Here is a 56,748-nt window from a genome sequence, read left to right as displayed (position 1 = left end):
GCCTGATGGTGACCTTGCTGGCCGCCCTGATCGTGCTGGTCGAGCGACGTTACCCAGCGCTGTTCTACCCGGTCAGCACCACGCCCTTCACCCTGCTCGGGTTGTCGCTGTCGATCTTCATGAGCTTTCGCAACAACGCCTGCTACGACCGCTGGTGGGAGGGGCGCAAGGCCTGGGGACGGATGATCATCGAGACCCGCTCGTTCATCCGCGAAAGCGTGGTGATCGCAGATCCGGCCCTGCGACGTGAGCTGCTGCGCAGCCTTTGCGGCTTTGCCCATGCGCTGAACGCGCGCCTGCGCAACGAGGACGAATTGCACGCCGCAAGCCCCTGGCTAGCCGAAGGCGCAGTCGTTACCCAGCACAATGTCTGCGACGGCATCCTGCGCGTAATCGGCGCGCACTGTGCGCGACTGGCCGAACAGCAGCACATCAGCGAATTCCGCTACACCCTGCTCGAGCAACGTCTGCTGGGGCTTTCCGAGGTGCAGGCGACCTGCGAGCGGATCAAGGGCACGCCGCTACCGTTCCCCTATACCCTGCTGCTGCACCGCACCATCTACATCTTCTGCCTGCTGCTGCCGTTCGCCCTGGCCCAACCGCTGGGCTGGCTCGCGCCGCTGTTCACCACCATCGTCAGCTACACCTTCCTTGGCCTGGATGCGATCGGCAACGAGCTGGAGGATCCGTTCGGCCGCGACGAGAACGACCTGCCCACCGACGCCATGGTGCGCACGCTGGAGCGCGATGTGCTGTCGGCGCTGGGTGAGCCGCTGCCACCGGTGCTGGAGCCGGTGAAGCATGTGTTGAGCTGAAAGGCGCGTTCGCGGGCAAGCCCTCTCCTGTAGGAGCGGGCTTGCCCGCGAAGAGGCCCGCCAGACCAACACATCGCTAACGATCAACCCCGACTCTCACACACCCCCACCGCCTTCAGGTGCGGCACGAAGTTGCACGGCCGATGCCGCGCATCCAGTTGCTCCACCAGAATGCCCTCCCACGCGGTGCGGCAGGCGCCGGTCGAGCCCGGCAGGCAGCACACCAACGTGCCATTGGCCAGCCCCGCCAACGCCCGGCTCTGCACGGTCGAGGTGCCGATATCGAGAATCGACAGCGCCCGGAACAGCTCGCCGAACCCATCGATGTGCTTGTCCAGCAGGCACTGCACCGCTTCCGGCGTACTGTCACGTCCGGTGAAACCGGTGCCCCCGGTGATCAGCACCACCTGCACCTGCTCATCGGCGATCCAGTTCGCGACCTGGGCGCGGATCTTGTACAGGTCGTCCTTGAGCAACACCCGCGCGACCAGGCGATGGCCAATCTGCACGGAACGGGTGGCCAGCAGCTCGCCGGAGGTGTCGTTGTCGAACGTACGGGTATCGCTGACCGTCAGCACGGCGATATTGAGCGGTACGAATACCGCATCCGGTTTGACACTCACGGGGTTTGTCTCCAAGGGGGATTTTGCGTCACGCTAGAGCCCTGGGGCGCATGCGTCCAATCGATACGACGCACCGTCCGATCAACACCCTCTATCGCCAGGCCGAACCATGGACATCAAGCAGCTCAAGTTCCTCATCGCCCTCGACCAGACCCGCCACTTCGGCCAGGCCGCCGCGCTGTGCCACATCACCCAGCCGACCCTGTCGATGCGCCTGCGCAACCTGGAGGACGAGCTCGACCTGGTGCTGGTCAAGCGCGGCCAGCGTTTCGAGGGCTTCACCGAAGCTGGCGAGCGCATCCTGGCCTGGGCCAAGACCCTGCTCGCCGCCCACGACGGCCTGCAGGCCGAGGCCGCCAGTTGCCGCGGCCAGGTGGTCGGCAGCCTGCGCCTGGGCACCGTGCCGCTGGCCAGCTTCAACCCCATGGAACTGCTGCTGCCGCTGCGCGAGAAATACCCCGAACTGCACTTCCAGCTGAGCTCGTTGAGTTCAGAGCAGATCATCGACGGCCTGAGCCGCAACCAGCTCGACCTGGGCATCTGCTACCTCGACCAGGTCAATGTCAGCTTCTTCGACGTGATCGAGCTGGGCACCACAACCATGGGCCTGCTGCACGATACCCGGCACATCCAGTTCGACACCGAGCAACTGCGCTGGGAAGACCTCGACGGCCTGCCGCTGGGCCTGCTGAGCAAAGGCATGCACTACCGCCAGTCGCTGGACCTGAGCTTTCGCAGCCGCGGCCTGGAGCCCCAGGCCGTGCTGGAGAGCGACTCGACCTTCCAACTGATCCAGGCACTGAACGCCGGCATCTGCTGCGCGGTGATGCCGCTGGACTGCGGCCTGGAAGATCTGAGCGAACACCTGCGCATCATCCCGGTGGCCGACGCCAGCATTCACAGCCCGGTGGGCCTGCTGCTGCGCCGCAGCGAACCGCGTTCGGCCATCGCCGAACAGTGCTTCGACGAAGCGCGGGCACTGTTCAGCGCAGGCTGAGCCTGCTCAGCGCTTGGCCAGGAAATCCAGCATCACCTTGTTGAACACCTCAGGCTTCTGCAGGAACGCAAAGTGGCTGGTGCCCTCGATGAACTGCAGCCTGGCACCGGGAATGCTCTTGGCGATATAGCGGGTGTGATCAGGCTTGATCGCCTCGTCGTGATCGCCGTCGACGATCAGGGTCGGCGCCTTGATGGTCGCCAGTTGCGCCGGCGTCCAGTTCGGTTGCTGCTGGTACATCTGGGCCAGCGCGGCATTGAGCTTTTCGAAACCGTCCGGCGTCGGCGACAACTGCTTGTACTCGTCGGCGGCACGGGTGATGAAGGTGCCGAAGGCAGGCTTCTTGTCGGCATCCGGGAAGGCGCCGGTCGGGTCGGTGTTGGCGCCGAAGGCGACGATCCGACCGACCTTGTCCGGGTAGCGCATGGCCAGGTCCAGCGCGGTGATGCCACCGTCGCTCCAGCCCACCGCATCGGCCTTGCCCAGGCCCAGCTGTTTCATCAGGCCGACCACGTCATCGGCCATGGCGTCGTAGCTCAGCGGCAAGCCATTGGCATTGCTGCGACCATGGCCACGGGTGTCCACCGAAATGACCTGGTAATGCGCCGACAGCGCCTTGGCCTGGCCGGCCAGGTAGTCGGCATTGGCCGGGCCGCCATGCAGCAGGAACACCGGCGTGCCCTTGCCTTCGATGTGGTAGGCGAGCTGAACGCCATTGACCTCGGCGGTCTTGAACGGCCCTGCAAGGTGTGGCGTGGGCGGCAGGACCTCCCAGGTTTCGGCAGCCTGGGCGTTAGCACCGAGCATGGCCAGGCCAAGGGTGCCGAGAAGCAGAGTGCCGCGGGCAAGGGTACGCAGGTGGGGCATGGTGACGACTCCGGTCGTTGGGGTTTCAGCTCGTAAACGCGCGCCACGCCGGTTTATTCCGTCACAACTCGTCACCCGGTCAGCGACCTTGCCCCAACTGCGCCGCCAACCACTGCGAAAACACCCGCACCCGCGCCGACAGTTGTCGACTCTGGGGGTACACCACCGACACCGGCATCGGCGGTGGCGGGCAGTCCGGCAACAATTCGCGCAGGCTGCCGGCCGCCAGTTCATGGACAATCCGGTAGCGTGGTACCTGAACGATCCCCAGCCCCGAGAGCGCCGCGCCGGTGTACAGGTCAGCGCCGGTCACCGAAACCCTCGCAGGCAACAAACGCTCCACCACCTCACGACCGACCCTGAACTCCAGGGGCACCGCCCGCCCGGTGGCGCTGGACAGGTAATCCACCGCGAAATGCTGCTGCAAGTCGTCCAGCGTCGCGGGCGTGCCGTGCTGCGCGAGGTACTCGGGGCTTGCCACGGTCACCTGTTCAAGGCTGGCGACCTGTCGGCCGATCAACGACGAATCCTGCAGCAGGCCCGCCCGCAGCACGCAATCCACCCCTTCGCGCACCAGATCGACCAGTCGGTCGTCCTCACCGATGTGCAGGGTGATGTCCGGGTACTGCGCCAGGAACCCACCCAGCGCCGGCATGACGAAATGCTTGGCCAGGGTGCCCTGCAGGTTGACCCGCAGCAGGCCCTTGGGCGGGGCATTGCGAAAGGCGCTTTCGGTCTCCTCGAGGTCCAGCAACAGGCGCACGCATCGGTGGTAGTAGGCCTCGCCATCGTGGGTCATGCGCACATGCCGGGTGGTGCGCTCGAGCAGGCGCACGCCGAGGCGCTGCTCCAGGCGCTTGATCAGGTTGGTGACGGTGGCCCGCGGGATCTGCAGGTCCTCGGCGGCCTGGGAAAAACTGCCGCGCTCGGCGATACGCACGAACACCTGCATTTCCTGGAAGCGATCCATGGACGGGTTCTCCTGGAGGGTGGCGGCTACGCTTGCTTCGCAAGGGAAAGACGCCAAGTCGATAATTAAAGCAAATGGAACACTGATCGCACTTGCCGCGCAATTATCTTTTTTCGCCAACAGTCCACACTCCTTCCCACACCCACTCAGAAGGATGCCCAGCATGACCTCTTCCGTAGCCTTGATCACCGGCGCCTCGCGCGGCATCGGTGCCGCCATCGCCCGCCGCCTCAGCCGTGACGGCTTCGCCGTGGCGATCAACTACGCCAGCAACGATGCCGAAGCCGATGCGCTGGTGGCCGAGATCCGCCAGGCCGGCGGCAAGGCCATCGCCCTCAAGGCCGATGTGTCCAGTGCAGGCCAGGTACAGACCCTGTTCGACACCATCGAGCGGCAGCTGGGTCGCATCGATGTGCTGGTCAACAACGCCGGCATCCTCAAGGTCGCGCCCCTGGCGCAGACCAGCGACGAGCTGTACGCCCGCAACTTCGCGATCAACACCCAAGGCGTATTCAACACCCTGCGCGCTGCCGCGACACGGCTGAACGACGGCGGGCGCATCATCAACCTGACCAGCACCACGCTGGCCCTGAAAATGCCAGGCTACGCCATCTACAACGGCACCAAGGCCGCCGTCGAGGCCTTCACCCAGGTGTTCGCCAAGGAACTGCGGGGTCGCAACATCACCGTCAATGCCGTGGCCCCGGGCCCGGTGGAAACCGAACTGTTCCTGGCCGACAAGACGCCCGAGCAGATCCAGGCTGCCACCCAGGCACCACCCCTGGGCCGCTTGGGCCAGCCAGAGGATATCGCCGGTGTCGTCGCCGTCCTCGCCGGCCCTGACAGCGGCTGGGTCAACGGCCAGATCCTGCGCGCCAACGGTGGCGTGGCCTGAACAGCCGATAACGCCGCCCCACGCCCCTGATCTTCCTGCCTTTTCTGCACCCCGGCCCCCGGGGTGCTGTCATGCGTGGCGGTTTATCGCCACGGCCTGTTGTGGTGCAAAAAAAAGATGGCGCGCGCAACGTTTTCGAGCAATTACTCGAAACTTCCGAACTTTCCCAATAAAAACAGTCGATAACAAATTTCGTACACGTGACTGTATGCGAAAGACGACCGCAAACCCTACCGCAAACCCGCCATTTGTTTCATGACAAAGATGACAACTGCGAATGTGTTCACAAACTTCGCGATGGCGGATTACCGCCAACTAATAAACGACACAAAAGGATGTTCTAAATAGTCTCCACAGGAGGGTCAGTTTATCCCCACCCAACAATGAATCGCGCCGCGGCCGTGCCTAGAGCACACACTTAATGTCCCTTGCCAGGTATGGCGGGGAACCGCCAGGCGCTGTTCGTTTTTTCTCAGCACACACCGTCATGAACCGTACAGCCCGCGATTTACAAAGCCTCCATGCGCCGTCTTCGTCCTGCGAAGCACGTCCACGGCCTCGCTCATTCGGCAACCCGAACGTCATACGAATGAAACATTCGGAATTCCGAATAAAACAACGACCGACCCCGGCAGTGCGCATCGTTTCGCGAAAGTTCAAGGACGCCCGTTACCTGATGATCATTGGATCCATGGCACGGTACTTGCCAGAATTTGATCCGCTGCGGAGTCCTTCCGCGACGTGCCTTGCGAAAGATGAGCGAACAATGACAAGCGAATGGCCATTGGCTGTCGAAGTTCGCCCGTGCCACCAAGACAGACCTTACGTCGGATCGTGCTGTTTATCCTGAACATGTGAAACAACAAAGGCGCCCTTCAAGACCGCCAATAACTAACTCATTCATAAAGGTTTAATCATGCCCCTGACCAAGACCAAGCCCGGAAAGATTGTCGCCCTGGACGCTCTGGATACCCCTGATCCGGAAAACGCCCTGTGCTTTGGGTCCTTCGTGCTCTACCCCCAGCAGCATCTGCTGTTCAAGGACGGGGAACTGGTGCAGTTGGGCAGCCGTGCGCTGCAACTGCTGGTCACGCTGGCGAGCCGAACCGGCGAGCTGTTGGAGAAGAACGAGCTGCTGGCGCTGGTCTGGCCCAAGGTCATCGTCGAGGAATGCAACCTGCGCGCGCAAATGACCACCCTGCGCCGAGTGCTTGGCGAAGAAGGAGACTTCACCTACATCGTCACCGTACCGGGCCGCGGGTACCGCTTCGTGGCTCCGGTGACCATCCGTGAAATGGCGCCGCAACCCCTGCTTGCGACCAAACCCGGCAACGACCTGCCGAGCCTTGGCAGCAGCGTCGTCGGCCGCGACGACATTTGCCAGACCCTGGCCGAAACCCTGCGCAGCCGCCGCCTGCTCACCCTCACCGGCACCGGCGGCATCGGCAAGACCACCCTGGCGCTGACACTCGCCCACGCCATGGCCGAAGACTTCAGCGAGGGGCGCACCTTCGTCGACCTCACGGAGGCTGACCAGCCTGCCTGCGTCGCCGACCTGGTGGCGGCGGCGCTGGGCATCGACAGCACCGCACAAGACGCCGTGGCGCTGATCGCCGCCCTGTTCGACGAAGCCCGCCACCTGCTGATCCTGGACAACTGCGACCACGTGCTCGAAGCCACCGCGACCCTGGTCGAAGCCCTGCTGCAACAGGCGCCGGGCTGCCACATCCTGGTCACCAGCCGCGAAGCGCTGCACGCCGAAGGCGAATGCGTGCACGAGGTCGCGCCGCTGCCCTGCCCCGCAAACGATCACGTACTGTGCGCCGCCCAGGCCCTGCTCAGCCCGGCCGTCCAGTTGTTCGCCGAGCGCGCCGCTGCGCACGACACGGACTTTGCCTTCAGCGATACCGACGTGCCGGCGGCGCTCGCACTGTGCCGTACCCTCGACGGCAATCCCCTGGCCATCGAGATCGCCGCCAGCCACGTACGCGCCTTTGGCCTGGCCTACCTGGTCGAGCTGCTCGATGGCGACTTCCGCCTGCAGATGGCTGGCCGGCGTACCGCCCTGCCTCGCCACCGCACCCTGCAAGCCTCGCTGGAGTGGAGCCACGCGCTGCTGTGCCCCCAGGAGCAGGCGATGTTCCGTCAGTTGTCGGTGTTCACCGGCAGCTTCACCCTCGCCGCCGCCAAGGCGGTGGTCGAGGTCCAGCCAGGCCCTTTCCAGGACGCTGCCTGGCTGGTGGAAAGCCTGATGGACAAGTCGCTGCTGGTGGCCGCCGGGGCGCAACCGATCAAGCGCTACCGCCTGCACCACACGGCCCGCGTGTATGCGGCGCAGCAGCTGGCCCTGCATGACGAGACCGCCGCTATCGCCCAGCGCCACGCGCAGTACACCCTCCAGGAACAACGCCGCGCGGTGCAAGACCTTGAGCGCCTGGACAGCGACAGCTGGCTGGCCCTGCACAGCCCCGGCAGCGACAGCGTACGCAGCGCCTTGAGCTGGTGTTTCAGCGAACAGGGCGATGCCTGTCTCGGCGTCGAACTCACGCTGATGAGCGTGCCGCTGTGGCTGCGCCTGTCGCGGGTCGACGAATGCCACGCCTGGGTCGACCGCGGCCTGCGCTTCGAGGCCATCACACCCCGCCAGCGCATGCTCTTGCTGACCCTCTCGGCCAGCGTCATGGCCCTGACCCGCGGTGCCGGGCAGTCGATCCGTGACGCCTGGCAGCAGGTGATCGAAGACGCCCGCACCCTCGGCGACACCGAGCATGAACTGCGCGGCCTGTGGGGCCTCTGGCACGACCACTGCTGCAGCAACCAGCACGCCGAGGCGCTGGACCTGGCCAACCAGTACATCCAGCTCAGCGAACGCACCGGCATCCTCGAGCGGCGCATGCTCGGCCGGCGCATGCGGGCAACGCCGCTGTTCCAGATGGCCGACTTCGATGGCGCCCGCCAGGCGATCAGCGAAGCCCTGAGTTTCCCGATGATGCCCCGCGCCCACGTCATCGACAGCCACTTCGACCAAGGTATCGCCGCGCGCTCGCTCAAGGCCCAGGTGCAGTTGCTGCAAGGCCAGGTCGGGCAGGCCCTGTTGACCATCGAGGCCAACGTCGAAGCGGCGTTGACCCAGCACCACCCGGCCAGCCTCTGGTACACCCTGAGCCTGAGCGCCATCCCCATCACCCTGCTGGTCGGCCACGAAAAGCGCAGCCGCGAGTTTCTTGCCCGTCTCAAAGAGAGCCTGGGGGGCCACGAGATGCCGGTATGGCGCCTGTTCGTCCGGTGCTTCGAGCACATCCTGCTGATCCGCCAGGGCAATGCCGAAGACGGCGTACGCGGCCTGGGCGAAGCGCTCGACCAGCTCCATGCGATCGGCGACAGCCCGCTGTACAACCTGGTGCGCAGCGAGTACGCCCAAGGTCTGGCGCAACTGGGCCTGGAGCAATTGGCCATAGAGATCCTCGACCAGACCCTGGCCGTGACCGCCGCTCGCCAGGAACGCTGGTTCCGCCCCGAGCTGTTGCGCATCAAGGCCCAACTGCTGGCCAGGCCCGATTCGCCCGAACGCCAGGCGCAAGCCCAGGAGCTGCTCAACCAGGCCATGCAGGAGGCCCAGGAACAGGGCGCGCGCTTCTGGGCCGGACGCATCACCGCCACCCTCTCGCAGTTGACCAGCCAACCGGAGGAAGCCCCCAGGCGCACCAGCCAGGCCTGGGATCAGCGTCGTCAGGAGCGCCAGTTCAACACCCAGTTTTCACACACGTGAAACCTTGCTGTAACTTGCCAAGGTTGTGCGTTTCAAAGGTCGAGGTCGCCTAGTATCAGACTTCCATGAACCTTTGATGTCGGTCGCGCAACCTGGTCGCCCAGCAACGGAATCGTCTCGGGCTGCGGGGCTGCGCTTGCCGCCGTCCTCGCCCCGGACCGTGCAATGATCAACAGACCCGAAGCCCCCTCCAGCAGCAGCCCTTCCTCCCCCTCCGACACCGCCGGCCTATTCGACAGCGTCCTCGACAAGGCCCGCCTGCTGCTCAGCGATCCGGGCGCGGACAAGACCTTCAAGCCCAAGGTCCTGGCGGCCAACGACGGCGGCGGCAGCGTGTCGCACGACAAGCCCGCCGATGCCGACAGCTACAAGGACATCACCGAGCTGCCGGAAACCCTCGATATCGGCAAGCTGAAGATCGTCGCGCAGGACAAGGACAACGGCGTCATCTACTTCGAGCACGGCGGCAACAAGTACCAGATCAGCGAGAAGGCCGCGCAGGACAGCCAGCCAGGCTACGAGACCTTCGAGAACCTGCGCTTCGGCCATGCCGTGCCGACCCGTGAAGACCGCGGCCCCGACCACGGCACCCAGCTCTACAACCTGCTCGACACCTTGGCCGACACCCAGGGCACACCAGCCCACGACCTGATCGTCGCCGGCCTCACCAACCCGGGCCAGTCGCTGCTGCGCAAGGACGACGGCGGCTTCCTGCTGGACAACATCCAGTCGGTGGAGCAAGCCACCGACGGCGTGCTCAAGGTCAAGCTCACCAACGGCCGCGAGGTCATCATCGCCGAGGGCATCACGCCGGAGGCCTATGCCGCCTACAGCGGCGCCGGCAAGACCCGTGTCGCACTGGACGACGCCAAGGCCGCCGGCTACGAGCAGGTCACCGGCCTGCCCGCCGGCCTGGACGTGGACAAGCTCAAGGTGATTTCCGAAGACAAGGACGCCCACGTCATCCTGTTCGAGCACGACGGCCACAAGTACGCGATCAGCCGCGACGACGCCAAGGCCCACGACCGCGGCTACGACTCGCTCGACAGCGTCCCCTCCGCCGCCGCCAACCAGCCCGCCCCGGAGAACCGCGGCAGCCAGCTGTACGACTTCCTGCACGCGCTGGACACGACCAAGGGCACGCCCGCCTTCGACTACATCAAGAACGCCCACAAGCTGCCCGACCAGCACCTGCAGACCCGTGCCGAGGGCACCCTGGGGATGAACGACATCAGCAAGGTCGATGCGCCCACCGACGGCATCCTGGTGGTCACCAAGGCCGATGGCAAGCTGGTGGTGGTATCGCGCGACGTCTCTCCCGAAGCCTTCCTCGACTACAGCACCAAGGGCCAGACCCTCGCCGGTCTGGAAAAGGCCAAGGGCGACGGCTACACCAAGGCTGGCCCGGACGACTACCTGGCCTCGACCGAGGACATCATGAGCGTCGGCGGCATCGGCGACTACGGCCCGGGCCTGATCGCCTTCACCCAGCGCAAGCCCGGCGGCGAAGAGCAGAAGATCATCGTCTCGCAGTTCGACAACCCGCAGATGTTCGAACAGATCGCCGACTACCGCAGCAGCATTGCCGAGCAGGTCACCGACGTCGACAAGCTGCGCGCCGACCATGGCCTGCCGCCGCTCAAGGAAGTCTCGGTGGATGAGCTCGCCACCACCGAGAAGGACGATGACGGCCAGCCGTTGTCGGTACGCGACCTGGCCATCCGCGACCTGGTCGATGGCTACCGCGCCGGGATCAAGGACGGCAGCATCGCCAAGGACGACCCACGGGCCAAGCTGGTTCGGGCGCTGGAAGCCAAGAGCATGGCCGACCATGGCATGTCGATCATCCCTGAGCATGGCTTTGGCAACCATGGCAACGCCAGCGACCCGATCACCGTGACCTCGCGCGATGTGCGCGACGAGATCTTCGATGCCAAGGCCATCGATGCCCAGCTCGGCGAACTGCTCGGCGACCCGACCATCGTCGCCGACCTCAAGAGCAAGCACGACGCGGCCCTGGGCAAGGTCGAAGGCGGCTCGGCGAAAGTCGACGAAACCCGCCAGAAGCTGCTCGACAGCACCTCGTCGGAGAACTTCGTCAAGTACATCAACGACCTGCAGGCCAACGGCCAGACCGAGCTTGCCACCAGTGAAATCCGCAGCGCCTACGCAGGGCTCGCCGACATCGATCCGGCCAAGGCCGACCAGTTCCTGCAGAACCTGCAGATCGACGGCTACACTATGGAGCTGGACAAGCTGATAGCCGACCCCAGCAAGATCTCCGACGACAACACCGCGCTGGCCACCACCGACCAGACCCTGCTCATGCTCCAGGCCCTCAAGGCCGGCGGCGACGGCATCCCGCGCAGGTCGCTGGCGACCTACGAGAAATTCGTCGAGATGCTGCTCAAGGACAAGGACATGGCCACCGATTTCGGCAAGGTCATGAGCAACCTGGGCGACACCTGGCAGGCCAACGGCAAGATCACCCTCGACGACATCAACAAGGCGGTCAGCACCGAGTTGATGCCGAACCTGAGCGCGGAAAACCGCGGCGCCTTCGTCAAGACCTTGTCCTTCCTCAGCGACAATGGCGTGCTCGGCTCGATGGGCGGTGCGATTTCTCTGGGGCGGGCGATCTACCAGCTGGCCGGCAAGGGCGGCACGCTGGCCGACACCCCACGCGAGCGGGCCGGCATCGCCAACGACTTCATCGGCTTCCTCAGCACCGGTTCGCACTTCGCCACCCTCGGCACCAAGGCCTTCGACAAGGCGTTCGGCACCAACGCCTACAAGCTGATGGGCCTGGACCGCTCGGTGCCGACCATCTGGAGCAAGCCTGGCACTGCGGGGCCCGAGATCCCGCGCAGCGTGCAGGATGTGCAGAACCAGTACTACAACATCATCGACGACGCCATGGCCGACGGTAAGGATGTCGGCAAGGCGCTCAACGGCCAGCCGTTCGACGAAGCCACGATGAACAAGCTGCACCAGGGCATCGAGAGTGGTATCGAAAAGCGTGGCGGCGTGGTCGGCGCAGGCAAGATCGCACGCTTCGCCGGCAGTGCGATCAAGGTCATCGGCGCCGGAGCCGACGTGGTCGGTGGGGTGATCGGCGTGGTCATGGGTGGCCTGACCATCCGCGACGGCGTGCGCGAGAAAGACCCGATCAAGATCGCTTCCGGTTCCTTGTCGGTCGCAGGTGGCGTCAGCAGCCTGTTCGGTGCAGCCGGCAGTGTCGCCGGGGTGTTCGGTGTCACCGGGCGCCTGGTGCCCTTGCTCGGGCCGGTGGGGTTCCTGTTCTCCGGGGTGTTCTCCTTCGTCGGTGCGATCCTCAACGACGTCAAGTCGCACAAGCTGCACAAGATCTCGCTGCAGAACTGGGACCAGATCCAGGACTTCAAGCAGGACGGCCTGCTCAAGCCCAACGGCGACGAGGCTTATGTGTGGCTGCAGACCTACCTTTCCGATTGGGGCCAGCGCGACGCGCCGGGCGATCGCAGCATCTTCGACTTCCGCAAGGAAGAGTGGGATTCACGCTCGAGCATCCGCGGCGACCATCGCGTCGATCATCCGGATTACATCGGCGATGGCAACAACCGCCGTTCGGAAGACTACAAGTACTCGCTCAAGCCCTCGGACTGGATCGACGACAACGGCAACATCATCTCGATGGTCGGTGATGGTTATGGCGGGCCGTACAAGCCGGTGGACAACGGCTGATCAACCCTTGCCTTGTGGAGCGGCGGTTCGCCGCTCCACAAGGGCCACACTGCCTCTGTAGGAGCGGGCTTGCCCGCGAACACCGGCATAGCCGGTGCCATGCATCGCGGTGTTCCTTTCGCGGGCAAGCCCGCTCCCACAGGGTGGCATGGCATCGGCGGCTCCGGTGTTCGCGGTGACAAGAGCCGAGCTATCTCTGCCGGGGCTTAGATCAACCGCGCAGCCACCAGCAGATCCGCTACCGCCTGGAAGGTGCTGTCCGGCACCGGATCCCCCGCCACGGTGCGCCGGGCAAGCTCGGCCGCCAGGCGGGCATCCATGGCATGGGCGATCCCCAGTTGCGCAGCTTCGCCAAGCATCCGCGCGCTCTCCTCAGGCTCGGCCTGGCACACCACCACCGGCACCGGTGTCTCCCCGCGCACGTAGCGCAAACCCACCACCCAGCCACCGGCCACACCCACCATCAACGACGCCCGGCCCAGTCCCAGCTTGGTCGCCATGGCCTGCATCTCCTGGCGCTGGCGGCGCAGCTCGCGCTTGATCAACGGATCACCATCGATATCCTTGCGCTCGCGCTTCTGCTCGCTGCGGGTCATGCGCATGTCGCGGCCGAACAGCCAGCGCTGCATCAGCACATCCGCCGCTCCCAGCACCAGAAACGCCGCCAGCACAGTGAACACCAGCGGCTTGAGCACCAGCAGGAAGGTCGACTGCAAGCACTCGGGCCCACACCGCGACGACTCCATCAGCGCCTGCAGCGCATGGCGCCCGACCACGTAGAACGCCAGCCCCAGCAAGTGCACCTTGACCAGGCCCTTGAGGAACTCCACGACGTTGCGCATGGCGAAGATGCGCTTGAAACCCTCGGCCGGGTTGATGCGCTTGAAATCCGGCTTGAGCGGTTCGACCGAGAACACCAACCCGCGCATGGTCACCAGGTTGGTCAGCACCACGGCCGTCACCGTCACCGCCATCACCGGCAGGGTGATGCCGATCAGCAGTTGCTCGGCGGTATCGAGCAGGCGCGGCCACACCGTGGCGAAGGGTTCGATGTAGATCTGCGCAGTCAGGTCCACCAGCGCCGTGACCTGGGCCTTGGCTCGTGGCGCCAGGATGGCGATGCACAGGGTGCAGAGCAGGATCACCACCCCCGATACCAGGTCCTGGCTCTTGGCGACCTGCCCCTTCTTGCGTGCGTCCTTGAGTTTCTTGTCCGTTGCCGGCTGCGACTTCTCTTCGCTGGTGTCAGCCATTCCCCCCCTCCACCAGGCTCTGCAGCACCCCGACCGTGCCGCGGAACTCCGCAAGCTGATCGAGCATCAGCGGCACCAGGAAGCCGATGTAGACCACCATCAGAATGGTGAAGAACAGGTTCTTCACCGGCAGCGACAGGTCGAAGATGTGCAGGCTCGGCGCCATGCGCGAAAGGTAGGCGAGCATCAGGTCGGTGATCAGCAACGAAATCAGCAACGGCGACACCATCAGCACCCCGATGCGCATCACCTGGTCGAGGATCGACAGCACCGCCGTCAGCGCAGAACCGGCGAACAACGGCGTGAACTGGGTCACCGGCCATAACTGGTAACTGTGCAGGTAGCCATCGACCATGAGGATGAAGCCACCCGACATGAAGTACAGCGCGATCAGCATCACCGTGAGCAAGGTCGCCATCACCCCGGATTCACCCGACGACAGCGGATCCACCAGTTGCGCCATGGTCGAGCCACGCTGCAGGTCGATCAGTTCCCCCGCCACTTCCGCGGCCCAGAACGGGATGCCGAACAACAAACCGACCACCAATCCGACCAGGAACTCCTTGATCAACAAGCCCGCCAGCCAGAACCCGCCAAGCTCGGGGGTAGCGGTGAAGGCCGAGAACACCGGCAGGAACATCGGCACCGAGATCGCCACGGCGGCGCAGGTGCGGATCATCCCGGTCAGGCCCAGACGGTTGAAGGCCGGGGTGATCACCACTACGCCCATGGCGCGGGCCGTGGAGAGCGCGGCCGAACTGATCACCGGGTAGGCGATCTCCAGGAAGGCATTGACGAAACCTGCGTCCATGCCCGGTCAGCGCGTCCACAGCGCGAAGTTGTCCAGCACCTGGTTGCCCAGCCCCATCACCTGCCCGGCGAGCAGCGGGCCGACGAAGACGATCAGCAGCAGCACCGCCACCAGCTTGACCACCTGCGGCAAGGTCTGGTCCTGGATCTGCGTCAGCGCCTGCAACAGACCCACGCTCAGGCCGACGATGATCGCCACCCCCAGCGCTGGCGCCGACAGCAGCAACACCGTCATCAGCGCCTGCTTCATCAACGAAAGGAACACGTCCTGGCCCATCGGCTCAGCTCCCATAGCTCAGAATCAGACCATGCATCAAGCGCGACCAGCCGCTCAGCGCAACGAAGAGGAACAGCTTCAGCGGTATCGATATCAAGGTCGGCGACACCATCGACATGCCCATCGCCATCAGCACGTTGGACACCAGCAGGTCGACCACCAGGAAGGGGATGTACAGCAGGAAACCGATCTCGAACGCCCGCGTCAGCTCGGAGCTGACGAACGCCGGGATCAGCACCACCAGGTCGTCGTCACGCAGCTCGGCGCGGGCCTCTTCGGACCACACGTTCTGCGTGGCCTGGACGAAGAAACCGCGCTCGCTCTCGTTGGCGAAGCGCGACAGGTGCGCCTGCAAGGGCGGCCTGATCGCCTCGCCCAACTCTTTCAACTGCTCGGCATTCTCCAGTTGCAGGCCATGACTCTGCGCCGCGCGGTACATGTCGCCGATCACCGGCGTGGTGACGTACACCGACAGGATCAGCGCGATGCCATAGAGCACCAGGTTCGGCGGGGTCTGCTGCACACCCAGGGCGTTGCGGATCAGGAACAGCACCACGGAGATCTTCAGGAACCCGGTCAGTGTCACCACCGCCAGCGGAATCAAGCCGATGGAGGCGACGACCAGGATGATCTCGATCAGGTTTGGCTGGTAGCCACTCATGATGCGGCAAAGCTCAGCAGGCGCACGCCCAGGCCGTCGCCGATCTTCACCAGTAGACCCTGGCCGACGCGGCGGCCGTTGATCATCAGGTCGACGCCTTCGTGCATGCGAGGCGCCAGCTCCAGCACGCTGCCCACGCCCAGCTCGCGCAGTTGCGCGAGGCTCAACTCGACGCTGCCGACCTGGCAGACCAGTTTCAGTTGCAGCTCGTCAAGGCTGCTGTCCAGGCTCGGCCCGGTGCCCTGTTCGCTCATGTGTCGCTCCTTCAAGGCAAGCGCGGTGATAGGGGGTTCGATTAGCTGCAGGCGTTGTCCGTCGCGCTGCACACGGGCTTGCCACTGGTCGTCCAGGTGCAGGCGCAGATGATCGTCCGGCCAGGGATCGAGCATGACCACATCGCCCGGCAGCAGGCTGCGCAACTCGGCCAGGCTGAGCCAGGCCTCGCCGCCGTCGACGCCCAGCGTCAGCGCCAGGCCACCGAGGTCGTGGGGCATGGGCGCGGCATGCTGCTCCAGCAACACGGCAATCTCGGCCCAGGTCGCGGCATCGCAGCGCAATTGCACCGCCAGCGCGCTGTCACCCAGGCGTACCTCCAGGCCGAGGCTCAGTGGCGCCAATTCGACGCACTGCGTGAGCGCGCGATCGAGCACGTGGATCGGCTGCGCGAACAGGTGCTCCAGCGGCGCGATCAGCGTCAGCAGCGCCTGCTCCAGCAACAGCGCCGCGGGCAGGCTCGGCAACGCCAACCCCTCGGGCAAGCCGAGCAGATCGAGGGCACGGGCCGTCACGTGCAGTTGCACGGGCGAGTCGCCCAGCGACAACCACAACTCAAGCTGGTGTTCATCCATCGCTGCACCGCTCGACGCCCAGGCGACACTCAGCGGCGCCCCGCCCAACTGTCCCTGCCAGGGCTGGCGCGGCTGGTGCAAGCGCTGGTGCAGGGCCTGCCACTGCGGGTCAAGGCGCTCCAGGCTGTGCTCGAAGGCCAGCGCGTCGGCGGGCACCTCGGTGGTCTGGAGGGTCAAGGCGTGAGATCCAGCAAAGGGGCAAACAGGTCTTCGCCCTCATCCTGCGCTTCCCCGATGCGGCGCTCGCCCAAGGCGTGGTCTTCGACCAGGGAGTCCCAGGCATCGGCCTGGCGCTGACGAGCGACATGGGCCAGACGCAGGCTCTCCTGGGTCTGCTCCTGCTGCTGGTGGTAGTCGTGGGCCTCGTCCAGGTTGCCCAGCAGCGTCTCCTGTTCGTCCTCCAGCTCCGACAGGTGCACCTGCGCAGCGAGCCAGGCCTTGACCGACAGCCCCTCGCTGAAGCGACCGTAGAGTTTTTCTGCCTCGAGCGCGGAGGTTTCCCGCGCCAGGCACAGCCGCTGGCGGGCATCGTCGAGGGCAGCATGGGTTTCGCGGCAGAGCTGGCGCTGCGCGGCCAGTTGTGCGGACGCCCGTTGTTCACGCAATTGGCGCAGGGTCTGCAAGCTTTTCAATTCATGACTTTTCATGGGCGCTCCTCTCTCATGCCAGCACCTTGCGCATGTGTTCCAGGGTTTGTCGGGCGCCGCTCGGCTCCGCCGCCGACTGGCGCAGGAAAGCTTCGATAGCGGCGTGGCGGGCGATCGCTTCGTCCGCGAGTGGGTCGCTGCCGGCGGCGTATTCACCGATGCGGATCAGCATCTCGATATCGTTGCGCCGCGCCATCAGCTCACGCATGCGCATGGCCAGCTGGCGTTGCTCAGGGCTGGCGACCTGCTCCATCAGGCGGCTGCGGCTGCGCAGCACATCGATGGCGGGAAAATGGTTGCGCTGGGCCAGCTCGGCGCTGAGCACCACATGGCCGTCGAGAATCGAGCGCGCCTCCTCCGCCACCGGATCGGTCGCGGCGTCACCTTCGGTGAGCACCGTGTACAGCGCCGTGATGCTGCCCCGGGCAGCGGGGCCGGCACGCTCCAGCAGGCGCGGTAGGGCCGAGAAGAACGACGGCGGGTAACCGCGGCGGGTCGGCGGCTCGCCCACCGCCAGGCCGATCTCGCGCTGGGCGCGGGCAAAGCGGGTCAGGCTGTCCATCAGCAGCAGTACGTTGCGGCCCTGGTCGCGGTGATACTCGGCCAGCACCGTTGCCACGTAGGCAGCCCGGGCACGCTCGGCGGCTGGGCGATCGGAAGTGGCGACCACCGCCACGGTGCGCGCGCGGGCCTGGGCGTCGAGCTGCACATCGAGCAACTCGCGCACCTCGCGGCCACGCTCGCCGATCAGGCCGATCACCACCACGTCGGCATCGGTGTTGCGCACCATGCTGGCGAGCAGCGACGACTTGCCCACCCCCGGCTCGCCGAACAGGCCCATGCGCTGGCCGCGGCCCAGGGTCAGCAGCCCGTCGATGGCGCGAACCCCCACCGACAGCGGATCGACGATCACTTGTCGGGCGAAGGGTTCGGGGGGCTCGGCCTGCAGCGGATAGCGGCGCATCGGCCCCAGCGGCGGCTGGCGATCACCATCGAGGTAATCGCCCATGGGGCTGATGACCCGCCCCAACTGGCCATCGCCCACACTCACCCCCAGCGCCTCGCCAGTGGCGGTGATCTCGGTGCGCGTCGACAAGCCTTCGAGCGAGCCGATCGGCGAGAGAATCGCCTCGTCGCCATCGAAGCCGATGACCTCTGCCGCCAGGGCGCGACCACTGGACGGGTCGTGCAGGCGACACAGCTCGCCGATGCGCACGCCGGCGACGCTGGCGCGCAACAGCACACCACGAATGCTGCGAATGGTGCCCTTCATCGGCCGTGGCCGGGCATCACCCAGGCGCGCGTGCAGGCGCGGCAATACATGCTCCAGGCTCACGGCGTCACCTCGGCGAACGGCAACAGGCTGCGGCGCAGCGCCTGCAACTGGGCGTCCAGCCCCAGTTCCACCGAACCGACCGGGCTGCTCAGGCGAGCCTGACCGGGCTGCAATTGATCATCGGACTCCACGGCAATCGCCGCCAGGCCATCCGTTTCGCCGTGCATGCGGCGGCGCACGGCCTCCACTTCCAGGCGCGGCACGAACAGCGTCAGCGCCTGGTCCTGGCGAAACGCAACCAGCGCCTTGCGCGTGCACAGCACGATACGCTCGGCGTCACCCAAGCTCTCCAGCACTTCGCGGGCGATGCCCAGGGCCAGGTCAGCCAGGCTGTTTTCCAACCCTGCCAGATAGGCCTCGACCTTGGCGGCAGTGTCGGCCAGCAACTCGCTGACCGCCTCGGCGCCCTTGGCACGGCCGAGCTCGAAACCGTCGGCACGGGCCTGCTCCAGCCAGCGTGCGCTGTCTTCTCGGATACGTTCGGCCTCATCGCGGGCGGCCTGCAGGTAATCGCGTCCATCGGTCCAGGCCTGGACCTCGGCGGCACGCAGGATGCGCGATGCCGGACGGCTGGGCAGCTGACTCATTGCACGCTCTCCCGGTTCTCGGACAACGGCATCAGCAAGGCGGCGACCCGACGCACGATGCCAGGGTCGGCCAACGATGCCGAACCTTCCGCCACAGGCAGCGGCAGGCGCAGTTGCAGCCAATCGCGCAGGTCGGCGGGCTGCTCGTCGAACCAGGCCTGCACGCAGCGCGCACCGTCGTGGTCGATGGCGGCCAGCAGATCGTCAGGCTGGCGCAACAGGTCCATTGCCCCGCCCCACTGGCGGTGAGCAATGGCCAGGCCGAAGACCTCATGCCCAAGCCCCTGGCGCAGGTGCTCGACCACCTCGCGACGGATTTCCCGGCCCAAGGTCGCACCGTGCCAGATGGCCCCACACAGGCGCGGCAAACGGGCGAAATCCTGCGGAGCCAGCAGCAACACCGGCAGGTCCTGTTCGGTCGGTTGCGACACCTGATCCAACGGCTGCAACTGGAAATGCGCCAGCATCAACGCCTGCAGGCGCGCCTGGAAACGCGGCGACTCGATCAATGCCTGGATCTGCGCACCGGCGACGTTCTCGGCGAAACAGCGGCGCAGGTGGCGCCGGTCGACAAAGGCCAGAGGCTGCCCCAGCAGGGCCTGCCATTGGGGCATCAGGCTCATGGCGCCTCCGACAGGCTGTACAGCGCACGACCACGACGCTGCTGCCAGTGCCGCCAGCCCAACAGCCCGGCCAGGGCCAGCACCACCAGCAGGCTGCCACCGAGCAGCAGACGCGCGCGGGACGCATCTTGTTCGAGCATCCAGATACCCATCACGCTGACCAGGCGCGGCTGCCCCTCGTCTTCGCTCCTGGGGGCTGCGGCCTTGATCGCGGTCACCGACACACCGTCATAGCTGAGCCCGGAAATGCCGTTGGCGACCAGGGTCTTGATCTGCGGGATCAGCGGATTGATGTCGGTGTTGGCGTCATAGCGCACCAGCACCGAGGCCGACGACGGGGAGATCACCCGCTTGAGCAAGTCGTTGTCCGGCAGCACCACATGTACCCGCGCCGACACGATGCCGTCGATCTGCGAGACGCTGTGCGACAGCTCTTCGCTCAGGGCGTAGACCATCTGCGCACGTTCCTGCACCGGCGAGGACACCAGGCCGTTGCTCTTGAACACTTCGCCCAGGTTGGAGAACGACTGCCCCGGCAGCCCGGCCTCGTCGAGACGGGCCATGGCGTCGGCAAAGCGACGCTCGTCCACCACGATCTTCATCTGGCCGTTGTCCTGGACCTTGCGCGAGGCCGGGATGCCGTCGCGCAGCAACACCGCGAGCATGGCATTGGCCTCGCGCTCGCTGAGGTTGCTGTACAAGTCCATGTCACAGGCCTGCAACAGGCTGGCCAGGGCGACGACGATCAGCACACGCAGGGCTCGCCAACGACGGGTCATCGATTCATTGTCCTTTGAGCAGGGTGTTGGCGGAGCCGGAAACCTGGGTCGCGCCACGTACCACCATCTGGGTTTCGATGGAGTAGTCGAACATCCGCCCAAGCGACTGGACGATGTTCGCGACCTGGGTATCACCGACCTTGGGCGCGCCCTCGGCGCCGGTAGGCACGAACGGCGACGGGCCTGCGGCCGGGGTCGACGATGGCATCGCCGGGCTGCCGTGACTGAGTGACTCGGCCCGAGCGCTGAAGGTGCGCGAGCGGTCGATGAAGCCGTCCAGGCGCTGCATCAGGCTTTCACCGATCTGGTGAGGGCTGGCACCTTCAGGCATGCCCTTGGCACTGTTGGCCATGTTTTCGAAGAGGTTCTGGGAGGCACCGAGCCCCCCTTGTCCTCCTGACGGCGGCAGTGCCGCCGTGGTCGCGAGACTGGCTGTCATGGCCGTTTACTCGTCGTCGTCCGAAGACTGGGCTTCGTTCAGCATTTCCTGGGCCTTGGGCATGATGATGAACTGCCCGCCGATCAGCACGGCCTGGTTCACCAGCGCCTCCTGGAAGCTTGGATCGTCGGAGGCGTCCTGGGACTTGTCGAGCGCCGCATCGAAGCGCGCTTCGGCGCTGCTCGGGGTGCTGCCGGGGGTATCGATCGGGGTAACGGCCATGGGGCTTCTCCTGGGTGGTTTTTCAGTGATCACTGACGCTGGCGCCGCGGAACACCCGGATACTCCGGGAGGCTGCGGACGTCGCGACGGGCTGGGGTCGGTTGTCGAGGTGCTGCTGGATCATGTTCAGGTAGGCGGGCGGTCCGGAAACCAGCAGTTCGTCGCGCTCGGCGCCAGGGCGCAGCGACAACTGGCGGCCGTACACATCGAGGCTTTGCAGGTAGTCGCGCAACTGCTCCAGGTCCAACCCGGGCTGGCGACGGAACAGGCGCGTGGCCACTTCATCGTTGCTATTGATGTAGAGCACGTTGCCGTCGTAGTACCAACCCAGCGCGTTGCTGTCGCACAGCTGGGTGAGGAAGTCGCCGGCAGTGCTGCTGCGCAACGGGCTGCGGGCCTTGCCGCGGACCTTGTCGGACACCACCACGACCAGCTCCAGGTTCTGCCCGAACTCGCTCAGCGCGCCGCGCAGGTCCTGGTCGACCAGGGCATAGGCGTAGGGTTGGGCGAACCAGTCGGGCTCGTCCTTGCCCTCGTCGCTGCGCACCGGCAACGACAGCAGAACCAGCAGCAGGGTGGTGAGCCAGAGCAGGCTACGCATGGGCGATTACCTCCCTGGCGCGGCTCACAGCTGTGAAATCGTATGAAGCGCAGTCGAAATCACACATCAAGTCGCTAGAATGGCCACTCAGTCGTCCGCTCGAGTCCTGTCCATGCCCAAGCGTTTGCCGTCCACCCTGCTTCTGATCGCCAGCACCTTGCTCGGCGCCTGCACCAGCCAGCCACACACTGCCGACGAGGGCTACGACCGCCTCATGCACCTGGCGGGCGATCTGCAGCAGCGCGGCGATGCCGCCTCGGCTGCGGCGCTCTACCAGAATGCCGCGCAGCAACCTGGGCGCCATCCCGAAGCCTGGCAGAAGCTGGGCGACACCACACTGGCCGCAGGCGACGCGCGCGCTGCCGAGCGGGCCTACCAGCAGGCACTTGAACTGCAGCCGGACAACCTCGACGCTCTGCTGGGGCTGGGCAGCGCCCAACTGCGCCAGGGCAAGCTGGAGCGTGCGGTCACGTCCCTGACCCAGGCGGCCGAGCGTGGCAACAGCGCCGATGCCTGGAACCGCCTGGGCATTGCGCAGATCCTGCGCGGCCAGGCAGCGGCCGCCCAAGGGGCATTCAGCAAGGGGTTGGCGCTGGCACCGGACAACCTCGATACCCGCTGCAACCTGGCCCTGGCCTACGCCCTCGGCGGTCAGGCGCAACGGGCCCTGGACACCGTGCGCGTGGTTGGCCAGTCGCCGCGTGCCCTGCCCCGGCACCAGCGCAACGAACTGCTGGTCACCGTACTGGCCGGCCGCGAGCAGGATGTCGCCGGCCTGCCCCTGGACGATCTCTCCGCCAGCGAACGCCAGACGCTGCTGAACGAAGCCCGGCGCATCAAGGCGATCCCGGATGCCCAGGCCCAGGCCCGCGAGCTGGGCCTGGTGGACGGTCGCTAGCACCTGCACATGCGCGCGTTTCATTGCTTCTCCTGGCGATCGGCGCGCGCTTGCTGCTCATCCTGGCGTCGACGCAGCTCGGCGCGATCGTAACCCTCGATGTAGACCTGTGCGGCGCGCCCCACGGGCGCCGCCATGGCCGGCCCGGTCGGCCGCCCCTGAGCCAGGTCGTCCGGCTGCTCGACCATGCGCATCAGCGTGAGGTTGTTGGCGCAGCCCGGCGGCAGCAGTGGCACGAAGTCCTCGTCCAGGCCGAAGTCATCCTTGCTCGCCGGTTTCAGGCATTCCACCGGCAGGATCTCGGTGCTGCCGTTGGCCAGTGTCTTGTGCTGGAAATCAGGTGAGTAGGAGACCGGCTCCAGGTGCGTCTGGCAGCCAGCCAGCAGTGCCAATGGCAACAGCCAGCAGCGCCCGGCGGGGGCGCTGATCATCGACATGGAAAAGATCGATTTCATGGTCGCTCCCGGTCAGTTCATGTAGAAGCCGAACTTGCCGCCACTGCGTGGCCCCGCCGAAGCGGTCGCAGGGCCCGGCAGGGCATCGAGGGGCGTGGCCAGGTCGCGCTCGCGGGTCGGCTGCACCAGGTACGGGGTGATCAGGATCACCAGTTCAGTCTCGTTGCGCTGGAAACGCTTGGAGCGGAACAGGTTGCCCAGGATCGGCATGTCGCCGAGCATCGGCACCTTGTCCATGTCCTGGCTGCTTTCGCGCTGGAACAGGCCGGCAATGGCGAAGGTCTGGCCGCTGCCGACCTCGACCCGGGTATCGGCGCGTCGCACACGGAACGACGGCACCCGGTAGCCGTTGACGTCGGTGGTGTCCGAGCCCATCAGGCTGCTGACCTCGGGGCGCACCTGCAAGGCGATATGGCCGTTGGGCAGCAGCGTCGGGCTGAACAGCAGCGAGACACCGAAAGGCTTGTACTCGATGCCCACCAGATCACGGTTGACCGGCACCGGCACGGGGATCTCACCGCCCGCCAGGAAGCTTGCGGTCTGCCCGGTCATGGCGGTGATGTTCGGCTCGGCGAGGATCTGCAGCACGCCATTGCTCTGCAGGGCTTCAAGCATCGAGTCGATGTTGACGTTGCCCGAGCTGAGGCCGGCGCTGATGACATTCGATGCACCGCTGGCGGCGTCGGCGGCGAGGCGACCACCGGTGATCAAGCCAAAGGAAAAGGTGCCGTTGTTGAACAGTGCGTTCCAGCTCACCCCGTAGCGCAGCAGCTCGGAACGCGAGACTTCGGCAAAGCGCACACGGATGTTGATCTGGGCAGAACCGGCATAGGTCGCGGCGTTGACCGCTGGTACCGGGCTCTGGTTGTCGAGCAATGCATTGAGGTCACTGGCTTCGCCGACATCCCTGACCAAGCCCTTGGCCACCAGCTGGTTACCCACGGCGCTGACCTGGGCGCCGCTGGCCGGATGCAGGTCCTGCAGCGGACGGCTGACGCTCTGGGTCGCGTTGTTCACCGACAGGTTCAAGGCCGCCAGTTGCTTGCCCGCATCGTCCAGGGCGATCAGGCTGGTCTGCCCCGGCGCCTTGCCGAACACGTAGATCACCCCGTCGGACACCACTTGCAGGTCGGCGATGCCCGGCTCGGCAACCAGCACCGAGGCCACCGGCGCCTTGAAATGCAGCACCCTGCCCTCGCCCGATGCCAGGTCGAGGCGACCGTGGCTGCCCACTGCGATCTCGTCGGCGCAGGCCAGCAACGACAGCAGCATGCCGGCCAGACCCAGCCACAAACGGTAATGAAACACAGCGCCGATGCGTGATGAACCGATCATGAAGCACTCGCCAGAGAAGTGACCGAAGCGCCGCTGGTGGAGCGGCGTTGAGAGGTGTCGCCAAGTTCGAGGGTGCCCACGGCCTGCAGGTTGTATTCACCGGCCAGCTCGCGGAACGACAGCACGGCCAGCTCCATGTCGCCACGCAGCACCAGGCGGCGCAGGTGGCGGCGCAGTTCCGGGTGCACCAGCAGTACGCTGGTGCGGTCTTCGGGCAAGCGCTCGCAGGCCTGGCGCAGTTGCAGCATCAAGGCGCGGCTGACCTGCTCGGGAATCGCCTCGCGGCCACCGTCCTGACGGCGCATGCCGGTGCGCAACTGCTGCTCCAAAGCCGGCGCCAGCACCAGGGCGCTGATCACCCGGTTGCGGTCGGCATATTGGTGGCTGATCTGTCGGGCCAGGGCGGCGCGCAGGTGCTCGGCCAGGTGCGCGGCGTCGGCATCGCGCCCACCCCAGTCGACCATGGCCTCAAGCAAGGCGCGCTGGTTGCGGATCGACACACCCTCTGCAACCAGGTAGCGCAGGGCTTCGGCCATGCGCTGCAACGACAGGTTGCGCAGCACTTCCTTGATCAGCTCGCCATAGCTGCCCTCGATGCTTTCCAGCAGCGCACGGGTCTCCTGGATGCCGAGAAAATCTGCCGCGTAGCGGCGCAGGGTGCGCTCGACCGTCGCCCGTAGCACTTCCTCGGGGAGCATGAAGCCGATGCCCGCCTGTTCCAGACGCTCCTGGTACTCACGAGCGATCCAGTGGGCGCTGCGCGCAGCCAGGGGCGAGTCGGCTTCGATCATCGGGATGTCGAGCAACTGCACATTGACCGGGTCGTCCCTGAGCAACAGGCAATCGGCAGGCAGTTCACCTTCGCTCACCGGCACGCCTTCAAGTTCGATGACGAAGCGCTGGGCGGCGCTCTTCGCGTCCACATGCACGGCGGCCAAGGGCACATCGATGCCGAGCTCGCCACGGATCTCGTGACACAGCGCCTCGAAGCGCTGGCGCAGCGGCTGCTCTGGCGCACTGGCCGCAAGGCCCGGCCCCATCACCAGGAGGATGCGGCAGTTGAGCGGCTTGCTCGCCGACACGCTGGGCTCCACCGCTAGCACCTGGGGTTCATCCTCGGCCTCCGGCGCTTGCACCGGCTCAGCCTGCTCGGCCGCCTGGCGACGCTTGAGGTAGAACGCCGAGCCAGCCAACACTGCGGCAAGCACGAAGAACACCGCCGCCGGGAAGCCCGGCAGCAGGCCGATGCCCAGCAGGATCAATGCCGTGAGGAACAAGGCACGGTGGCTGGCGCCCAACTGGCGAATGATCTCCGTCCCCAGGTCACCGCTGGCGCCGTCGCTGTTGACGCGGGTGACCACGGTGCCGGCCGCCACCGAAATCAGCAGCGCCGGAATCTGTGCGATCAGCCCATCACCGACGGTCAGCAGCGAATAGGTGTGCACTGCGGTGCCGAACGGCATGTCGCGCTCGACCATGCCGATCAGCATGCCGCCAAGAAGGTTCACCGCGAGGATCACCAGGCCGGCGATGGCGTCGCCCTTGACGAACTTCATCGCACCGTCCATGGCGCCGAACATCTGGCTTTCACGCTCCAGGCGCGAACGACGGCGACGGGCTTCGGCCTGGTCGATGTCGCCATTGCGCAGGTCGTTGTCGATGCTCATCTGCTTGCCGGGCATGGCATCGAGGGTGAAGCGCGCGGCCACCTCGGCAACCCGCTCGGCACCTTTGGTGATGACCACGAACTGCGCCACGGTGATGATCAGGAACACCACCAGACCGACCACCACCTGGCCTGCGATGACGAAGTCACCGAACGCCTGGACGATATGGCCGGCATCGCCGTGCAGCAGGATCAACCGCGTGGTGGTGATCGACAGCGACAGGCGGAACAGGGTGCTCAGCAGGATCAGCGGCGGCAGCGCCGAGAACTCCACCGAGTGGTTGATATAGAAGGCGACGATCAGGATCAGCATGCTCAGGGCGATGTTCAGGCCGATCAGCCCGTCGACCAGGTAGGTCGGCAGCGGGATGATCATCATCGCGATGGCCATCAGCATGAACGACACGATGATCACGTCGGTGCGCTGGGACGCCGCCCGCGCCAGGCCGTTGAGGCGATCGAGCGGGCTCATCGGGCGGCCCTGCGTGCACTGAGGTAGCGCTTGAAGCACTGACGCGCCTCGTCCTTGCGCCCACCGCGCCACAGCGCATGGCTGCGCAGCAGCAACAGGCCGGGTGACTCGCCTTCCTGCTCGGTGAGGCGGTCGAGTGCGTTCAGGGCGCGGCTGGCGTTGCCGCTGTCGGTGAAGGCCATGGCCAGGTAGCGCAGCAGCGTGCCGTCCTGGGGGGCCATCTGCGCGGCGATCAACAGCATCACCAGCGCGCGCTGGGGCTGACCGCTGCGGCGGTAGAGGTCGCCCAGGCCCTTGAGCAGTTCGATGCTGTCGTGTCGTTCGCGAGACATCATGGTTCCTGCACCTCGGCGCGTTGCTGCTCCAGGGACTGGCGCAGGTGGATCTCTTCACGAAGCAGGTCTTCGGCCAGCTCGCGGATCTCCGGTTCGGCATCCAGCGACGGCATGACTTCGTCCAGCAGGTACTGCAACAGGTCCAGCGCGCGGGTGCCGCTGAACAGGTCCGGGTTGATCTCCTCGCCGGCACAGGCTTGCTCGAGCTCTGCGCGCAGCGAACGGCGGCCAGCCACTTCACGCTTGCCCAGCAGCGCATCGAAGCGGGCGTTGGGGCGCGCCTGCAGCGGGCGTACGGCCTCGACGGAGGCGGTCTTTTCGGTGGAAGACGGCAACAATGGCCGCGGCTCGATCCTCATGCTCGGTCCTATAAGGTCAGGGTGAAGCGTTCTTCACCCCTGGCCAGGATCACCTGGTCGCTGTCGATACGTTCCAGCATCCAGCCGTCGGCCAAGGCCGCGCCGGGATAGAGGCGCTTGCCGCTTTCGCTGATCACATAGGGGTTGTTGCCGAACCACACCGCCTGGAAGCGCACCCGTGGACGGGCGACATCGGCCTGGGCGGTGACCGTGCTGTGCAGCATCACCTGCTGGCCGTAGCGCTGGTCGTAGTCCTGGCGTACGGCGAGCCAGCGCGCCTTCTGCGTCAGGTCCAGGCGCCCCTCGGCCACCAGTTGCCCGCCTGCTTCGCTGAGCCGTACGCCTTCCAGGCCGTTGGCCAGCAACTGCTGCCCCAGCCATTGATGGGCCTGCGCCAGCGAAGGCAGCTGCGGCGCGCGCGGTACGGGGGTCACGCTGGCGGCCAGGGGCTTGGGTGTCTCGCCACGCATGGCGTAGGCGAAGGCGCAGATCAGCATCAGGCCCAGCGCCAGCGCGACGTGGGTGCGGGTGAATGCCGAGGCGTGCTGGGGCTGTGCGATTGCGGCAGCGGCGCGCGCGGGCTGTTCGTGCTCCAGGCTCAACTGCGCCTCGCCCAAGGCGATACGCAGCGGCAACTGAGCGCGATAACCGCTGCCGAGCGGAACGATGATCGCCCGCCCCTGCTGGTCTTCGACCCGCACTTCGCCGCCCACGGCCTCGACTGCGACCTTGCCGTCTGCCAGGCGCAATACCAGATGGCGGGGCTCGACGCCCGGGTCATTGAGAATGAAGTCGGCATCAGGTGTGCTGCCGAAGGTGTACTGGGTGCCGTCCAGACTGATCCGGCCACCCTGGTGCAGACCCTGGGTGACGCTGAGTACCGGCTTGGAGGCTGTCGCGCCACCGGTGACGGCGGCCAGAGCGGTAAGGGCTGTCATGGGCGGGGCACCACCGTGAATACCACGGGCAACGGCCATTCAGACCCTTGCCGAAAAATGCGTCGTTGCAAGACATGCGGGCGGAGCAACCCCCGCCCGCAAGGCACTACGTCAGTTCTGCGGACGCTGTTTGGTGGCGTCGAGCTCAGCCTTCTTGGCAGTGGTCAGCTCGGTGATCTGGGCCGACTTCTCGATAGCCATGTTGAAAGTGGCTTCCATCTTGGCGATTGCTGCGTCTGCGCCGCCACCGCTGCTTGCTGGAGGTACGTTGCTCATGGTGATACTCCTTCAGGATAGGGATTCATAAGAAGCCGCTTTGAGGCGGGTAGAAGTCCGTGCAAGACAGCGACCGAAGGGGATGTAGGCAGTCGCTCTCCAACACGGTGTCCATGTTAGGCAATGAATATTCGCCACTGCTGTGAAACGTTGTGAAAGGTTGGGAAAACTCTTGATACAAATCACCAGGCAGCGTCTTTACACAGGCTACAAGCCAGGCACAGCAAGGCCTTCAGCTGGAAGGCCGAATACCTTGGAATGTCTCGGATTGGGTAAAACGCGCTGTTTTCCTAGTCGAAACAGCCGGCAGTGAAGTTCAGTTATCGAACAAACGTAGTCACCCAGGAGGCACTACAGGGCAAATATTACAAGGCGGCAGGATGAACGGATAAATAATGACTTCTGTGAACTCAATCAACTTTGCGCCTGCAGAAACAGCGAGAACAACTCGGACTGTGACTTGATGCCCAATTTGCTGTACATGTGCTTGCGGTGCACTTTCACGGTCTCGGCGGATATCGCCAGCTTGCGCGCTATTTCCTTGCTCGAACAACCACTGAGCATCAAGCGCCCCACTTCCAGTTCCCGTGCCGTCAGGGGTGTCTGCAGCGCCTCGACGGTTTCCTCCAGGCGACTCTGCCAGCGTGGCGCCGGTGGCGTTGCCTGCTCCAGTAATTCACGCTCGAACGTCATGCGCTGGCGCATCAGCCCGGCCACCCAGGGGCGCAGCAGGTCGAGCAGGGTGATCTGCTCGGCGCTGAAACGCCCCTTGGTCCCCAGCGACAGGCACAAGGTGCGCTCTTTCTCGAGCTGGACATTGAACTGCACCTCGTCGGCGACCACGTTCAGGCGAAAATAGCGCTGGTAGTAGTCGGTCTGCTCGAAGCACTCCGGCGCCACGTCCGCCAGCTGGAACAGGCCGCTGCCCGGCGCCTCGCGGCTGGCGATGTAGAACGGGTCGAGCAGGTACAGGCCCTTGAGGTAGTCCTGGAACAGCGGGTCGGGCCCGCCATCCTCGCCTGGACACTCGGCGAACACTTGCGGTCTACCATTGCTGAAGAGCAAGGCCACCCAGCTGTCGAACGGCACATACTGATCGAGCAGGCGCACCAGGGCGAGCCAGAAGCCGGGCTTGTCGAGCGTCTCGACCAGGTGACCGACCGAGCGGTGCCAGGCCAGGTCCTGCAGCGTAAGGTTCATGCCTCTACCCCTGTTGGGTTACCACGTGGGCGTAATTACCCCTGATACGGTGCCCGACGCATACTCGGGCAAGCCTTGCCTCGGTCCGATGCGCATTCTGACCGTTTTTCACCGGGCGGTCATGTCACCGCCATGGCTCGGGCATTTCAATAAAAGATTGGGTCTATGAGAACAGCAATGAAGGTCGAACTCGTGCAACTGGTGGGCCGCGACGGTGACACCGCCTACAACCTGAGCCGCACCCTGGAGGCGATCCACGCCTGCCCTGCCGGCACCGACCTGGTGGTCTTCCCTGAAACCCAGCTGATGGGATTCCCCAGCGAAGAAAACATCGCAACCCTCGCCGAGCCCCTTGACGGCCCAAGCGTACGCGCCGTGCAACAGGCAGCGCGCGAACGTGACGTCGGCGTGGTGGTCGGCATGGCCGAAGCGGGTGAAGACGGCCGCTTCTACAACACCACCCTGCTGATCACCGCTGAAGGCATCGCCCTGAAATACCGCAAGACCCACCTGTGGGCGTCGGACCGCGGCATCTTCACTCCGGGCGACCGCTACGCCACCACGCTGTTCAAGGGGGTGCGGGTCGGCTTGCTGATCTGTTTCGACATCGAGTTCCCTGAAAGCGCCCGCGCCCTCGGCCAACTGGGCGTCGAGCTGATCCTGGTGACCAACGGCAACATGGACCCCTACGGGCCGACCCACCGCACCGCGATCAGTGGCCGCGCCATGGAAAACCAGGCATTCGCGGTGATGGTCAACCGCGTCGGCGAGGGTGATGGCGCGCTGGTGTTCGCCGGCGGCAGCGCGGTGGTCGACCCGTACGGGCAGTTGCTCTGCGAAGCCGGGCGCGAGGAGTGCCGCATCGGGCTGGAACTGGACCTGGCGCAACTGGATGTTGCCCGTCGCGACTACAGCTACCTGGCCGAGCGCCGCTTCGTCCTGCCGGGCGAAGTGCGCGAGCACGATAACGGCCTGCGCGAGCTGATCATCGATAACCGCTGACACCACCGCATCTATAGGGAACTCAACAATCCTGAGGGTCACGCAGACTGCAAAGCGCTGACCCGCGACGGGCAAGGGATGCCATTTTTTGCGTCGATTTCGACTCTGCATAACAAACATAATCTGGAGTAAGCAGTAATGGCCCGACTCAAGCGAACTCTTTCGCTCAGTGCGGTGGTGCTGTTCGGCATCGCCTACATGACCCCGATCATCGTCCTCGGCACCTTCGGCATCCTCGCCGACACCACTGGCGGCGTGGTCCCCTCGGCGTACCTCGCTGCCTCCGTCGCCATGCTGTTCACCGCCCTGAGCTACGGGCGCATGGCCGCCGCTTTCCCGGTGGCGGGCTCGGCGTACACCTATGTGCGCAAGTCGATCAGCCCGAAACTGGGCTTTCTGGCGGGCTGGGGCGTGCTGCTCGACTACCTGTTCCTGCCCATGGCCATCTGGCTGATCGGCGCAGCCTACCTGCACTCGGCCTTCCCCGCCGTGCCACAGGCGCTGTGGGTGCTGGCGTTCATCGGCGTGACCACGGCGATCAACGTGGTCGGCCTGCGCCTGGCGAAGAACATCAACGGCGCCCTGATGCTGGTGCAGTTCCTGGTGCTGGCGGCCTTCGTGGTGTTGGCGATCCACTATGTGCTGGGGGACGCGAGCAAACCGCTGTGGTCGCTCGAGCCGTTCTTCAAGGAAGGCGTGCAACTGCCGCTGATCATGAGCGGTGCAGCGATTGCCTGCTATTCGTTCCTGGGCTTCGATGCCGTGAGTACCCTGACCGAGGAAACCCACGAGCCGCGCAAGAACATCCCGCGGGCAATCCTGCTGATTACCCTGATCGGTGGATTCCTGTTCATCGCCGCCAGCTACTTCGTGCAGCTTGCCCACCCCTCCACCCAGTTCGAAAACGCCGACTCGGCGGCCTACGAGATCGCCCGCAACATCGGTGGCGACCTGTTCGTCAGCCTGTTCCTGGTCGGCTTGATCGTCGGTCAGTTCACCTCGGGGCTGTCCGCCCAGGCCAGCGCCTCGCGCTTGCTGTTCGCCATGGGGCGTGACGGTGTACTGCCCAAGGCATTCTTCGGGCGCCTGAACGAGCGCTTCGGCACACCGGTCGGCAGCATCGTGCTGTGCGGCGTGGTGGCGCTGCTGGCGTTGCACATGGATGTCACGACCTCCACCTCGTTCATCAACTTCGGCGCCTTCCTGGCCTTCAGCCTGGTCAACCTATCGGTGGTGTTCCACTACTGGATCGGCCGTGGCGAACGCGGGCCACGCGCGGTGCTGCTGTTCCTGATGTTCCCGCTGATCGGCCTGCTGGCAGACCTGTGGCTGATGGTGAGCCTGGATCACCTGGCGATCTACCTGGGCCTGGCCTGGCTGGCGGCGGGCATCCTGTATCTGGCCGTGCTGACGGGTGGGTTCAGCAAGCAGCCGCCAGAAATGCATTTCGAAGAAGCGTGATCGGAGGGCACCGGCCACGCCGGTGCCCATCCTGCCATCGCGGACTACAAGGATCCGAAGCTCAGCTCGACGCTCAAGCTGCCCAGGTTGTCGCGCAGACCAACCCCGTAGCGCCCCTCCAGATCGTCATTGATGCACAACTGCAGCTCGCCCTTCTGACCGCGGGGCAACTGCACCTTGTCCCCCACCAGGAACGGCGTTCCGTTGCTGCCGATACGGCCGATCAGCGCACCTTCGTGCTGCCCGGGCAAGGTATAGCCGGGCTTGGCGATCAAGCCGGCATTACCCCTGGCGTCCACGAACCCGGTCGCCGGGTTGGCCGTCCACTGCCCGCCCTTGCACACCGCCAACTGCCAACTGTGGCCATTGACCTGCACCCCGGTCCCCTGCCAGGCCTGGTTGGCCTGGACCTCGACGGTGCGCGCAAGCAGGTCGCTGGCCACCACATCGGCAGCCTGGAAGGTCAGCGCGGTGATGGTCAGGGTCGGGTTGGCGGTGCCGGTGGTGGGGAACACGCCGTCGCCGACCAGGAACAGGTTCTTGTGGTCCCAACTGCGCTGCTGCTTGTCGACCACCGACTTGCCCGGGTCGCTACCCATGCGGTAGGTGCCCATCAGGTGCCCCGCGCCATAGAACGCATAGCGTTCGTTGCCATGGTCGAACACCGTTTGCGGTCCGTCGTTCTTGTCTGGATGGAAGTTGGTCAGCTCGCTGGCGCCCATCAGCTCGGTGATGATGTGCGTTGCGGCCAAACGCGCCTGTCTGAACCCTTCCTTGGTGTAGTCGGAAAAATCATATTCGATCTCCGGTCGAGCCAGTCCGAGGCCATCGGTGAGGGTATCGCTGACCTTCACTCGACACAGCGCCTTGTCCGGGTCTTTTTCCAACTGCTCGACCAGAAAGCCCAGGCGGAACTGGCGAGTCAGCACGCTGTTGAGCTGCTGCACCAGCTCCTTGCCAGACAGCGCCGACTTCTTGGGATTGGTCCCGCCCTCGTTGGTCCCGTCGATGTAGTCGCAAACGGCCTTGTACGGATCCTCCTGCGACCAGTTCCAGCCCTCGTTGCCGATCTCGATACGCCAGGCCGCATGTTTCCTGCGAAAGTCGCCGTCACGCATTTCCTCGATGCCTGAAGTCGACAGCGGGCCACGGAACGGGAACAGCGGTTTACCCTCGGGCATCAGGCCCCAGGCCAGGTACACCGGGTGGTCCGACAAGCCACAGCCAAGCTGCTTGCTGCTGTTGGCAACCCCATCCGGCCAATCCTTGCTCTTGGAGTTGAGCAGCAGTTTCGGCGTCTCGATGGCATGGGCGGCGATGACGTAACGCTGGCCCTGGGCCACGCCATCATTGCGCTTGCCATCGGCCTGGTACTGGATGAACTCGATGCCACTGACTTGCTTGTCGGTCACCAGCACCTTGCTGGCCACGGTCTGGTAGAGGATGCGCACGTTGCCGGTGTCCAGCGCCTTGGCCATGGTCACGGTGGCATCGTACTTGGCCTGGATCGGGCAGATCGGCGTACAGCTGGTATTACCGGCACAGACCCGCCGCCCGTTGTCGTTCTGCGAGTTGCGTCCGGCCGGGGTCGGGCGCACCTTCAGCGTGATGCCGTTATAGCGCTTGCCGTCGATTGCCTTGGCCACGCCCTGGTCGACCAGCGAAGGCGGGATGCCGTGCATGCGGTACTGGTAGCCCTCGGGGAAGGTCACGCCGAGGTAGGACTGGGCCGCCACGTCGGCAGACACGCCCATCTCCTCCTCGGCGCGGCAGTACGCGGTCTGCAGGTCGGCATAGCTGATCGGCCAATCGACCCCGACGTTGTAGGCCGACTTCATGCGAAAGTCATTGGGCAACAGGCGCAGTGCGGTGCCCATCCAGTGCCACATGGTGCCGCCACCGACCCGCTCGTAGGTGCTGGCGAACAGCAGTGGCCCCTTTTGTACCAGGTAGCTTTTCTGCTCCTTGTGCGGGTCGCTGCCGCCGGCGGTGATCAGGTCCTGGATGGTGGCCCGGGGGGCGAACTGCTTGTCCGGGGTCTGCTCGCTCTGCTCAGGCGGATAGGGCGATTCAGGCGATTTGAGCACCGCGGTGTAGAAACGCTCCAGGTACTCGCTGCGGTTCGGCGGAATCGCCGGCCCCGACTCCAGCACCAGTACCTTGAGCCCGGCCAGGCCCAACTGGTAGGCCATCACGCTGCCGGCCATGCCGGCGCCCACGACGATCACATCGGCTTGCTCGATGTTCTTGGCTTGTACGAGGCTCATGGCTGCTGCCCTTCCTTGGCTTTGACACCGGTGAATTGCTCGAGGGTTGGTGGCTGCTCGGCCCAGTAGCCGAAGTGATACTGGCTGTAGCCCATGGGATGGGCCTGGGCGATCTTCCACGCCCAGCTTTCCTTGTAGGCCTGGTCGGAAACCACGTGGATATCACCTTGGGTTTTCTGCGCGTCCTTCAGGTCGTAGGGCTGGTACCAACTGCCCAGCAGCCAGAGCTTCATGATCGAACGCGCGCCCTGGGCGATCGGTGAATCCTTGCGGTCCAGAATGGCGGCGGCGATCTCTTTCTCGGGCCGGCCCTTGAGGCTGACAAACAGCTCCAGCAGATGGCTGAAGGCTGCCGCGCCCATGCCGCTTTGCGCTGTGGCGAAAAACACCGGTGGCAGGTTGACTGGGTCGTCGGATGGGGCAAGGTGGTCGCTGGACAGGCCCGTCAGCAGCGCCGAAAGCTCGATGAAGTTCTGCAGGTTCTGGTCGTTCATGGCATCACTCCTTGGCGCCAGTGGATTGGGCACGTTCAAGCAGGAAGGTGAAGTCGGCGAAACTGGTGCGCGGCGACTCGGTCACCCGGGTGGTCGCGTTGTTGTGGCACTCCATGCAGCTCGAAGACGCCTGCGGCACGGTGCCCTGGTTGTAGGTTTCCAGCGTCGCGTTGGCCAGGAAGCTTGGCGCCGGAGAGCCCAAGGGATTGACCGGGTCCGGTACCTGGCACTTCGGATCCTTGGCGGGCTTGGTCGGCCATTGCGTACTGACCAGTTGGTAGTTGGCCCAGACCGTGCCGGCCAGCGCGCCTCGCCACTGCTGGTTGAGCGCCTGGGCAGCGGCGGTGATAGGAATCTCGCGCACGATCTGCGACGGCTCGGCCTTCTTCGACGGATCCCACGGCTGCGCCGGCGGCTCGTTGATTGGCCGATCGGCCTTGGCGTCATAGAACAGGTACGGCCCCTTGCGCTCACTCACCGGCGTAGTCTTTTCCGGCACGTTGCGCACGTGCTCGAACGTCGACCACACCCACTGCTGCGCGTCCTGGGTCTTGTGCACGATGTGCAGCCCGACCAGGCCGACCTTCTGCGCACTGCACGACTCGGGGATGAGCGCCCCTTTGTCCGGATCGTCATTGCCCGGGGTGTAGACCAGCGCATCGACGGCATGGAACTCATCGGCCTTGTCGCTTGCGTCGAGGACCTTCCAGGCCGACTTGACCATGATCGCGCCGACCCGCTTATCCTCGTTCGAACCGCAGGCAAAGGCGATGCGGTTGTCGCTCTTGCCGAGGAACGCCTGTTGCCCCTCCTTGCTGTAGAGGCCGTTGTTGACGATATCGTCGAACATCGGCTGGTTGACCATGATCGCGTTGCGCGTGTACTGCCCGCTCTGGTCGACCAGTGGCCCGGTCTTGAACGGCTGGATGAACTCATCGAGCACTCCGGCGACCTTGCCCATCTGCTGCAGCACAGGCAGGTTGCCCTTGCCCTCACAGGCCGCGGGAAGCGGGGCTTTCTCGTGCCAACCTACAGGTTTCTGCCCCTTGGGCAGGAAGATCTCGTAACTCTCCTTCCACGACTCCCACACCGTCGTTGCGTTCGGCTTGCCGATCGGCGCATCGGTGTCGGCACTGCCATCGGGCTTGGCCGGCCAGTTCAGGGCGACGAAGGTCTTCCACGACAACAGGTCGAAATCGTGCTGCAGGCTTTCAAGGGTAGGTGTGGGCGGTGCCACGACGGTGACATCGAAGGGAATCTGCGGCGACAGCACGGGGCTGTCTGCCACAGCGGCCATGGCCAGTACGCTGGTGAAGCCTGCGCCCAGGCAGGCCAGGTGTTTCGGTCGTTTTCTCATTATCGTCTCCTCAGCAGATAAAGCGTCGGGACGACACAAGAGGCGGGTCCTTCATGGTCCCAGTATTCAGCGTTATCCCTGACGCTGATTTGCAGGCTAGCTGGCCATTTGCCATAGGTAAAATAATCGGATTAACGGTAGGGTTATTGCCTCTGCCGTACCGATCAGGACCGCTGTTTCACAGACGTAAAACGTTGTGAATTCCCGCGCACTGAAATCTTTGCTTACATCTTGTTCTGCTACCGTCGAGCCGCCTCGAGGGTCGCCGAGCGTCCAGCAACACTGACACGCCTTGCGCCCTTTCTGCCCCGACGAAAGGAGTTTCACGGCATGTCGACCAGCCCCCTCACCCGCAGCGCCGACATCAAACTGTCAGAGCCACGCGACCACAAGCCCGCCGCCACCTTCCGCGTGCTGCTCGCCAACAGCGAGCGCAACGCCGACAGCTACCGCAGTGCCAAGCCCGACGAGCAGATGCCCGCATTGGGCGAGCTGGCCTCGATCGAAGCCCCTGGCGCCCAGGGGGCCGACACCGTGCGCTACGTGACGACCGCAGGCGACGCCGTGCTGGTCAGCAAGGCCACCAACCCCAAGCTCTACCAACAGATCGTCGAGGCCCGCCCGGCGCTGGAGGCCATCGCCAAGAGCAAGCAGGACGGCTACGAACTGCTCGGCAAGGACGCCCAGGCCCCCGCTACCCTCGCTGACTACAAGGCCATCGGTGCCGCTGACGAAGTCGGCCCCGGGCTGATCCGCTACCAGACCGCCGACGGCAAGGCCTACATCGTCGCCGAGCAGGACAACCCGGACCTGTTCAAACAGGTCTCGCAGGACTACAAGGCACTCTCGGGCATCAACAGCAGCATCGCCGATGGCTACCAATGGGCCGGCGCCGACCAGCAGGTACCCGGCACGCTTGGCGACTTCCGCGCCGTGGGCCGGGCCGAGGAAGTCGGGCCGGGCGTGATCCGCTATGAGACCCAGGATGGCAGCAAGTACGTGGTGTCCGAGCGCGACAATCCCGAGCTGTACAAGGCCGCCGCCAGTGCCTATGACAGCCTCTCGGGCCTGCAGGCCAGCGAAGCCGACGGCTACCGGCGCGCCACCGACAATGAAGTCTGGCCGCCCTTCGACGGCACGGCCATCGGTGCCCGCGACGAGGTCGGCCCGGACCTTATCCGCTACGAACACAATGGCGAGAAAGTGGTGGTCGCCCGCGACGACAACCCCAAGCTGTTCGATTACCTGGCCGGCCTGCACGAGGTCTACAGCGACCCGGCCAAGGCTGGCGACATCCGCACCGCACTGGACAACGGTGCCGTGCTGGCCGATGCCAACACCCAGGCCCCGGGCCTGAACGACTACAAGGGCTTCGGCTGGACCACCGGCCAGGAAAACAATGTGCTCACCTACGAAACCCACGACGGCACCAAGGTCGTGGTCTCGCGCGACATCTCGCCGGAGCTGTTCAAGCAGGTGGCGACCGCCAACGACACCTGGGGCAAGATCCACGACAGCGAGAAGGAGGGCTACAAGCTCGCCGGCCCCAACGATTTCCTCAAGAACAAGGACATGTCCTTCGGCTCGCCGGACGAGCTGGGCGATGGCCTGATCCGCTTCGAGACCGACGAGGGCAAGTTCATCGTCTCCAAGGAGCTGAGCCCACAGCTGTACGACGAAGTGGTCGGCAAGTGGGAAGGCTGGACCAAGGGCGAGGTCGATGAGACCCGCAGCAAGTACAACCTGCCACCGCGCGAGGAACTCGATGCGCTCAATCTCAAGACCGGGGTCAAGGCCGATGAGAAGGATGCATCCTCGCCCGAACTGACCGTGGGCGAGTTGGCCACCAAAGAGTTGCTCGACAGCTACCGCAAGGGCGTGCAGGACGGCTCGATCGCCAAGGACGACCCACGCGCCAAGCTGGTCCGCGCCCTCGAAGCGCAGGCTGCCTACCAGAACGGCCGCGGCATCACCGGCTACGAGGAAGAGCCCGGCGCCTTCGGCGGCACATGGCGGGTGTTCGACAAGGAGCAGACCGAGCTCACCTCCGCCGACATGCACGACATCATCGACGGCGGCAAGCTCAAGGAGCAGATCAGCACCCTGTTCGCCGACGAGACCATCCAGAAGGACTACAAGTCGAAGATGGACGATGCGCTCAACCGCATCCCCAACAAGGACGAGGTCAAGCAGAAGCTGCTCGACCTGACCAACAACCCCGACTACATCGCCTACCTCAAGGACCTGCAGAAGCAGGGCAAGGACCACGAGGCCAAGGAAGACCTCAACAATACGCTCTCGGCCTTGTCGTTGTTCGATCCTGAGGCGGCGACCAAGGCGGCCCAGTCGATCCAGGCCGACGGCCTGACCAGCGACCTCAATGACCTGGTCGGCGACCCGAGCAAGATTTCCGACGAGAACAAGGAGCTGGCCACCAAGGACCTGTTCGGCCTGCTCAAGAGTGTGCTCAAGGGCTCGCTGCTGGACATGCCGCGGCGCACCCAGGAGGTCATCGAGAAGTTTCTCGAAGAGGGGCTGCAGGGCAAGCAGAAGTCCTCTGTGGTCACCAAGGTGCTCGAAGAGCTGTCGCAGATCGACATGGCCAAGGGCAGCATCAGCGAGGCCGACCTGAAGACCGTGCTGTCCAAGCCCTATGTGCCGATTGCCGACCGCGGCACCCTCGGCGAGGTGTTCAGCGCCCTCAACAGCAAGGGCATCCTCGGCACGCTGGGTGCCGGGGTGAACCTGTTCTCGGGCATCTATCAACTGGTCGGCCAGGGCGGCAAGCTGGGCGAGACCTGGCAGCAACGCCTGTCGATCGCCAAGGACTTCGTCAGTTTTGCCGGCGCTGGCAGCCACTTCGCCAAGGTCGGCGATGCCATCGGCGGGCTGGTCGGCAAGAGCGGGTTGGTTGATTTCCTCGGCCTGGACAAGACCCTGCCGGAGATCTGGGGCAAGGGCGGGATCCAGGAGCCGAAGTTCGAATTCAAGCTCAGCGAGCTGCCGGCGAGCACCAAGGCCAAGATCGCCGAAGCGCTCGATACCCTGCCCGGCAGCAAGCTCGGGGACTTTTCCGACGTGCTCGGTGACGGCGCAGGCAACGCCAACGCCGCCAAGAACGCCTATGGCGGCATTACCCAGCGCCTGGAGGACGCCGTATCAGCCTCCGGCACGGTCAAGCTGCCACCGGGCAAGGCGGCGAAGATTGCGGGGTCGGTGATCAAGGTACTGGGTCCGGCCACCGACCTTGCCGGTGGTTTCGCCGACATCGTCCTGGGGGCCTTCACCATCAAGAACGCAATCAAGGATGGCGATCCGCTGGCCAAGGCCTCCGGTGGGCTGCAGATCGCCGGCGGTGCCTTCGGTGCCTCGGCCGGTGTACTGGGTGCTGCCAGCCTGTTCGGTGCAGGCACGGCCGCAGCGCTGACCGGGCCTTTCTTCCTGGTGGGCGTGGTGCTGGGGGTGATCGGCGGGATCATCGGTTACTTCGTCGATCACAACAAACGGCAGAAGGCCAGCGAGAAGGAAAACGACTGGTACCGGGACCTGGCGGCCGATGGATTGTTGCAGGGCGACTGGGCGGACAAGGTCGAGTATGCCCATTACTCGATCCACCATTACGGCGACCGCGAGGCGCCGGAGGATGACAGCCTGTTCCGCTTCCAGGAGGCCGAATGGAAGCATTTCGACGAGACGCCGCAGAAGAATGGCTCGTCGAGCAACCGCCTGGACGACAAGTTGCACGTGGATCATTGAGCCACTGATTGCAATCCACCCCTGTGGGAGCGGGCTTGCCCGCGAAAAGAACGCCGCGGTGGATGGCACCGGCTTCGCCGGTGTTCGCGGGCAAGCCCCGCTCCCACAGGGACTCGCTGCCACAAAACACTGTAACCAGGCACAAAAAAGCCACGAGCCCGCCTACGGCGATCCTCGTGGCTTTTCAGGCAACGGCCTGTCGGACGACAGGCCATCTCCTCAGGCAGCTTACAGCGCCATGTCGTTGGCAGCCTTGCTCTCGGCAGGTGCGGTCGACTCGACACCGGTGCTGGTCCCGACGCTCTGGTCGATGACCGGCGGCTTCTCCAGTTGCAGCACTTCAGCGGTGTAGTTCCACTCTTTCTGCACGGCAGCAGCGGAATCGTTCAGCTTGGTACCGTAGCTCGGCACGATTTCGCGGATACGGGCCTGCCACTCAGGCGTGGCGACCTTCTCCTTGAACACGGTTTCCAGCACGTTGAGCATGATCGGCGCAGCGGTCGAGGCGCCTGGCGAAGCACCCAGCAGACCAGCGATGGTGCGGTCTTCGGACGCCACGACTTCGGTGCCCAGCTTCAGCACACCGCCCTTCTCTTCGTCACGCTTGATGATCTGCACGCGCTGACCGGCCTGCCACAGGCGCCAGTCTTCTTTCTTGGCGTTCGGGAAGTAGGTGCGCAGGGCTTCGAAGCGGTCGTCATCCGACAGCATCACCTGGCCAGCGAGGTACTCGACCAGCGGGTACTGCTCGATGCCCACTTTGGTCATCGGCCAGACGTTGTGCAGGGTGGTGCTGCTCAGCAGGTCCAGGTACGAGCCGTTCTTCAGGAACTTGGTCGAGAAGGTGGCGAATGGCCCGAACAGGATCACGCGCTTGCCGTCCAGCACGCGGGTGTCCAGGTGCGGAACCGACATGGGCGGCGCGCCGGTCGAGGCGATGCCGTAGGCCTTGGCCATGTGCTGCATGGCAACGGTCGGGTTCTCGGTCACCAGGAACGAGCCGCCAACCGGGAAGCCTGCGTATTCCTTGGCTTCAGGAATGCCCGACTTCTGCAGCAGCTTCAGGGCGCCGCCGCCGGCACCGATGAACAGGAACTTGGCGTCGGTGGCAGAGGTGCTGCCATCCTTCAGGTTCTTGTACTCGACGTGCCAGGAGCCGTCCTTGTTGCGGGTGATGTCCTGCACTTCGCTGGACAGCTTCAGCTTGAAGTTGTCGCGGGTCTGCAGGTGGCCGACGAACTGGCGGGTGATCTCGCCGAAGTTGACGTCGGTGCCGATCGGCGTCCAGGTCACGGCCAGCTTCTGGTTCGGGTCACGCCCTTCCATCATCAGCGGGACCCACTTGGCGATCTGCGCGTGGTCTTCGGAGAACTGCATCGGGCGGAACAGCGGGCTCGCCTGCAGTGCTTCGTAACGCTTCTTCAGGAAGGCGATGTTGTCGTCGCCCCAGACGAAGCTCATGTGCGGGGTGGTGTTGATGAACGATTTCGGGTTCTTCAGCACGCCCTGGCGAACCTGCCAGGACCAGAACTGGCGCGACACCTGGAAGGCTTCGTTGATCTCGATCGCCTTGGAGATGTTGACCTTGCCGTCCTTGTCCATCGGGGTGTAGTTCAGCTCAGCCAGCGCGGAGTGGCCGGTACCGGCGTTGTTCCAGCCGTTGGAGCTTTCCTCGGCGACGCCGTCCAGGCGCTCGACCATTTCCATCGACCAGCTCGGCTCCAGTTCGCTGAGCCATACGCCCAGGGTCGAACTCATGATGCCGCCGCCAATCAGGAGCACATCGACTTTCTTGGCTTCGTCGGCGTGCGCTTGCATGAAGCTCGCCGCGACAGCCAGACCCAGCAAGGTCTTGCCAGCTTTTTTGAACATTGATCACTTCCAGTCAGTAGAACGGAGGGGGGCCTGTGGCTGGCCCAGGTGTTTCTTGTTCTTCAGCGCAGGCTTTTTGTGATCATTGTTCAGCAGCCAGAGAACCCTTACACGCTTCAGCCATTGGTCTGATTGACCTGGGTCGGCTGAAACGATTGCGGATTGTAACCGAAACGCCAGCACAAACAAATTGGCGGCGGGAACGTCAAGGTGGCGGGTTGTCCCAGGGGCTCGCCCGGCACATGGGCCGGGCGATTGGGAGGTTCAAAGCTCGGGATCGATATCCCCGGCGTACATATCCGACTCTTTATACAGGTCATGCACATGGCGTAGCAGCACCATGATCACCGCCGCCACCGGCAGCGCCAGCAGCACGCCGGTGAAGCCGAACAGCTCGCCGCCGGCCAGGATAGCGAAGATCACCGCCACCGGGTGCAGGCCAATGCGGTCGCCCACCAGCAGCGGGGTCAGCACCATGCCCTCGAGGGCCTGGCCGACCATGAACACCGCGACGATGCCCAGCATCGGGTACAGGTCGCCGCCGAACTGGAACAACCCGGCGATCAGCGCTGCACCGATGCCGACGATGAAGCCCATGTACGGCACGATGGCCGCCAACCCCGCCAGCAGGCCGATCAGCAGCCCCAGCTCGAGGCCGATCAGCGACAGCCCGACCGCGTAGATCACGCCCAGCGCCAGCATGACCAGCAGTTGGCCGCGCACGAACGCCCCCAGCACCTCATGGCACTCACCCGCCAGCCCCACCACCTGGTCTTCACGCTGGCGCGGCAGCAGGCTGCGCAGCTTGGCCATCATCAGGTCCCAGTCACGTAGCAGGTAGAAGCCCACCACCGGGATCAGCACCAGATTGGCCAGCCAGGCGATCAGCGCCAGGCTTGAGGCGGTGGCCTGGGACAGGACGATGCCGACGATGTCGGTGGTCTGGCCCATGTGCGCGCCGATGGCAGCCTTGATCTTGTCGAACTTCCAGAAGCCATCGGCCAGGCCCAGGCGGCTCTGCACCCACGGCAGCGCCACATGCTGCAGCCAGTCGAGCATCTGCGGCGCCAGCTCGTACAGGCGCAGCAACTGCTTGGCCAGCATCGGCACCAATACCAGCAGCAAGGCGAGGAACACCAGGGTGAACAGGCTGAACACCACCACCACACCCCAGGTGCGCGACAGGCCCAGGCGCTCCAGGCGATCGACCAGCGGGTCGGCCAGGTACGCCAGCAGGATGCCCACCAGGAACGGCGAGAGGATGTTGTGCAGCAGGTACAGCAGGACGGCGATCAGCAGGGCTATGCCCAACCATACCCAACGGCGTACATCAGTCATGTTCGCGGCTCCTTACCAGCGAAAACGCAGGCCATCGAACGGCTTTGGCGCAGCCGCCTGCGGGGCGACCGCCTGGCCAGGCGCTGCCTCGGCTACGGGAGCGGGAGCGGCGGCAGGCGCCGGTTCGACGGGCACCTCCTGCAGATGCGCCAGCCCCAGTTGCGCGCGCAGTTGTTCACGATTGCCGGTGACCGTATAGGTCAGGGTGTCGCCGTCGGCCATCTGCAGCCGCGGGCCATAGGGCTCGAGCACACGCAGCAGTTCGGCGTAGCGCTGCAGGTTCATGCCCTGCACCTGGACCTGCAGGTCGCTGCTCGCGCCCGGGCGGGTGACGTAACGGGGTGCCAGGCGTGTGCTGATCGCCAGCATCACCGCATCGGCCAGCGCGGCCTGGTCGGCCCCCTCTGCCGTGCCCAGCTCGCGCTGCTCGCCCAGCCACAGTTGCCATTTGCCTTGCCACTTGCCGTCGGCTTCGTGGGCGTGCACAGCCAGCAGGGCATCGGCGCCATAGCGCTCGGACGCCTCACGCAGCGGCGCCGGGTCGTTGCCTTCGAGCTGCTTGGCATTGGCCACCAGTTGTTCCTGCAGGTCGGCCAGCGGCAGGCGCAGCGGCAGGCCACGGTGCTGGGCTGCACGACGCAGCGGCTCGGCGCTGCTCTGGCCATCTCCGACCAGGCTGCTGCCCTCGACACTGTCGTACAGCCACCAGCCAAGAATCGACGGCCGGTTGCTGCCCCACAGGGCCAGGCCGCCCTGGCGCAGGGCGCGCTCGGTGCTGCCGGGGTCGAATTCCACCACCACCGATTCAGGTGGGCCGGCGTCGCTGCCAACCTGATTGACGATCTGTTGCGGATCCTTGCGCAGGGCGACCACCGCCGGGTTCTGCGTCGCCTTGGCATCGCCGGTCAGGCGCAGCACCAGGGTGTCGAGTGCCTTGGCGGTGGCCTGGGTCCGCGCCTCGCTGCCCTGCCCATCGACAGGCTCGCGGACCTGGTAAAGCCCCGATACGGTCTCGGCCTGTGCCGTTGCACCGATCAGCCCTATGCAAACCACTGCCAGGTAATTGAGAAAACGCATGAAGGATTCCTGTCCAGATGACTTTCAGGGCAGAAGCTACAAGCTGCACGCTGTCAGCGGCAAGCAAAAGCGCGCGCCGGTGCTGTCTGTCTTCTCTTATAGCCTACCGCTCGCCACTTGCCGTTCAATGGAGGATGGCCGCTGCCGGGCAACCCTGATAAAATCGCGCGCCTTCGCAGACCAGTCACGTACAGGCAGCCGCCGCCTCCCGAGCCGGCCTTGGCCGCGCTGGTCGTTTTCCTGAATCCCTCCCCCTTAAAGGCCTGGATCAATGAGCAAGCAACCCTCCCTGAGCTACAAAGACGCCGGTGTAGACATCGACGCCGGCGAAGCACTGGTCGAACGCATCAAGGGCGTCGCCAAGCGCACCGCACGCCCTGAAGTCATGGGTGGCCTGGGCGGCTTCGGCGCCCTCTGCGAGATCCCGGCCGGCTACAAGCAGCCGGTGCTGGTCTCCGGTACCGACGGCGTCGGCACCAAGCTGCGCCTGGCGCTGAACCTGAACAAGCACGACAGCATCGGCCAGGACCTGGTCGCCATGTGCGTCAACGACCTGGTGGTCTGCGGCGCCGAGCCTCTGTTCTTCCTCGACTACTACGCCACCGGCAAGCTGAACGTCGACGTGGCCGCTACCGTGGTCACCGGCATCGGCGCCGGTTGCGAACTGGCCGGTTGCTCGCTGGTCGGTGGTGAAACCGCCGAGATGCCAGGCATGTACGAGGGCGAAGACTACGACCTGGCCGGTTTCTGCGTCGGCGTGGTGGAGAAGTCGGAAATCATCGACGGCTCGAAAGTGGTCACCGGCGACGCCCTGATCGCCCTGCCTTCCTCCGGCCCGCACTCCAACGGCTACTCGCTGATCCGCAAGATCCTCGAAGTGTCCGGCACCGACATCGAGAACACCCAGCTCGACGGCCAGCCGCTGACCGACCTGCTGATGGCGCCGACCCGCATCTACGTCAAGCCGCTGCTGGAGCTGATCAAGAAGACCGGCGCGGTCAAGGCCATGGCCCACATCACCGGTGGCGGCCTGCTGGACAACATCCCGCGCGTCCTGCCAAAAGGCGCCCAGGCCGTGGTCGACGTGGCCAGCTGGCAGCGTCCGGCGGTGTTCGACTTCCTGCAACAGAAAGGCAACGTCGACGAGCACGAAATGCACCGCGTACTGAACTGCGGCGTAGGCATGGTCATCTGCGTGGCCCAGGACCAGGTCGACAACGCCCTGAACGTCCTGCGCCAGGCCGGTGAGCAGCCTTGGGTGATCGGCCGCATCGACGTAGCCGCCGAAGGCGCTGCCCAGGTCGAGCTGCAGAACCTCAAGGCACACTGATGCCGAGCAAGACCTGCAATGTCGTCGTACTGCTGTCGGGCTCCGGCAGCAACCTGCAAGCCCTGATCGACAGCATCCACGCCGAACACGGTAGCGCGCGGATCCGCGCGGTGATTTCCAACCGCCCCGACGCCTTTGGCCTGCAACGGGCCAAAGCTGCCGGGATCGACACCGCCGTGCTCGAGCACGGTGGTTTCGACGGGCGCGAAGCATTCGACGCGGCGCTGGTGCAACTGATCGATGGCTTCGCCCCCGATCTGGTGGTGCTGGCTGGCTTCATGCGCATCCTCAGTGGCGACTTCGTGCGCCACTACCAGGGGCGCCTGCTCAACATCCACCCGTCGCTGTTGCCCAAGTACAAAGGGCTGCACACTCACCAGCGGGCTCTGGATGCCGGTGACGCCGAGCACGGCTGCAGTGTTCATTTCGTCACCGAGGAACTCGACGGCGGGCCCTTGGTCGTACAGGCTGTGGTAGCGGTCGCGCCAGGCGACGATGCGCAGAGCCTGGCACAACGGGTCCACCAACAGGAACACCAGATCTACCCGCTGGCGGTGCGCTGGTTCGCCGAAGGACGCTTGCGCCTGGGCGAACAAGGTGCATTACTGGATGGCCAGCCGCTGGCGGCCAGCGGTCACTTGATTCGACCCTAGGAGAATATATGCGTCGCGCCCTGCTATTGGCTCTCGCCGTGCTCGCCCTGCCCCTCCAGGCAGCTGATCTGAAGCCTTTCTCGGCCAGCTACACCGCCGACTGGAAACAGCTGCCCATGAGCGGCACCGCCGAACGCAGCCTGGTCAAGAACGCCAACGGTACCTGGGACCTCAACTTCAAAGCCTCCATGATGATCGCCAGCCTGACCGAACAGAGCACGGTGCGCATGGACAACGACACCCTGCTGCCGCAGAAGTATCACTTCGAGCGTGGTGGCCTGGGCAAGGCGAAGAAGGTCGACCTGGACTTCGACTGGAACAGCAAGAAAGTCACCGGCAGCGACCGTGGCGATGCGATCAGCCTGCCGCTCAACCGTGGGGTGCTGGACAAGTCGTCCTATCAACTGGCCCTGCAACATGACGTGGCGGCGGGCAAGAAGAGCATGACGTACCAGGTGGTCGACGGTGACGAGATCGACACCTACGACTTCCGCGTGCTGGGCACCGAGAAGGTTGCCACCAAGACCGGCCAGGTCGATGCGGTGAAGGTCGAGCGCGTGCGCGACCCAAGCCAGAGCAAGCGCATCACCGAGCTGTGGTTCGCCAAGGACTGGGACTACCTGCTGGTGCAACTGCGCCAGGTCGAGACCGATGGCAAGGAATACGTGATCGTGCTGCAGGATGGTACGGTCGATGGCAGGACAGTGAAGGGCAACTGATCCGTTCCCTGCGCTGTAACCTGCTGTAGCCCGAGCCCCGCCTAGTGCGGGGCTTTGTTTTGGCTTGCAGGAGCGCCGCGATGGGATCAAGCGCAGCGCGTTTCATGAACATAGTTTCATCGTCGTTTTATTTACTTAGCCTGCTAACAAACTCTATAAAGAAGGTGTGCGACACAGTGTCGCAGACCAACAGAAGTGGAGTTTACCGATGACTGTCCAAGTAACCGAACGCGACGAATCGAGAATGTCCCACGAAGGCCTGGCCGCTGGCGTGCGGATCTGGGACGTACACCAGCAGGGCCAACTGGTCGGCATGTTCCACAACGAGCATGAAGCCCACCAGTACCGCCAGGAGCTCGAGACCCTCGAGAGCCAACGCGGCACACAATAAGATCTCCCCCACGAAAAACCCCGCCTGAGCGGGGTTTTCGTCATTTACCACATCAGATCGTCAGGGATCTTGTAGGCCGCATATGGATCGTCTTCATCGGCCTCCTCGACATGGGTGTTGAGCAGCAGGATGCGCTTGGGATCGCGTTCCTGGATCTTCACCGCCGCCTCGCGCGGGATCACTTCGTAGCCGCCGCCATGGGCGACGATCGCCAGCGAGCCGTTGCTCAGCTTGCTGCGCATCAGGGCGTTGACGGCAATGCGCTTGACCTTCTTGTCGTCGACGAAGTTGTAGTAGTCCTCGGTGGTCAGCTTGGGCAGGCGGGTCGCCTCGATCAATTGCTTGACCTGTGCGGCACGGGCCTTCTGCTCGGCCTTCTCCTGCACCTGGCGGTTCAGTTCCTGGTCCTTTTTGGCCTTGTCGGCCATGGCTTCCTTGGCCAGGCGCTGCTGGCTGTCGTCCACCTCGACCTGGCCCTTGTGTTCCAGGCGTTTCTGTTTCTTCTCGGCCTTGTTGGCCTGGGAGACCTGCTTCTGGTTGACCAGACCGGCCTTGAGCAATTGATCGCGAAGGGAAAGGCTCATCGGTGTTCACTCACTTATGCATCGGCTCAGCCGCAGCTGGGCAGGTTCTTTTCCTGACGTTTGGCTTCGCCCCAGAGGGCATCCAACTCGTCAAGGTTACAATCTTCGATCGGTCGGCCAGTGTCGCGCAATGCCTGCTCGATGAAGCGGAAACGTCGTTCGAATTTACGGTTGGCGCGGCGCAGGGCGTTTTCCGGATCCTGCTTGAGATGACGGGCCAGGTTCACAGCGGCGAACAGCAGGTCGCCGACTTCGTCTTCCAGTGCCTGGTCATCGCCATCGGCCATGGCCTGCAATACCTCGTCGAGCTCCTCGCGGACCTTGTCCAGCACCGGCAACGCCTCGGGCCAGTCGAAACCGGCGGTGGCCGCGCGCTTCTGCAGTTTGGTCGCACGCGACAGCGCCGGCAAGGCGCCGGGAACATCGTCGAGCAGCGAGAGCTGTTCGGGGGTGCTCTTCTCGGCGCGCTCCTCGGCCTTGATCTCTTCCCAGCGCGACTTGACCTGCGCCTCGCTCAAGCGCGGGATGTCGGGTGCGGCGTAGAGGTCACCGGTGGGGAACACGTGCGGATGGCGGCGGATCAGCTTGCGGGTGATCGAATCAACCACGCCGGCAAACTCGAAACGCCCCTCCTCCCGCGCCAGCTGGCTGTAGTAGACCACCTGGAACAGCAGGTCGCCGAGTTCGCCCTGCAACTGCGCGAAATCGCCCTGCTCGATGGCGTCGGCCACCTCGTAGGCTTCCTCGATGGTGTGCTTGACGATGCTGGTGTAGTCCTGCTCGAGATCCCAGGGGCAGCCGTATTGCGGATCGCGCAGGCGGGCCATGAGGTGGAGCAGGTCGTTGAGGGTGTAGGTCATGCTCTGGCAGGTCCTTAGGTGGCGCCCTCATCGCGGGACGAGCCCGCTCCTACAGGCATCACGCTGCACCTGCAGGAGCGGGCTTGCCCGCGATGGGGCGACGCAGTCTCAAGGCGTACGATTACGCCGCGTCTCGATGATGTTCGGCAACTGCGAGATCCGTCCGAGCAAGCGCCCCAGCGCATCCAGGCCTGGAATCTCGATGGTCAGCGACATCAGCGCGGTGTTGTCTTCCTTGTTCGAGCGGGTATTGACCGCCAGCACGTTGATCTTCTCGTTGAGCAGCACCTGCGAAACGTCGCGCAGCAAGCCCGGGCGGTCGTAGGCGCGGATGACGATGTCGACCGGGTAGGTCTGCACCGGAATCGGCCCCCAGCTCACCTGGATCATGCGCTCCGGCTCCTTGCCCGCCAACTGCAGCACCGAGGCGCAGTCCTGGCGGTGAATGCTCACGCCGCGGCCCTGGGTGATGTAGCCGACGATGGCGTCGCCCGGCAGCGGCTGGCAGCAACCGGCCATCTGCGTGAGCAGGTTGCCTACGCCCTGGATCTGGATGTCGTTGCGCTTGCCCGATCGGGTTCCGCGCGCCGGGCGCGGCACCAGCTCGACCGGCTCGATGCGCTCCGGCTCCAGCAGTTGCTGGGCGGCGTTGACCATGTGCGCCAGGCGCAGATCACCGGCCCCCAGCGCAGCGAACATGTCCTCGGCGGTCTTGACGTTGGCCTTTTCCGCCAGGCGCTCGAAGTCCACCTGCGGCAGGCCCAGGCGGCTGAGTTCGCGCTCGATGAGGGTCTTGCCGGCAGCGACGTTCTGATCGCGCGCCTGCAGCTTGAACCAATGGACGATCTTGGCCCGCGCACGCGAGGTGGTGACGTAGCCGAGGTTGGAGTTCAGCCAGTCGCGGCTCGGGTTGCCCTGCTTGCTGGTGATGATCTCCACCTGCTCGCCGGTCTGCAGGCTGTAGTTCAGCGGTACGATGCGCCCGTTGATCTTGGCGCCACGGCAGTTGTGGCCGATCTCGGTGTGCACGCGGTAGGCGAAGTCCAGCGGCGTGGCGCCCTTGGGCAGGTCGATGGCGTGGCCATCAGGGGTGAACACGTAGACCCGGTCCGGCTCGATGTCGACCCGCAGTTGTTCGGCCAGGCCGCCGATGTCGCCCAGTTCCTCGTGCCACTCCAGCACCTGGCGCAGCCAGGAAATCTTCTCTTCGTAGTGGTTGGAGCTGGACTTGACGTCGGTGCCCTTGTACTTCCAGTGCGCGCAGACGCCAAGCTCGGCCTCCTCGTGCATGCCGTGGGTACGGATCTGCACCTCGAGCACCTTGCCCTCCGGGCCGATCACCGCGGTGTGCAGCGAGCGGTAGCCGTTTTCCTTGGGGTTGGCGACGTAGTCGTCGAACTCCTTGGGGATGTGGCGCCACAAGGTGTGGACGATACCCAGCGCGGTATAGCAGTCGCGGATTTCCGGCACCAGCACGCGCACCGCACGCACGTCGTAGATCTGGCTGAACTCCAGGCCCTTGCGCTGCATCTTGCGCCAGATCGAATAGATGTGTTTCGCCCGACCGCTGATGTCGGCCTTGACGCCGGTGGCCAGCAGCTCGTTCTGCAACTGGTTCATCACATCGCTGATGAAGCGCTCGCGGTCCAGCCGCCGCTCGTGCAAAAGCTTGGCGATCTGCTTGTACTGGTCGGGCTCCAGGTAGCGGAAGGACAGGTCTTCCAGCTCCCACTTGATATGGCCGATGCCCAGGCGATGAGCGAGCGGTGCGTAAATGTCGAACACTTCGCGCGCCACACGCAGGCGTTTTTCGTCATCGGCGGCCTTCACCGCGCGGATCGCGCAAGTCCGCTCGGCCAACTTGATCAGGGCGACGCGTACGTCGTCGACCATGGCCACGAGCATCTTGCGCAAGTTCTCGACCTGCGCCTGCGAGCCCAGCACCAGCGACTGGCGCGGGCTGAGGCTGGCGCTGATGGCGGCCATGCGCAGCACGCCGTCGATCAGCTTGGAGACCACCGGGCCGAAACGCTGGCCGACCTCGGCCAGGGTGACCTTGCCTTCGCGGACCGAGCGATAGATCACGGCAGCGACCAGCGAGTCCTGGTCGAGCTTGAGGTCTGCGAGAATTTCAGCGATCTCGAGCCCCGCCTGGAAGCTCGACGTCCCGTCGGCCCAGGAATGCTTGGCCGGGTTGCCCTTCTTCTCGACTTCCTGGGCGAAATCGCAGGCCTCCTTGAGCGCCGTGCGATCCAGCGCCGAATCGACGCTCACCACATGATCCAGCCATGCTTCGAGATTGATACTGCCGTCGGTGTTGACCGGCTGGTGCACTCTCACCTGTACCATGTTTCGTTTACCTTTCCATACAGCGCACCTCGCGGGTGCACTGGCAATCAACCGTGCCGCTTCCCGTCCGTGGAAGCCGCACCAAGGGGCCAGCCGTTACTGGCCCACTTCGAATAACGCCATGGCCTCGACATGCGCCGTCTGAGGAAACATGTCGAGAATCCCGGCCCTTTTTAACCGGTACCCCTGGCCGACCAGCACCTGCGCGTCTCGCGCCAGCGTGGCGGGGTTGCACGATACATAGACCAGCCGCCTGGCCTTCAGGCGTGCGATGCTTTGCACCACCTCGTAGGCACCGTCGCGCGGTGGGTCCAAGAGTACCGCAGAAAAGCCCTCGGCGGCCCATTCGGCACCTGCCAAAGACTGCGATAAATCGGCCTGAAAAAACCGTGCGTTATGCACATTGTTGCTCGCGGCGTTGGCGGCGGCCCGATCGACCATCGCCTGCACACCTTCCACCGCCACCACTTCACGGGCCTGGCGAGCCAGCGGCAGGGCAAAATTGCCCAGGCCACAGAACAGGTCCAGTACCCGTTCGTCCGGTTGCGGCGCAAGCCACGCCAGCGCCTGTTGGATCATCAAGGTGTTGACCTGGGCATTGACCTGCACGAAGTCGCCCGGTCGCCACGCCAGCTCCAGCTCCCAAGGGGCCAGGTCAAACCCAAGTGTCGCGGCGCCATCATGTGGCGCCGGCTCACCCTCGCCCTGCAGCCACAGTTGCGCACCCGCCTGCTCGCAGAACGCCTGCAGGCGCGCCAGGTCGTCATCGGCCAGCGGCGCTACATGGCGCACCAGCACTGCCTCGGCGGTGCCGCTGAACAATTCCACATGCCCCAGCGCCTGAGGCCTGCTCAAGCTACGCAGCACGGTCGGCAAATGTCGCAGGATGGTTTGCAAGGGTTGTACCAGCACCGGGCAATCGTCGATGGCGATGATGTCCTGGCTGGCTTCGGCGCGAAAACCGACCTGCAGCTCGCGCGCCTTCACATCCCAACGCACGGCGATGCGCGCGCGACGGCGGTAGCCGAATTCCGGCCCGGCCAGCGGTGCGGCCCACTCATCAGGCTGCACACCGGCTACGCGCTGCAACTGCTCGGCGAGCAGGCGCTGCTTGAGCGCCAGCTGGCCCTCGTGGGGCAGGTGCTGAAGGTTGCAACCGCCGCAGCGGGCGTAATGCCGGCACGGCGCCTCGCGCCGCTCGGGGCTGGCCTGCAGCACGCGCTCAAGGCGTGCTTCGACGATCTTGCCGCGGGCATTGAGCACCCGCGCCTCGACCGCCTCGCCCGCCAGGGCACCACTGACGAACCAGGTGCGCCCCTCGACAAAGGCGATGCCGCGTCCGTCACCGGCCAGGCGTTCGATGTCCAGGCGTTGTTTCTTGCCCACCGGCACCTGTGGGGTGCGGTCGCCGCCGGCTGGCTGGAAGCGCAGACCGCTGCTGTTGCTTTTCTTTCTGGACATCAGGTCGCGTCGAACAGGCCGGTGGAGAGATAACGGTCGCCGCGGTCGCAGATGATCGCGACCATCACGGCATTTTCCACTTCACGGGACAGACGCAGCATCGCCGCGACCGCACCGCCGGAGGACACACCGCAGAAAATGCCCTCTTCGCGTGCAAGGCGACGGGTGGTGTCTTCGGCTTCCTGCTGGGACATGTCCACCACGCGATCGACGCGGGTGGCGTCGAAGATCTTCGGCAGGTATTCCTCCGGCCAGCGGCGGATACCGGGAATGGCCGAGCCTTCCATCGGTTGCAGGCCGACGATCTGCACCGCCGGGTTCTGTTCCTTGAGGTACTGCGAGCAGCCCATGATGGTGCCGGTGGTGCCCATGGAACTGACGAAGTGGGTGATGCTGCCCTGGGTCTGCTGCCAGATCTCGGGACCTGTGCTGGTGTAGTGGGCAATCGGGTTGTCGCCGTTGGCGAACTGGTCGAGCACCAGGCCGCGACCTTCGGCCTGCAGCTTTTCGGCCAGATCGCGCGCCCCTTCCATGCCTTCTTCCTTGGTCACCAGGATCAGCTCGGCGCCATAGGCGGTCATCGCCGCCTTGCGCTCGGCCGTGGAGTTGTCGGGCATGATCAGGATCATCTTGTAACCCTTGATCGCCGCCGCCATGGCCAGGGCGATGCCGGTGTTGCCGGAGGTCGCCTCGATCAGGGTGTCGCCTGGCTTGATCTGGTTGCGCAGTTCGGCACGGGTGATCATCGACAACGCCGGACGGTCCTTGACCGAGCCGGCCGGGTTATTGCCTTCGAGCTTGAGCAGGAGGGTATTGCTGGTCTGCCCGGCGATACGCTGCAGGCGGACCAGAGGGGTGTTGCCGACGCAATCGGCGATGGTTGGGTACTGCAAGGTCATGGGCGTGTTTCGCAATCAGGACGGCAGGGGCGCCTATCATACCGGCAAAGGACGCGCCGCCATATCACGCAATTGCTGGGAGATATAGCAGGTAGTTATATGGGTGACGAACCCTGCGCGGGCAAACTAGCGCTCGCAAGAACGGTGAAAGCCTTTTCAGCAGCAGGCTTACCCGCCAAGCCCTCCATGTCGACACAAGGCAGGCGCATGCACAGTCGCAGCCCCCATTGCCCATTCTCGGCCCACAGCCTGCCGCCCTGACGCTGGATCGCACTGCGGGCGATACTCAGCCCCAGCCCAAAGCCTCCATCCCCGGGGCGCGAGCCGTCGAGCCGGGAAAATGGCGCGAAGATCCTTTCCAGAGCGTCGTCATCCACCCCGCCGCCTTCATCTTCCAGGAACAACTGCCAGTGATTGCCCTCGCGCTGGCCACTCAGGCGCACCACCCCGTCGTGCGGTGAGTGGCGGATGGCATTGCGCAGCATGTTCTCCAGCGCCTGGGCCAGGTGGTTGAGATTACCCTGCACCCAACAGCTGGCCGGCAACGTGCACTGCAACCGCTGCGCTGCCCAGCCGCTTTCGTAGCAGGCATTCTCCACCAGCAGGTCCCACAGGGCCTGAAGCTGGATGGGCTCAAGGTTCATCGGCGCACGCTCGGCATCCTGCCAGGCCAGTTGCAGGGTGTCCTCGACCAGTTGCTGCATGCAATCGAGTTCCCGTTCGAGGCGTTCGCGCAGGCGTGCGACGTCGGTTTCGCCCTCGCAGGCCACACGCAGGCGGCTCAGTGGCGTGCGCATCTCGTGGGACAAGTCGCGCAACAGTTGCTGCTGCAGGGTTACCGTGCCCTGCAGGCGCTCGGCCATCTGGTCGAAGGCACGCGCCAGCTCGCCCAACTCGTCGTCACGACCGATCGTGCGCGAATCGAGCCGCGCCGAAAGCTGGTCGGCACGCCAGGCATTGGCCTGCTCGCGCAACTGGTTCAGCGGCACGATCAGCATCCGGTAGAGGCCCACGCACAGCAGCAGGGTGAACAGACCCGGCATCACACCGTTGGTGATGATCCGCCAGAACAACCGGTACTGGCCGGGGGTCAGGCGCTGGGGCAACTCGATCACCAGCATGCCCTGCTCGGGAGCCTGGGGGAACGGCAAGCGCAACCAGGGCTGGTCGACGCTGCGCCTGCTCATTGGCCAGTCGACGCCGCGCAGGCGGGTCAGGCGCTGGATTTCCTCCGTGGACAAGCGAGCCCCGGCGAGCGGACGCAAGTTGCCATCGAGCACCGCGATCCAGCCCGACTCACGCTGGCGCATGTCCAGCAACCAGCGCTCGAGGCCTTCGCGGCCACCCTGGTTCCAGGCCTGCTCGGCCTCGGCGGCATAACCGCGCAACAGCTGCCGGGCAGGCTCGGACAAGAAGGCGTTCTGGGTTTCCATATGCCGGCCCCAGGTGTAGCTCAGGCCGATCATCAGCAGGCAGAAGCCCACCAGCAGCACCGCCAGCTTCCAGAACAGCGATCGACGATCGAGCATGCTCAGTCTGCCTCGCCGGCACAGAACACGTAGCCCTTGCCCCATACCGTGCGCACCTGGCGCTCGTGATAACCGATACCCTTGAGCTTGCGACGGATCTGGCTGACATGCATGTCCAGGCTGCGGTCATGGCGTGAATAGCCACGTTGCAGGACCTGCTGGTAAAGGAAGGGCTTGCTCAACACCTCCTCCTGGCTGCGATTGAGGGTGTCGAGCAGGCGGTATTCGCTGGGCGTGAGCCCCGCAGCCTGCCCGTCGAGCGTCACGTCGCAGGCCTGGTCGTCGAAATGCAGTTGCCCCGGCAAGACGTCACGCGGCGCTTGATGCCGGCGCTCCAGGGCGACCCGGCGCAGGATCGCCTCGATGCGCACGCGCAGCTCGGCCATGCTGAAGGGCTTGGGCAGGTAGTCGTCGGCACCGCGCTGGAAACCGCTGATACGGTCCGCCTCGGCCCCCAGCGCCGACATCAGGATGACCGGCGTGGCGCTGCGCCGGCGCAGTTGCGCCAGGGCGTCCAGACCGTTGAGCCCTGGCAGCAGGATGTCCAGCAACACCACATCGAAGGCCTCGCGGCCAGCAGTTTCCAAGCCTTCCAGGCCATTACGGCACCAGGTCACGCGGAAACCGCCGCGCTGCAGCTCCTCGTGCAGGTAGGCGCCGAGCACCGGATCGTCCTCGATGGCGAGGATGCTTGAGTCGTGAATGGATACGGTATGCATTGGCATCTGCCATGAATTCTCAGTTGCGCGATTATTGGCGAGGGACGCCGTTCTGGCAACCGAGTGTCGACCAATGCCCTTGCCAGCGCCGCGCGCCATAAAAAACCCGCACAAACAAAGTGCATTACCGGTGCGTGCGGAGTAACGTTCTGCGGGATCCCGTCCACTCGCGACGGCCCGCACGCACATGACAGGAGACAGGTGTGCTCGATCGTTTGGGAATCAGAAGCCGCGTCCTGCTGCTGGCCCTACTGCCCGCCGGGCTGATGGCGCTGGTGCTGGGCATTTATTTCACCTGGTTGCAGCAGAACGAACTGCGCACCCAACTGTTGCAACGCGGCAAGATGATCGCCGAGCAACTGGCACCGCTCGCAGCCCCCGCCCTGGCCCAGGAAGCGCCAGCGCAGCTCGAGCGCATCGCCGCCGAGGCTTTGGAGCAGACCGATGTACGTGCCGTGGCTTTCCTGGCCCCGGACCGTTCGCGCTTGGCCCATGCCGGCCCCAGCATGCTCAACCAGCCGCCCAGTGGCGGCACCGGTACGCAACTGCTGCAACGTACCGGCAACGACGCCACGCGCTACCTGATGCCGGTTTTCGGCCATCACCGTGACCTGGCCACCGAAGCCGTGCCCAACGAATCCGAGCGCTTGCTTGGCTGGGTCGAGATCGAACTGTCCCACGACGGCACGCTCCTGCGCGGCTATCGCAACCTGTTCACCAGCCTGCTGCTGATCTTTGCGTGCCTGAGCCTCACGGTGCTGCTGGCATTGCGCATGAGCCGGGCGATCAACGGCCCGATCGGGCGCATCAAGCACGCGGTCACCCAGCTCAAGGAGGGCAATCTCGAAGAACGCCTGCCGCCCATGGGCAGCGTCGAGCTGGACGAGCTGGCGGCCGGCATCAACCGCATGGCCGAAACCCTGCACAACGCCCACGAAGAGCTGCAGCACAGCA

At 64.9% G+C, this 56,748-nt stretch carries 51 protein-coding genes (2 of these 51 cut by a window edge); 14 read left to right on the top strand and 37 right to left on the bottom strand.

Translation table 11 applies throughout. From position 1 onward, the window contains the following. A protein-coding gene (locus ACNFHO_RS23620) for a bestrophin family protein (protein WP_416767520.1) crosses the window boundary here: on the top strand, window positions 1-815 show its 3' portion. Its footprint begins 82 nt before the window's first position; 815 of the gene's 897 nt are visible here — the last part of the coding sequence; its start codon lies off the left edge, out of view; the stop codon is at window positions 813-815. Window positions 816-898: 83 nt separating this feature from the next. On the opposite strand, the gene moaB is transcribed toward ACNFHO_RS23620, so the two are convergent. Next, on the bottom strand, window positions 899-1,438 hold the full coding sequence (gene moaB, locus ACNFHO_RS23615; RefSeq protein WP_054895045.1) for a molybdenum cofactor biosynthesis protein B: 540 nt from the start codon (window positions 1,436-1,438) through the stop codon (window positions 899-901). Window positions 1,439-1,547: 109 nt separating this feature from the next. On the opposite strand from moaB, the gene ACNFHO_RS23610 reads away from it, so the two are divergent. Continuing rightward, window positions 1,548-2,435, top strand: a complete 888-nt coding sequence (locus tag ACNFHO_RS23610) for a LysR family transcriptional regulator (protein WP_416767519.1) — start codon at window positions 1,548-1,550, stop codon at window positions 2,433-2,435. 6 nt (window positions 2,436-2,441) lie between these two features. Here the strand turns inward: ACNFHO_RS23610 and ACNFHO_RS23605 are convergent, their stop codons facing one another. Together ACNFHO_RS23605 and ACNFHO_RS23600 are read right to left on the bottom strand one after the other, a co-directional pair. Further along, window positions 2,442-3,302 carry an alpha/beta fold hydrolase gene (locus ACNFHO_RS23605; protein ID WP_416767518.1) on the bottom strand — a complete coding sequence of 287 codons (861 nt, stop codon included), beginning with the start codon at window positions 3,300-3,302 and terminating at the stop codon, window positions 2,442-2,444. Window positions 3,303-3,381: 79 nt separating this feature from the next. Beyond that, window positions 3,382-4,272 carry a LysR family transcriptional regulator gene (locus ACNFHO_RS23600; RefSeq protein WP_112897690.1) on the bottom strand — a complete coding sequence of 297 codons (891 nt, stop codon included), beginning with the start codon at window positions 4,270-4,272 and terminating at the stop codon, window positions 3,382-3,384. A 154-nt stretch (window positions 4,273-4,426) separates the two neighbouring features. Here ACNFHO_RS23600 and ACNFHO_RS23595 point away from each other — a divergent pair, with 154 nt between their 5' ends. From ACNFHO_RS23595 to ACNFHO_RS23585, 3 genes are all read left to right on the top strand, one after another. Next, window positions 4,427-5,167, top strand: a complete 741-nt coding sequence (locus ACNFHO_RS23595; protein WP_416767517.1) for an SDR family oxidoreductase — start codon at window positions 4,427-4,429, stop codon at window positions 5,165-5,167. Between the two features lie 916 nt (window positions 5,168-6,083). Beyond that, window positions 6,084-8,936: a winged helix-turn-helix domain-containing protein gene (locus ACNFHO_RS23590; protein ID WP_416767516.1), complete on the top strand. Its 2,853-nt coding sequence runs from the start codon at window positions 6,084-6,086 to the stop codon at window positions 8,934-8,936. A gap of 165 nt (window positions 8,937-9,101) precedes the next feature. Beyond that, complete coding sequence (locus ACNFHO_RS23585; protein WP_416767514.1) at window positions 9,102-12,659, top strand: hypothetical protein; 3,558 nt, start codon at window positions 9,102-9,104, stop codon at window positions 12,657-12,659. A 206-nt stretch (window positions 12,660-12,865) separates the two neighbouring features. Here ACNFHO_RS23585 and ACNFHO_RS23580 read toward each other — a convergent pair whose 3' ends face one another. Genes ACNFHO_RS23580 through ACNFHO_RS23520 form a run of 13 tightly spaced genes read right to left on the bottom strand, consistent with a single transcriptional unit; the run spans window position 12,866 to window position 21,742 of the window. After that, window positions 12,866-13,912 (bottom strand): EscU/YscU/HrcU family type III secretion system export apparatus switch protein, encoded by a 1,047-nt coding sequence (locus tag ACNFHO_RS23580; protein WP_112897686.1) that lies wholly within the window; start codon window positions 13,910-13,912, stop codon window positions 12,866-12,868. After that, complete coding sequence (sctT, locus tag ACNFHO_RS23575) at window positions 13,905-14,723, bottom strand: type III secretion system export apparatus subunit SctT (RefSeq protein ID WP_054892863.1); 819 nt, start codon at window positions 14,721-14,723, stop codon at window positions 13,905-13,907. Before sctT ends, ACNFHO_RS23580 begins: the two co-directional genes overlap by 8 nt. Window positions 14,724-14,729: 6 nt before the next feature. Then, the gene (locus ACNFHO_RS23570) at window positions 14,730-14,999 is read right to left on the bottom strand and encodes an EscS/YscS/HrcS family type III secretion system export apparatus protein (RefSeq protein WP_054892864.1); all 270 of its coding nucleotides are present in this window, start codon (window positions 14,997-14,999) and stop codon (window positions 14,730-14,732) included. Between the two features lie 4 nt (window positions 15,000-15,003). Further along, the gene (gene sctR, locus ACNFHO_RS23565; RefSeq protein WP_063543624.1) at window positions 15,004-15,660 is read right to left on the bottom strand and encodes a type III secretion system export apparatus subunit SctR; all 657 of its coding nucleotides are present in this window, start codon (window positions 15,658-15,660) and stop codon (window positions 15,004-15,006) included. Then, window positions 15,657-16,685 carry a FliM/FliN family flagellar motor switch protein gene (locus ACNFHO_RS23560; protein WP_416767513.1) on the bottom strand — a complete coding sequence of 343 codons (1,029 nt, stop codon included), beginning with the start codon at window positions 16,683-16,685 and terminating at the stop codon, window positions 15,657-15,659. Before ACNFHO_RS23560 ends, sctR begins: the two co-directional genes overlap by 4 nt. Further along, window positions 16,682-17,155: a YscO family type III secretion system apparatus protein gene (locus ACNFHO_RS23555; protein ID WP_065861411.1), complete on the bottom strand. Its 474-nt coding sequence runs from the start codon at window positions 17,153-17,155 to the stop codon at window positions 16,682-16,684. Before ACNFHO_RS23555 ends, ACNFHO_RS23560 begins: the two co-directional genes overlap by 4 nt. 13 nt (window positions 17,156-17,168) lie before the next feature. Then, window positions 17,169-18,491: a FliI/YscN family ATPase gene (locus ACNFHO_RS23550; protein WP_054892868.1), complete on the bottom strand. Its 1,323-nt coding sequence runs from the start codon at window positions 18,489-18,491 to the stop codon at window positions 17,169-17,171. After that, window positions 18,488-19,078 carry a FliH/SctL family protein gene (locus ACNFHO_RS23545; protein ID WP_054892869.1) on the bottom strand — a complete coding sequence of 197 codons (591 nt, stop codon included), beginning with the start codon at window positions 19,076-19,078 and terminating at the stop codon, window positions 18,488-18,490. The genes ACNFHO_RS23550 and ACNFHO_RS23545 overlap by 4 nt, the downstream gene beginning before the upstream one ends. Beyond that, window positions 19,075-19,701, bottom strand: coding sequence for a hypothetical protein (locus ACNFHO_RS23540; RefSeq protein WP_063543616.1), 627 nt, complete (start codon window positions 19,699-19,701; stop codon window positions 19,075-19,077). Before ACNFHO_RS23540 ends, ACNFHO_RS23545 begins: the two co-directional genes overlap by 4 nt. Continuing rightward, window positions 19,698-20,480: a type III secretion system inner membrane ring lipoprotein SctJ gene (sctJ, locus tag ACNFHO_RS23535; RefSeq protein ID WP_054892871.1), complete on the bottom strand. Its 783-nt coding sequence runs from the start codon at window positions 20,478-20,480 to the stop codon at window positions 19,698-19,700. The genes ACNFHO_RS23540 and sctJ overlap by 4 nt, the downstream gene beginning before the upstream one ends. Before the next feature lie 4 nt (window positions 20,481-20,484). Beyond that, complete coding sequence (locus ACNFHO_RS23530; RefSeq protein ID WP_063543614.1) at window positions 20,485-20,919, bottom strand: hypothetical protein; 435 nt, start codon at window positions 20,917-20,919, stop codon at window positions 20,485-20,487. A gap of 6 nt (window positions 20,920-20,925) precedes the next feature. Then, complete coding sequence (locus ACNFHO_RS23525) at window positions 20,926-21,141, bottom strand: hypothetical protein (RefSeq protein WP_054892873.1); 216 nt, start codon at window positions 21,139-21,141, stop codon at window positions 20,926-20,928. A gap of 22 nt (window positions 21,142-21,163) precedes the next feature. After that, window positions 21,164-21,742, bottom strand: a complete 579-nt coding sequence (locus tag ACNFHO_RS23520; protein ID WP_054892874.1) for a hypothetical protein — start codon at window positions 21,740-21,742, stop codon at window positions 21,164-21,166. Window positions 21,743-21,854: 112 nt separating this feature from the next. On the opposite strand from ACNFHO_RS23520, the gene ACNFHO_RS23515 reads away from it, so the two are divergent. After that, on the top strand, window positions 21,855-22,640 hold the full coding sequence (locus tag ACNFHO_RS23515; protein ID WP_063543610.1) for a tetratricopeptide repeat protein: 786 nt from the start codon (window positions 21,855-21,857) through the stop codon (window positions 22,638-22,640). 20 nt (window positions 22,641-22,660) lie between these two features. On the opposite strand, the gene ACNFHO_RS23510 is transcribed toward ACNFHO_RS23515, so the two are convergent. From ACNFHO_RS23510 to ACNFHO_RS23475, 8 genes are all read right to left on the bottom strand, one after another. Then, entirely contained in the window at window positions 22,661-23,077 is a 417-nt protein-coding gene (locus ACNFHO_RS23510; protein WP_054892952.1) for a hypothetical protein, read from the bottom strand. A gap of 30 nt (window positions 23,078-23,107) precedes the next feature. Continuing rightward, window positions 23,108-24,367 (bottom strand): type II and III secretion system protein family protein, encoded by a 1,260-nt coding sequence (locus tag ACNFHO_RS23505; protein ID WP_416767531.1) that lies wholly within the window; start codon window positions 24,365-24,367, stop codon window positions 23,108-23,110. A 59-nt stretch (window positions 24,368-24,426) separates the two neighbouring features. Then, complete coding sequence (sctV, locus tag ACNFHO_RS23500) at window positions 24,427-26,568, bottom strand: type III secretion system export apparatus subunit SctV (RefSeq protein WP_416767511.1); 2,142 nt, start codon at window positions 26,566-26,568, stop codon at window positions 24,427-24,429. Then, window positions 26,565-26,900 (bottom strand): tetratricopeptide repeat protein, encoded by a 336-nt coding sequence (locus ACNFHO_RS23495; protein ID WP_371105658.1) that lies wholly within the window; start codon window positions 26,898-26,900, stop codon window positions 26,565-26,567. Before ACNFHO_RS23495 ends, sctV begins: the two co-directional genes overlap by 4 nt. Further along, a complete protein-coding gene (locus ACNFHO_RS23490) occupies window positions 26,900-27,262 on the bottom strand; it encodes a hypothetical protein (protein WP_054892879.1) in 363 nt (120 codons plus the stop codon). The genes ACNFHO_RS23495 and ACNFHO_RS23490 overlap by 1 nt, the downstream gene beginning before the upstream one ends. A gap of 8 nt (window positions 27,263-27,270) precedes the next feature. Then, window positions 27,271-28,200: an FHA domain-containing protein gene (locus ACNFHO_RS23485; protein WP_416767509.1), complete on the bottom strand. Its 930-nt coding sequence runs from the start codon at window positions 28,198-28,200 to the stop codon at window positions 27,271-27,273. A 111-nt stretch (window positions 28,201-28,311) separates the two neighbouring features. Then, the gene (locus ACNFHO_RS23480) at window positions 28,312-28,476 is read right to left on the bottom strand and encodes a hypothetical protein (RefSeq protein ID WP_172964786.1); all 165 of its coding nucleotides are present in this window, start codon (window positions 28,474-28,476) and stop codon (window positions 28,312-28,314) included. Window positions 28,477-28,890: 414 nt separating this feature from the next. After that, window positions 28,891-29,676 carry a helix-turn-helix transcriptional regulator gene (locus ACNFHO_RS23475; RefSeq protein ID WP_054892881.1) on the bottom strand — a complete coding sequence of 262 codons (786 nt, stop codon included), beginning with the start codon at window positions 29,674-29,676 and terminating at the stop codon, window positions 28,891-28,893. 177 nt (window positions 29,677-29,853) lie between these two features. Between ACNFHO_RS23475 and ACNFHO_RS23470 the strand changes: the two genes are divergently transcribed. Then, a complete protein-coding gene (locus ACNFHO_RS23470; RefSeq protein WP_416767508.1) occupies window positions 29,854-30,678 on the top strand; it encodes a carbon-nitrogen hydrolase family protein in 825 nt (274 codons plus the stop codon). A gap of 138 nt (window positions 30,679-30,816) precedes the next feature. Next, complete coding sequence (locus ACNFHO_RS23465; RefSeq protein WP_416767507.1) at window positions 30,817-32,139, top strand: APC family permease; 1,323 nt, start codon at window positions 30,817-30,819, stop codon at window positions 32,137-32,139. Between the two features lie 44 nt (window positions 32,140-32,183). On the opposite strand, the gene ACNFHO_RS23460 is transcribed toward ACNFHO_RS23465, so the two are convergent. From ACNFHO_RS23460 to ACNFHO_RS23450, 3 genes are read right to left on the bottom strand one after another with little or no spacing between them, the layout of a single operon-like run. Beyond that, on the bottom strand, window positions 32,184-34,406 hold the full coding sequence (locus tag ACNFHO_RS23460) for a GMC family oxidoreductase (protein WP_416767506.1): 2,223 nt from the start codon (window positions 34,404-34,406) through the stop codon (window positions 32,184-32,186). Next, window positions 34,403-34,900: a hypothetical protein gene (locus ACNFHO_RS23455; protein ID WP_063543598.1), complete on the bottom strand. Its 498-nt coding sequence runs from the start codon at window positions 34,898-34,900 to the stop codon at window positions 34,403-34,405. The genes ACNFHO_RS23460 and ACNFHO_RS23455 overlap by 4 nt, the downstream gene beginning before the upstream one ends. Before the next feature lie 4 nt (window positions 34,901-34,904). Then, window positions 34,905-36,257 (bottom strand): cytochrome C, encoded by a 1,353-nt coding sequence (locus tag ACNFHO_RS23450; RefSeq protein ID WP_416767505.1) that lies wholly within the window; start codon window positions 36,255-36,257, stop codon window positions 34,905-34,907. 330 nt (window positions 36,258-36,587) lie between these two features. Here ACNFHO_RS23450 and ACNFHO_RS23445 point away from each other — a divergent pair, with 330 nt between their 5' ends. After that, window positions 36,588-40,013 (top strand): hypothetical protein, encoded by a 3,426-nt coding sequence (locus ACNFHO_RS23445; protein ID WP_416767504.1) that lies wholly within the window; start codon window positions 36,588-36,590, stop codon window positions 40,011-40,013. 228 nt (window positions 40,014-40,241) lie between these two features. Here ACNFHO_RS23445 and mqo read toward each other — a convergent pair whose 3' ends face one another. From mqo to ACNFHO_RS23430, 3 genes are all read right to left on the bottom strand, one after another. Then, window positions 40,242-41,885 carry a malate dehydrogenase (quinone) gene (gene mqo / locus ACNFHO_RS23440; protein WP_063543592.1) on the bottom strand — a complete coding sequence of 548 codons (1,644 nt, stop codon included), beginning with the start codon at window positions 41,883-41,885 and terminating at the stop codon, window positions 40,242-40,244. A gap of 264 nt (window positions 41,886-42,149) precedes the next feature. After that, window positions 42,150-43,223: an AI-2E family transporter gene (locus tag ACNFHO_RS23435; RefSeq protein ID WP_054892889.1), complete on the bottom strand. Its 1,074-nt coding sequence runs from the start codon at window positions 43,221-43,223 to the stop codon at window positions 42,150-42,152. 12 nt (window positions 43,224-43,235) lie between these two features. Further along, a complete protein-coding gene (locus ACNFHO_RS23430; RefSeq protein ID WP_416767503.1) occupies window positions 43,236-44,300 on the bottom strand; it encodes a DUF2066 domain-containing protein in 1,065 nt (354 codons plus the stop codon). 271 nt (window positions 44,301-44,571) lie between these two features. On the opposite strand from ACNFHO_RS23430, the gene purM reads away from it, so the two are divergent. The 4 genes from purM (at window position 44,572) to ACNFHO_RS23410 (ending at window position 47,393) form a co-directional block, all read left to right on the top strand. Further along, window positions 44,572-45,630 (top strand): phosphoribosylformylglycinamidine cyclo-ligase, encoded by a 1,059-nt coding sequence (purM, locus tag ACNFHO_RS23425; RefSeq protein ID WP_054892891.1) that lies wholly within the window; start codon window positions 44,572-44,574, stop codon window positions 45,628-45,630. Beyond that, window positions 45,630-46,283: a phosphoribosylglycinamide formyltransferase gene (gene purN / locus ACNFHO_RS23420; protein ID WP_065861396.1), complete on the top strand. Its 654-nt coding sequence runs from the start codon at window positions 45,630-45,632 to the stop codon at window positions 46,281-46,283. The genes purM and purN overlap by 1 nt, the downstream gene beginning before the upstream one ends. 8 nt (window positions 46,284-46,291) lie before the next feature. Further along, complete coding sequence (locus ACNFHO_RS23415; protein WP_054892893.1) at window positions 46,292-47,002, top strand: DUF3108 domain-containing protein; 711 nt, start codon at window positions 46,292-46,294, stop codon at window positions 47,000-47,002. A 208-nt stretch (window positions 47,003-47,210) separates the two neighbouring features. Continuing rightward, complete coding sequence (locus ACNFHO_RS23410) at window positions 47,211-47,393, top strand: hypothetical protein (RefSeq protein WP_054892894.1); 183 nt, start codon at window positions 47,211-47,213, stop codon at window positions 47,391-47,393. A 44-nt stretch (window positions 47,394-47,437) separates the two neighbouring features. Here the strand turns inward: ACNFHO_RS23410 and ACNFHO_RS23405 are convergent, their stop codons facing one another. The 7 genes from ACNFHO_RS23405 to ACNFHO_RS23375 all read right to left on the bottom strand — a co-directional run bounded on the left by ACNFHO_RS23405 (window position 47,438) and on the right by ACNFHO_RS23375 (window position 55,794). After that, window positions 47,438-47,977 (bottom strand): DUF2058 domain-containing protein, encoded by a 540-nt coding sequence (locus ACNFHO_RS23405; protein WP_186666954.1) that lies wholly within the window; start codon window positions 47,975-47,977, stop codon window positions 47,438-47,440. Window positions 47,978-48,003: 26 nt separating this feature from the next. After that, window positions 48,004-48,837 (bottom strand): nucleoside triphosphate pyrophosphohydrolase, encoded by an 834-nt coding sequence (mazG, locus tag ACNFHO_RS23400; RefSeq protein ID WP_416767502.1) that lies wholly within the window; start codon window positions 48,835-48,837, stop codon window positions 48,004-48,006. A gap of 108 nt (window positions 48,838-48,945) precedes the next feature. After that, entirely contained in the window at window positions 48,946-51,186 is a 2,241-nt protein-coding gene (gene relA / locus ACNFHO_RS23395; protein ID WP_054892897.1) for a GTP diphosphokinase, read from the bottom strand. A 96-nt stretch (window positions 51,187-51,282) separates the two neighbouring features. Beyond that, window positions 51,283-52,647, bottom strand: a complete 1,365-nt coding sequence (gene rlmD / locus ACNFHO_RS23390) for a 23S rRNA (uracil(1939)-C(5))-methyltransferase RlmD (protein ID WP_416767500.1) — start codon at window positions 52,645-52,647, stop codon at window positions 51,283-51,285. Beyond that, entirely contained in the window at window positions 52,647-53,546 is a 900-nt protein-coding gene (gene cysM, locus ACNFHO_RS23385) for a cysteine synthase CysM (RefSeq protein WP_054892899.1), read from the bottom strand. The genes rlmD and cysM overlap by 1 nt, the downstream gene beginning before the upstream one ends. Before the next feature lie 95 nt (window positions 53,547-53,641). Further along, window positions 53,642-55,075 (bottom strand): histidine kinase sensor domain-containing protein, encoded by a 1,434-nt coding sequence (locus ACNFHO_RS23380; protein WP_416767499.1) that lies wholly within the window; start codon window positions 55,073-55,075, stop codon window positions 53,642-53,644. A 2-nt stretch (window positions 55,076-55,077) separates the two neighbouring features. After that, window positions 55,078-55,794 (bottom strand): response regulator transcription factor, encoded by a 717-nt coding sequence (locus ACNFHO_RS23375; protein ID WP_054892900.1) that lies wholly within the window; start codon window positions 55,792-55,794, stop codon window positions 55,078-55,080. Between the two features lie 203 nt (window positions 55,795-55,997). Here ACNFHO_RS23375 and ACNFHO_RS23370 point away from each other — a divergent pair, with 203 nt between their 5' ends. Beyond that, a protein-coding gene (locus ACNFHO_RS23370) for a response regulator (protein ID WP_153774383.1) crosses the window boundary here: on the top strand, window positions 55,998-56,748 show its 5' portion. The gene runs 2,006 nt beyond the window's last position; the window shows 751 of its 2,757 coding nt (coding positions 1-751); the start codon lies at window positions 55,998-56,000; its stop codon lies beyond the right edge, outside the window.

The organism is Pseudomonas sp. NY15374, from assembly GCF_048068255.1.
GTDB lineage: Bacteria > Pseudomonadota > Gammaproteobacteria > Pseudomonadales > Pseudomonadaceae > Aquipseudomonas > Aquipseudomonas machongensis.
This window is presented reverse-complemented; position numbering and strand designations above follow the sequence as displayed.

Coding starts and splice junctions, on each gene's coding strand:
- ACNFHO_RS23610 (WP_416767519.1), top strand. CDS start 1,548: ATGGACATCAAGCAGCTCAAGTTCCTCATCGCCCTCGACCAGACCCGC.
- ACNFHO_RS23605 (WP_416767518.1), bottom strand. CDS start 3,302: ATGCCCCACCTGCGTACCCTTGCCCGCGGCACTCTGCTTCTCGGCACC.
- ACNFHO_RS23600 (WP_112897690.1), bottom strand. CDS start 4,272: ATGGATCGCTTCCAGGAAATGCAGGTGTTCGTGCGTATCGCCGAGCGC.
- ACNFHO_RS23595 (WP_416767517.1), top strand. CDS start 4,427: ATGCCCAGCATGACCTCTTCCGTAGCCTTGATCACCGGCGCCTCGCGC.
- ACNFHO_RS23590 (WP_416767516.1), top strand. CDS start 6,084: ATGCCCCTGACCAAGACCAAGCCCGGAAAGATTGTCGCCCTGGACGCT.
- ACNFHO_RS23585 (WP_416767514.1), top strand. CDS start 9,102: ATGATCAACAGACCCGAAGCCCCCTCCAGCAGCAGCCCTTCCTCCCCC.
- ACNFHO_RS23580 (WP_112897686.1), bottom strand. CDS start 13,912: ATGGCTGACACCAGCGAAGAGAAGTCGCAGCCGGCAACGGACAAGAAA.
- sctT (WP_054892863.1), bottom strand. CDS start 14,723: ATGGACGCAGGTTTCGTCAATGCCTTCCTGGAGATCGCCTACCCGGTG.
- ACNFHO_RS23570 (WP_054892864.1), bottom strand. CDS start 14,999: ATGGGCCAGGACGTGTTCCTTTCGTTGATGAAGCAGGCGCTGATGACG.
- sctR (WP_063543624.1), bottom strand. CDS start 15,660: ATGAGTGGCTACCAGCCAAACCTGATCGAGATCATCCTGGTCGTCGCC.
- ACNFHO_RS23555 (WP_065861411.1), bottom strand. CDS start 17,155: ATGAAAAGTCATGAATTGAAAAGCTTGCAGACCCTGCGCCAATTGCGT.
- ACNFHO_RS23545 (WP_054892869.1), bottom strand. CDS start 19,078: ATGAGTCAGCTGCCCAGCCGTCCGGCATCGCGCATCCTGCGTGCCGCC.
- ACNFHO_RS23540 (WP_063543616.1), bottom strand. CDS start 19,701: ATGAGCCTGATGCCCCAATGGCAGGCCCTGCTGGGGCAGCCTCTGGCC.
- sctJ (WP_054892871.1), bottom strand. CDS start 20,480: ATGACCCGTCGTTGGCGAGCCCTGCGTGTGCTGATCGTCGTCGCCCTG.
- ACNFHO_RS23530 (WP_063543614.1), bottom strand. CDS start 20,919: ATGACAGCCAGTCTCGCGACCACGGCGGCACTGCCGCCGTCAGGAGGA.
- ACNFHO_RS23525 (WP_054892873.1), bottom strand. CDS start 21,141: ATGGCCGTTACCCCGATCGATACCCCCGGCAGCACCCCGAGCAGCGCC.
- ACNFHO_RS23520 (WP_054892874.1), bottom strand. CDS start 21,742: ATGCGTAGCCTGCTCTGGCTCACCACCCTGCTGCTGGTTCTGCTGTCG.
- ACNFHO_RS23515 (WP_063543610.1), top strand. CDS start 21,855: ATGCCCAAGCGTTTGCCGTCCACCCTGCTTCTGATCGCCAGCACCTTG.
- ACNFHO_RS23510 (WP_054892952.1), bottom strand. CDS start 23,077: ATGTCGATGATCAGCGCCCCCGCCGGGCGCTGCTGGCTGTTGCCATTG.
- ACNFHO_RS23505 (WP_416767531.1), bottom strand. CDS start 24,367: ATGCTGCTGTCGTTGCTGGCCTGCGCCGACGAGATCGCAGTGGGCAGC.
- sctV (WP_416767511.1), bottom strand. CDS start 26,568: ATGAGCCCGCTCGATCGCCTCAACGGCCTGGCGCGGGCGGCGTCCCAG.
- ACNFHO_RS23495 (WP_371105658.1), bottom strand. CDS start 26,900: ATGTCTCGCGAACGACACGACAGCATCGAACTGCTCAAGGGCCTGGGC.
- ACNFHO_RS23490 (WP_054892879.1), bottom strand. CDS start 27,262: ATGAGGATCGAGCCGCGGCCATTGTTGCCGTCTTCCACCGAAAAGACC.
- ACNFHO_RS23485 (WP_416767509.1), bottom strand. CDS start 28,200: ATGACAGCCCTTACCGCTCTGGCCGCCGTCACCGGTGGCGCGACAGCC.
- ACNFHO_RS23480 (WP_172964786.1), bottom strand. CDS start 28,476: ATGAGCAACGTACCTCCAGCAAGCAGCGGTGGCGGCGCAGACGCAGCA.
- ACNFHO_RS23475 (WP_054892881.1), bottom strand. CDS start 29,676: ATGAACCTTACGCTGCAGGACCTGGCCTGGCACCGCTCGGTCGGTCAC.
- ACNFHO_RS23470 (WP_416767508.1), top strand. CDS start 29,854: ATGAAGGTCGAACTCGTGCAACTGGTGGGCCGCGACGGTGACACCGCC.
- ACNFHO_RS23465 (WP_416767507.1), top strand. CDS start 30,817: ATGGCCCGACTCAAGCGAACTCTTTCGCTCAGTGCGGTGGTGCTGTTC.
- ACNFHO_RS23460 (WP_416767506.1), bottom strand. CDS start 34,406: ATGAGCCTCGTACAAGCCAAGAACATCGAGCAAGCCGATGTGATCGTC.
- ACNFHO_RS23455 (WP_063543598.1), bottom strand. CDS start 34,900: ATGAACGACCAGAACCTGCAGAACTTCATCGAGCTTTCGGCGCTGCTG.
- ACNFHO_RS23450 (WP_416767505.1), bottom strand. CDS start 36,257: ATGAGAAAACGACCGAAACACCTGGCCTGCCTGGGCGCAGGCTTCACC.
- ACNFHO_RS23445 (WP_416767504.1), top strand. CDS start 36,588: ATGTCGACCAGCCCCCTCACCCGCAGCGCCGACATCAAACTGTCAGAG.
- mqo (WP_063543592.1), bottom strand. CDS start 41,885: ATGTTCAAAAAAGCTGGCAAGACCTTGCTGGGTCTGGCTGTCGCGGCG.
- ACNFHO_RS23435 (WP_054892889.1), bottom strand. CDS start 43,223: ATGACTGATGTACGCCGTTGGGTATGGTTGGGCATAGCCCTGCTGATC.
- ACNFHO_RS23430 (WP_416767503.1), bottom strand. CDS start 44,300: ATGCGTTTTCTCAATTACCTGGCAGTGGTTTGCATAGGGCTGATCGGT.
- purM (WP_054892891.1), top strand. CDS start 44,572: ATGAGCAAGCAACCCTCCCTGAGCTACAAAGACGCCGGTGTAGACATC.
- purN (WP_065861396.1), top strand. CDS start 45,630: ATGCCGAGCAAGACCTGCAATGTCGTCGTACTGCTGTCGGGCTCCGGC.
- ACNFHO_RS23415 (WP_054892893.1), top strand. CDS start 46,292: ATGCGTCGCGCCCTGCTATTGGCTCTCGCCGTGCTCGCCCTGCCCCTC.
- ACNFHO_RS23410 (WP_054892894.1), top strand. CDS start 47,211: ATGACTGTCCAAGTAACCGAACGCGACGAATCGAGAATGTCCCACGAA.
- ACNFHO_RS23405 (WP_186666954.1), bottom strand. CDS start 47,977: ATGAGCCTTTCCCTTCGCGATCAATTGCTCAAGGCCGGTCTGGTCAAC.
- mazG (WP_416767502.1), bottom strand. CDS start 48,837: ATGACCTACACCCTCAACGACCTGCTCCACCTCATGGCCCGCCTGCGC.
- relA (WP_054892897.1), bottom strand. CDS start 51,186: ATGGTACAGGTGAGAGTGCACCAGCCGGTCAACACCGACGGCAGTATC.
- rlmD (WP_416767500.1), bottom strand. CDS start 52,647: ATGTCCAGAAAGAAAAGCAACAGCAGCGGTCTGCGCTTCCAGCCAGCC.
- cysM (WP_054892899.1), bottom strand. CDS start 53,546: ATGACCTTGCAGTACCCAACCATCGCCGATTGCGTCGGCAACACCCCT.
- ACNFHO_RS23380 (WP_416767499.1), bottom strand. CDS start 55,075: ATGCTCGATCGTCGATCGCTGTTCTGGAAGCTGGCGGTGCTGCTGGTG.
- ACNFHO_RS23375 (WP_054892900.1), bottom strand. CDS start 55,794: ATGCATACCGTATCCATTCACGACTCAAGCATCCTCGCCATCGAGGAC.